Annotated in this window: 64 protein-coding genes (2 of these 64 running past the window's edge); 40 read left to right on the forward strand and 24 right to left on the reverse strand. The window is 70.0% G+C overall.

Annotated features, from left to right (window positions below; genetic code table 11):
- Window positions 1-56, forward strand: the 3' end of a protein-coding gene (locus ACFY1L_RS27185; RefSeq protein WP_388829527.1) for an ABC transporter ATP-binding protein. 661 nt of this gene lie to the left of the window's left edge; 56 of the gene's 717 nt are visible here — the last part of the coding sequence; the start codon falls outside the window, past its left edge; its stop codon occupies window positions 54-56.
- 28 nt (window positions 57-84) lie between these two features.
- Here the strand turns inward: ACFY1L_RS27185 and ACFY1L_RS27190 are convergent, their stop codons facing one another.
- Window positions 85-1065: an aldo/keto reductase gene (locus ACFY1L_RS27190; protein ID WP_388829530.1), complete on the reverse strand. Its 981-nt coding sequence runs from the start codon at window positions 1063-1065 to the stop codon at window positions 85-87.
- 45 nt (window positions 1066-1110) lie between these two features.
- Window positions 1111-1437 (reverse strand): nuclear transport factor 2 family protein, encoded by a 327-nt coding sequence (locus ACFY1L_RS27195; RefSeq protein WP_388829533.1) that lies wholly within the window; start codon window positions 1435-1437, stop codon window positions 1111-1113.
- 131 nt (window positions 1438-1568) lie between these two features.
- Between ACFY1L_RS27195 and ACFY1L_RS27200 the strand changes: the two genes are divergently transcribed.
- Both ACFY1L_RS27200 and ACFY1L_RS27205 read left to right on the forward strand, forming a co-directional pair.
- Complete coding sequence (locus ACFY1L_RS27200) at window positions 1569-2147, forward strand: DoxX family protein (RefSeq protein WP_388829536.1); 579 nt, start codon at window positions 1569-1571, stop codon at window positions 2145-2147.
- A gap of 75 nt (window positions 2148-2222) precedes the next feature.
- Window positions 2223-2588, forward strand: coding sequence for a MazG-like family protein (locus ACFY1L_RS27205; protein WP_388829539.1), 366 nt, complete (start codon window positions 2223-2225; stop codon window positions 2586-2588).
- On the opposite strand, the gene ACFY1L_RS27210 is transcribed toward ACFY1L_RS27205, so the two are convergent.
- Entirely contained in the window at window positions 2569-2970 is a 402-nt protein-coding gene (locus ACFY1L_RS27210) for a hypothetical protein (protein WP_388829542.1), read from the reverse strand. The genes ACFY1L_RS27205 and ACFY1L_RS27210 overlap by 20 nt on opposite strands.
- A gap of 45 nt (window positions 2971-3015) precedes the next feature.
- Between ACFY1L_RS27210 and ACFY1L_RS27215 the strand changes: the two genes are divergently transcribed.
- Window positions 3016-3624 carry a TetR/AcrR family transcriptional regulator gene (locus ACFY1L_RS27215; RefSeq protein WP_388829545.1) on the forward strand — a complete coding sequence of 203 codons (609 nt, stop codon included), beginning with the start codon at window positions 3016-3018 and terminating at the stop codon, window positions 3622-3624.
- Between the two features lie 4 nt (window positions 3625-3628).
- Here ACFY1L_RS27215 and ACFY1L_RS27220 read toward each other — a convergent pair whose 3' ends face one another.
- The 17 genes from ACFY1L_RS27220 to ACFY1L_RS27300 all read right to left on the reverse strand — a co-directional run bounded on the left by ACFY1L_RS27220 (window position 3629) and on the right by ACFY1L_RS27300 (window position 18046).
- A complete protein-coding gene (locus ACFY1L_RS27220; protein ID WP_388829548.1) occupies window positions 3629-4396 on the reverse strand; it encodes a LuxR C-terminal-related transcriptional regulator in 768 nt (255 codons plus the stop codon).
- 41 nt (window positions 4397-4437) lie between these two features.
- Window positions 4438-6168 (reverse strand): biotin carboxylase N-terminal domain-containing protein, encoded by a 1731-nt coding sequence (locus tag ACFY1L_RS27225; RefSeq protein WP_388829886.1) that lies wholly within the window; start codon window positions 6166-6168, stop codon window positions 4438-4440.
- A gap of 223 nt (window positions 6169-6391) precedes the next feature.
- Entirely contained in the window at window positions 6392-6610 is a 219-nt protein-coding gene (locus tag ACFY1L_RS27230; protein WP_388829551.1) for an acyl-CoA carboxylase subunit epsilon, read from the reverse strand.
- Entirely contained in the window at window positions 6610-8163 is a 1554-nt protein-coding gene (locus ACFY1L_RS27235; protein WP_388829554.1) for an acyl-CoA carboxylase subunit beta, read from the reverse strand. The genes ACFY1L_RS27230 and ACFY1L_RS27235 overlap by 1 nt, the downstream gene beginning before the upstream one ends.
- A gap of 14 nt (window positions 8164-8177) precedes the next feature.
- Complete coding sequence (gene fabD / locus ACFY1L_RS27240; protein WP_388829557.1) at window positions 8178-9149, reverse strand: ACP S-malonyltransferase; 972 nt, start codon at window positions 9147-9149, stop codon at window positions 8178-8180.
- Window positions 9150-9326: 177 nt separating this feature from the next.
- Complete coding sequence (locus ACFY1L_RS27245) at window positions 9327-10097, reverse strand: LuxR family transcriptional regulator (protein WP_388829560.1); 771 nt, start codon at window positions 10095-10097, stop codon at window positions 9327-9329.
- A 187-nt stretch (window positions 10098-10284) separates the two neighbouring features.
- The gene (locus tag ACFY1L_RS27250) at window positions 10285-10857 is read right to left on the reverse strand and encodes a 4'-phosphopantetheinyl transferase family protein (protein WP_388829563.1); all 573 of its coding nucleotides are present in this window, start codon (window positions 10855-10857) and stop codon (window positions 10285-10287) included.
- Window positions 10858-11584: 727 nt separating this feature from the next.
- Entirely contained in the window at window positions 11585-12025 is a 441-nt protein-coding gene (locus tag ACFY1L_RS27255; RefSeq protein ID WP_388829566.1) for a DUF3995 domain-containing protein, read from the reverse strand.
- Window positions 12022-12768 carry a 3-oxoacyl-[acyl-carrier-protein] reductase gene (fabG, locus tag ACFY1L_RS27260; protein WP_388829569.1) on the reverse strand — a complete coding sequence of 249 codons (747 nt, stop codon included), beginning with the start codon at window positions 12766-12768 and terminating at the stop codon, window positions 12022-12024. The genes ACFY1L_RS27255 and fabG overlap by 4 nt, the downstream gene beginning before the upstream one ends.
- A complete protein-coding gene (locus tag ACFY1L_RS27265; RefSeq protein WP_388829572.1) occupies window positions 12761-13288 on the reverse strand; it encodes a 3-hydroxyacyl-ACP dehydratase FabZ family protein in 528 nt (175 codons plus the stop codon). The genes fabG and ACFY1L_RS27265 overlap by 8 nt, the downstream gene beginning before the upstream one ends.
- Window positions 13285-13674 (reverse strand): 3-hydroxyacyl-ACP dehydratase FabZ family protein, encoded by a 390-nt coding sequence (locus tag ACFY1L_RS27270; protein WP_388829575.1) that lies wholly within the window; start codon window positions 13672-13674, stop codon window positions 13285-13287. Before ACFY1L_RS27270 ends, ACFY1L_RS27265 begins: the two co-directional genes overlap by 4 nt.
- Window positions 13675-13709: 35 nt before the next feature.
- Entirely contained in the window at window positions 13710-14666 is a 957-nt protein-coding gene (locus tag ACFY1L_RS27275) for a beta-ketoacyl synthase N-terminal-like domain-containing protein (protein WP_388829578.1), read from the reverse strand.
- Window positions 14663-15850, reverse strand: a complete 1188-nt coding sequence (locus tag ACFY1L_RS27280) for a beta-ketoacyl-[acyl-carrier-protein] synthase family protein (RefSeq protein ID WP_388829581.1) — start codon at window positions 15848-15850, stop codon at window positions 14663-14665. Before ACFY1L_RS27280 ends, ACFY1L_RS27275 begins: the two co-directional genes overlap by 4 nt.
- A 74-nt stretch (window positions 15851-15924) precedes the next feature.
- Window positions 15925-16305 carry a hypothetical protein gene (locus tag ACFY1L_RS27285; RefSeq protein WP_388829584.1) on the reverse strand — a complete coding sequence of 127 codons (381 nt, stop codon included), beginning with the start codon at window positions 16303-16305 and terminating at the stop codon, window positions 15925-15927.
- Window positions 16305-16709, reverse strand: coding sequence for a hypothetical protein (locus tag ACFY1L_RS27290; RefSeq protein ID WP_388829587.1), 405 nt, complete (start codon window positions 16707-16709; stop codon window positions 16305-16307). Before ACFY1L_RS27290 ends, ACFY1L_RS27285 begins: the two co-directional genes overlap by 1 nt.
- Window positions 16709-17044, reverse strand: a complete 336-nt coding sequence (locus tag ACFY1L_RS27295) for a DsrE family protein (protein WP_388829590.1) — start codon at window positions 17042-17044, stop codon at window positions 16709-16711. The genes ACFY1L_RS27290 and ACFY1L_RS27295 overlap by 1 nt, the downstream gene beginning before the upstream one ends.
- Window positions 17045-17050: 6 nt before the next feature.
- Window positions 17051-18046 carry a thioesterase family protein gene (locus tag ACFY1L_RS27300; protein ID WP_388829593.1) on the reverse strand — a complete coding sequence of 332 codons (996 nt, stop codon included), beginning with the start codon at window positions 18044-18046 and terminating at the stop codon, window positions 17051-17053.
- A 235-nt stretch (window positions 18047-18281) separates the two neighbouring features.
- On the opposite strand from ACFY1L_RS27300, the gene ACFY1L_RS27305 reads away from it, so the two are divergent.
- The 22 genes from ACFY1L_RS27305 to ACFY1L_RS27410 all read left to right on the forward strand — a co-directional run bounded on the left by ACFY1L_RS27305 (window position 18282) and on the right by ACFY1L_RS27410 (window position 38333).
- Window positions 18282-19436 carry a beta-ketoacyl-[acyl-carrier-protein] synthase family protein gene (locus tag ACFY1L_RS27305; RefSeq protein ID WP_388829596.1) on the forward strand — a complete coding sequence of 385 codons (1155 nt, stop codon included), beginning with the start codon at window positions 18282-18284 and terminating at the stop codon, window positions 19434-19436.
- The gene (locus ACFY1L_RS27310; RefSeq protein WP_388829599.1) at window positions 19433-20449 is read left to right on the forward strand and encodes a beta-ketoacyl synthase N-terminal-like domain-containing protein; all 1017 of its coding nucleotides are present in this window, start codon (window positions 19433-19435) and stop codon (window positions 20447-20449) included. The genes ACFY1L_RS27305 and ACFY1L_RS27310 overlap by 4 nt, the downstream gene beginning before the upstream one ends.
- 32 nt (window positions 20450-20481) lie before the next feature.
- Window positions 20482-22113, forward strand: a complete 1632-nt coding sequence (locus tag ACFY1L_RS27315) for an MFS transporter (RefSeq protein WP_388829602.1) — start codon at window positions 20482-20484, stop codon at window positions 22111-22113.
- A 5-nt stretch (window positions 22114-22118) separates the two neighbouring features.
- Window positions 22119-22589, forward strand: a complete 471-nt coding sequence (locus tag ACFY1L_RS27320) for a type II toxin-antitoxin system RatA family toxin (RefSeq protein WP_388829605.1) — start codon at window positions 22119-22121, stop codon at window positions 22587-22589.
- A complete protein-coding gene (locus ACFY1L_RS27325) occupies window positions 22586-23608 on the forward strand; it encodes an SDR family oxidoreductase (protein ID WP_388829608.1) in 1023 nt (340 codons plus the stop codon). Before ACFY1L_RS27320 ends, ACFY1L_RS27325 begins: the two co-directional genes overlap by 4 nt.
- A 35-nt stretch (window positions 23609-23643) precedes the next feature.
- Entirely contained in the window at window positions 23644-23892 is a 249-nt protein-coding gene (locus ACFY1L_RS27330) for an acyl carrier protein (protein ID WP_388829611.1), read from the forward strand.
- Window positions 23889-24788 carry a 3-hydroxyacyl-ACP dehydratase FabZ family protein gene (locus ACFY1L_RS27335; protein ID WP_388829614.1) on the forward strand — a complete coding sequence of 300 codons (900 nt, stop codon included), beginning with the start codon at window positions 23889-23891 and terminating at the stop codon, window positions 24786-24788. Before ACFY1L_RS27330 ends, ACFY1L_RS27335 begins: the two co-directional genes overlap by 4 nt.
- A 120-nt stretch (window positions 24789-24908) precedes the next feature.
- Entirely contained in the window at window positions 24909-25160 is a 252-nt protein-coding gene (locus ACFY1L_RS27340; protein ID WP_388829618.1) for an acyl carrier protein, read from the forward strand.
- Between the two features lie 59 nt (window positions 25161-25219).
- Window positions 25220-26521: a beta-ketoacyl-[acyl-carrier-protein] synthase family protein gene (locus ACFY1L_RS27345; protein WP_388829621.1), complete on the forward strand. Its 1302-nt coding sequence runs from the start codon at window positions 25220-25222 to the stop codon at window positions 26519-26521.
- Complete coding sequence (locus tag ACFY1L_RS27350) at window positions 26515-27663, forward strand: beta-ketoacyl-[acyl-carrier-protein] synthase family protein (RefSeq protein ID WP_388829624.1); 1149 nt, start codon at window positions 26515-26517, stop codon at window positions 27661-27663. The genes ACFY1L_RS27345 and ACFY1L_RS27350 overlap by 7 nt, the downstream gene beginning before the upstream one ends.
- Window positions 27660-28652 carry a beta-ketoacyl synthase N-terminal-like domain-containing protein gene (locus tag ACFY1L_RS27355; protein ID WP_388829627.1) on the forward strand — a complete coding sequence of 331 codons (993 nt, stop codon included), beginning with the start codon at window positions 27660-27662 and terminating at the stop codon, window positions 28650-28652. Before ACFY1L_RS27350 ends, ACFY1L_RS27355 begins: the two co-directional genes overlap by 4 nt.
- Entirely contained in the window at window positions 28652-29482 is an 831-nt protein-coding gene (locus ACFY1L_RS27360; RefSeq protein WP_388829630.1) for an alpha/beta fold hydrolase, read from the forward strand. Before ACFY1L_RS27355 ends, ACFY1L_RS27360 begins: the two co-directional genes overlap by 1 nt.
- Window positions 29483-29487: 5 nt before the next feature.
- Window positions 29488-30582, forward strand: coding sequence for a beta-ketoacyl synthase N-terminal-like domain-containing protein (locus ACFY1L_RS27365; RefSeq protein WP_388829633.1), 1095 nt, complete (start codon window positions 29488-29490; stop codon window positions 30580-30582).
- Between the two features lie 49 nt (window positions 30583-30631).
- Window positions 30632-31312, forward strand: a complete 681-nt coding sequence (locus ACFY1L_RS27370; RefSeq protein ID WP_388829636.1) for a 2-hydroxychromene-2-carboxylate isomerase — start codon at window positions 30632-30634, stop codon at window positions 31310-31312.
- Window positions 31309-32238, forward strand: coding sequence for an oxidoreductase (locus ACFY1L_RS27375; protein ID WP_388829639.1), 930 nt, complete (start codon window positions 31309-31311; stop codon window positions 32236-32238). The genes ACFY1L_RS27370 and ACFY1L_RS27375 overlap by 4 nt, the downstream gene beginning before the upstream one ends.
- 190 nt (window positions 32239-32428) lie before the next feature.
- Entirely contained in the window at window positions 32429-33373 is a 945-nt protein-coding gene (locus ACFY1L_RS27380) for an ABC transporter ATP-binding protein (RefSeq protein WP_388829642.1), read from the forward strand.
- Complete coding sequence (locus tag ACFY1L_RS27385; RefSeq protein ID WP_388829645.1) at window positions 33373-34206, forward strand: ABC transporter permease; 834 nt, start codon at window positions 33373-33375, stop codon at window positions 34204-34206. The genes ACFY1L_RS27380 and ACFY1L_RS27385 overlap by 1 nt, the downstream gene beginning before the upstream one ends.
- A 27-nt stretch (window positions 34207-34233) precedes the next feature.
- Window positions 34234-35589, forward strand: a complete 1356-nt coding sequence (locus tag ACFY1L_RS27390) for a histidine kinase (RefSeq protein ID WP_388829648.1) — start codon at window positions 34234-34236, stop codon at window positions 35587-35589.
- Window positions 35586-36251 carry a response regulator gene (locus ACFY1L_RS27395; RefSeq protein ID WP_388829651.1) on the forward strand — a complete coding sequence of 222 codons (666 nt, stop codon included), beginning with the start codon at window positions 35586-35588 and terminating at the stop codon, window positions 36249-36251. The genes ACFY1L_RS27390 and ACFY1L_RS27395 overlap by 4 nt, the downstream gene beginning before the upstream one ends.
- Before the next feature lie 331 nt (window positions 36252-36582).
- A complete protein-coding gene (locus tag ACFY1L_RS27400) occupies window positions 36583-37416 on the forward strand; it encodes a S1 RNA-binding domain-containing protein (RefSeq protein WP_388829654.1) in 834 nt (277 codons plus the stop codon).
- A gap of 204 nt (window positions 37417-37620) precedes the next feature.
- Window positions 37621-38112 (forward strand): DUF2975 domain-containing protein, encoded by a 492-nt coding sequence (locus ACFY1L_RS27405; protein ID WP_388829657.1) that lies wholly within the window; start codon window positions 37621-37623, stop codon window positions 38110-38112.
- Entirely contained in the window at window positions 38112-38333 is a 222-nt protein-coding gene (locus ACFY1L_RS27410) for a helix-turn-helix transcriptional regulator (RefSeq protein ID WP_069759895.1), read from the forward strand. Before ACFY1L_RS27405 ends, ACFY1L_RS27410 begins: the two co-directional genes overlap by 1 nt.
- Window positions 38334-38573: 240 nt before the next feature.
- Here the strand turns inward: ACFY1L_RS27410 and ACFY1L_RS27415 are convergent, their stop codons facing one another.
- Window positions 38574-39035: a DUF6193 family natural product biosynthesis protein gene (locus tag ACFY1L_RS27415; protein WP_388829661.1), complete on the reverse strand. Its 462-nt coding sequence runs from the start codon at window positions 39033-39035 to the stop codon at window positions 38574-38576.
- Between the two features lie 758 nt (window positions 39036-39793).
- Between ACFY1L_RS27415 and lat the strand changes: the two genes are divergently transcribed.
- The 4 genes from lat to ACFY1L_RS27435 all read left to right on the forward strand — a co-directional run bounded on the left by lat (window position 39794) and on the right by ACFY1L_RS27435 (window position 45133).
- Window positions 39794-41134, forward strand: a complete 1341-nt coding sequence (gene lat / locus ACFY1L_RS27420; RefSeq protein ID WP_388829664.1) for an L-lysine 6-transaminase — start codon at window positions 39794-39796, stop codon at window positions 41132-41134.
- A gap of 132 nt (window positions 41135-41266) precedes the next feature.
- Window positions 41267-42820 carry an aldehyde dehydrogenase family protein gene (locus ACFY1L_RS27425; protein ID WP_388829667.1) on the forward strand — a complete coding sequence of 518 codons (1554 nt, stop codon included), beginning with the start codon at window positions 41267-41269 and terminating at the stop codon, window positions 42818-42820.
- A complete protein-coding gene (locus tag ACFY1L_RS27430; RefSeq protein ID WP_388829670.1) occupies window positions 42817-44994 on the forward strand; it encodes a transketolase C-terminal domain-containing protein in 2178 nt (725 codons plus the stop codon). Before ACFY1L_RS27425 ends, ACFY1L_RS27430 begins: the two co-directional genes overlap by 4 nt.
- A gap of 16 nt (window positions 44995-45010) precedes the next feature.
- Window positions 45011-45133 carry a hypothetical protein gene (locus ACFY1L_RS27435; RefSeq protein WP_388829673.1) on the forward strand — a complete coding sequence of 41 codons (123 nt, stop codon included), beginning with the start codon at window positions 45011-45013 and terminating at the stop codon, window positions 45131-45133.
- Between the two features lie 497 nt (window positions 45134-45630).
- On the opposite strand, the gene ACFY1L_RS27440 is transcribed toward ACFY1L_RS27435, so the two are convergent.
- From ACFY1L_RS27440 to ACFY1L_RS27450, 3 genes are all read right to left on the reverse strand, one after another.
- The gene (locus tag ACFY1L_RS27440; RefSeq protein WP_388829676.1) at window positions 45631-46218 is read right to left on the reverse strand and encodes an immunity 21 family protein; all 588 of its coding nucleotides are present in this window, start codon (window positions 46216-46218) and stop codon (window positions 45631-45633) included.
- Window positions 46219-46492: 274 nt separating this feature from the next.
- Entirely contained in the window at window positions 46493-46732 is a 240-nt protein-coding gene (locus tag ACFY1L_RS27445) for a hypothetical protein (protein WP_388829679.1), read from the reverse strand.
- An 85-nt stretch (window positions 46733-46817) separates the two neighbouring features.
- Window positions 46818-46973, reverse strand: coding sequence for a hypothetical protein (locus ACFY1L_RS27450; protein WP_388829682.1), 156 nt, complete (start codon window positions 46971-46973; stop codon window positions 46818-46820).
- Window positions 46974-47103: 130 nt separating this feature from the next.
- Between ACFY1L_RS27450 and ACFY1L_RS27455 the strand changes: the two genes are divergently transcribed.
- The 10 genes from ACFY1L_RS27455 to ACFY1L_RS27500 form a co-directional block, all read left to right on the forward strand.
- A complete protein-coding gene (locus tag ACFY1L_RS27455) occupies window positions 47104-47724 on the forward strand; it encodes a hypothetical protein (protein WP_388829685.1) in 621 nt (206 codons plus the stop codon).
- 84 nt (window positions 47725-47808) lie between these two features.
- A complete protein-coding gene (locus ACFY1L_RS27460; protein ID WP_388829688.1) occupies window positions 47809-48225 on the forward strand; it encodes a hypothetical protein in 417 nt (138 codons plus the stop codon).
- Between the two features lie 228 nt (window positions 48226-48453).
- Window positions 48454-48786, forward strand: coding sequence for a hypothetical protein (locus ACFY1L_RS27465; protein ID WP_388829691.1), 333 nt, complete (start codon window positions 48454-48456; stop codon window positions 48784-48786).
- A 73-nt stretch (window positions 48787-48859) separates the two neighbouring features.
- Window positions 48860-49171 (forward strand): pore-forming ESAT-6 family protein, encoded by a 312-nt coding sequence (locus ACFY1L_RS27470; protein WP_361277403.1) that lies wholly within the window; start codon window positions 48860-48862, stop codon window positions 49169-49171.
- A gap of 56 nt (window positions 49172-49227) precedes the next feature.
- Window positions 49228-49626, forward strand: a complete 399-nt coding sequence (locus tag ACFY1L_RS27475) for a DUF6507 family protein (protein ID WP_388829693.1) — start codon at window positions 49228-49230, stop codon at window positions 49624-49626.
- The gene (locus tag ACFY1L_RS27480; RefSeq protein ID WP_388829696.1) at window positions 49623-52208 is read left to right on the forward strand and encodes a hypothetical protein; all 2586 of its coding nucleotides are present in this window, start codon (window positions 49623-49625) and stop codon (window positions 52206-52208) included. The genes ACFY1L_RS27475 and ACFY1L_RS27480 overlap by 4 nt, the downstream gene beginning before the upstream one ends.
- Window positions 52205-53065, forward strand: coding sequence for an immunity 49 family protein (locus ACFY1L_RS27485; RefSeq protein WP_388829699.1), 861 nt, complete (start codon window positions 52205-52207; stop codon window positions 53063-53065). The genes ACFY1L_RS27480 and ACFY1L_RS27485 overlap by 4 nt, the downstream gene beginning before the upstream one ends.
- A gap of 33 nt (window positions 53066-53098) precedes the next feature.
- Window positions 53099-53395, forward strand: coding sequence for a hypothetical protein (locus ACFY1L_RS27490; RefSeq protein WP_388829702.1), 297 nt, complete (start codon window positions 53099-53101; stop codon window positions 53393-53395).
- A gap of 31 nt (window positions 53396-53426) precedes the next feature.
- Window positions 53427-54791, forward strand: coding sequence for a type VII secretion integral membrane protein EccD (gene eccD / locus ACFY1L_RS27495; RefSeq protein WP_388829889.1), 1365 nt, complete (start codon window positions 53427-53429; stop codon window positions 54789-54791).
- Between the two features lie 33 nt (window positions 54792-54824).
- Window positions 54825-55184, forward strand: partial view of a hypothetical protein gene (locus ACFY1L_RS27500; RefSeq protein WP_388829705.1) — the 5' end (the start) only. Its footprint extends 753 nt past the window's final position; 360 of the gene's 1113 nt are visible here — the first part of the coding sequence; the start codon lies at window positions 54825-54827; its stop codon lies beyond the right edge, outside the window.

Consider the following 55184-nt stretch of genomic DNA (forward strand, 5'->3'; position numbering starts at 1 on the left):
TGACGGAGCAACAGCCTTCCGGCCTGCAGGCGTACGACAGCCAGGTCGCCTACTGACCGCGGTCCATGGGCCCGAGGGGGCCGTTCACCGCCCGAGCAGCCGGTCGATCTCGGCCATCTGCCCGGCGGTGAGCGGCCCCTTCGCGATCGCGCCGGCGTTCTGCTCGGCCTGCGCGACCGAACGGAAGCCGGGGATCGGGACGGTGCGCGCACTGCGCGCCCACAGCCAGGCCAGGGCGCCCTGGGCGAGCGTACGGCCGCCGCTGGTGAGGATCTCCCGGAGCGCGTCGATCCGGGCGACCCAGTCCGCGTCGGCCCCGGAGCCCTCGCTGAAGCCCTCCAGCCAGGCCGGCGGCCTGCTGCGGATGTCGCCCGCCTCCAGGGCCCCTTGCCGCTTGCCCGCCAGCAACCCCATGGCCAGCGGGCTGCGGTTGATGCTCGCGAGCCCCGACTCCTCGCACAGCACCAGCATGTCGGGCGCGTCACTGAGCACGTTGAGTGCGTGCTGTACGGCAGCGCAGTGCTCCCCTTCCGCGAACACGGCGGCGCGGGCCGGGTCGTCGGTGCTCCAGGCGTAGGCGCGGATGAGTCCCTCCCCCACGAACTCCTCGCACAGGTCCCGCAGTTGGGCTGCCCGCTCGGGCTCGGCGTCGGAGATGTGCAGCTGGTAGAGGTCGACGTAGTCGGTGTCCAGCCGCTTCAGCGACGCGGTCAGCGCGCGGCGGGCATGCTCCGGGGAGTCGTCGCGGCCGGTGAGGGTGCGGGTCTCCTCGTCGAAGACGTTGCCCCACTTGGTGGCTACGACGACGTCGGCGCGGCGCTTGCCCAGCGCCCGGCCGAGGATGCGCTCGCTGTGTCCGGTGCCGTAGGTGTCGGCGGTGTCGAAGAAGGTCACGCCGAGGTCGAGGGCGCGCCGGATCGCCCGTACGGACTCGTCGTCGTCGACCTTGCCCCAGCCCAGCGGCTGGCCTTCGGTGTTCTGCCACTCACCGCCGATGGCCCAGCAGCCGAAGCCGAGAGCGCTTACTCCGATGCCGCTGCGGCCCAGTGTCCTGTTCGTCTCCATACCGCTGGACACTAGGAGTTGGAGCGCACCCTAGGGCAAGGGGTTTCACGCCTGACCGGTCTCGAAGCGGGAGATCCTGCCGTCCTCGGTGACGTCGAAGCTCCACCGGGTGCGCATCTCGCCCCAGGTGTCGTTGCGGTAGTGGGCGAGGAGGGCGCGGCCGCCCTGGGACTCGTTGTCCACGTCCAGGTGGCCGTTGGAGGAGAAGATCTCCCGGTCGATCCAATCGGCGAGGTCACGGTCGGAGCCGTCGTCCGCCATGGTCGCGTCCTCCGTGAGGAGGGCCAGGAAGCCGTCGCGGTCGTGGGCGTTGACTGCGGTGACGAAGGCGCGAACGGCCGGGTCGCTGAGCTTGGCAGGCTGAATCGTCATGGCAGCCAGACTCACACCGCCCGCCGGGAGCCGCCACCCGAACGGCTGCGCGGATCGGTCCGCCGGGTGTGAGGGGTGGGACGGTGGAAACGCGGAGGGGGTCGTTCCTGCTTCCTGTTCAAGGAGTCACCGTGAGTTCTTACGACCGACGTGATCTGGGCCTGCTGCTGCTCCGGTTGGGTACCGGCGGTGTGCTGGCCGCGCACGGCGCGCAGAAGCTGCTCGGCTGGTTCGGCGGGCATGGCATCGAAGGGACCGGCCAGTTCATGGAGTCCGTCGGCTACTCGCCCGGCCGGGCGAGCGCCACCGCGGCGGGCCTCGCCGAGGCCGGCGGCGGCACCCTGCTGGCGCTGGGCCTGGCGACCCCGGCGGCGGGCGCTGCGGCGGCCGGCGCGATGGCGGGCGCCGCCGCGGTGCACGCCCCGAACGGCTTCTTCAACATGGAGGGCGGCTACGAGTACGCGGCGACCCTGGGCCTGGCCGCCACCGGCCTCGCGGTCGCGGGCCCCGGCCGGCTCTCCCTCGACCACGCCCTCGGCCATGTCTTCGACCGCGGCTGGATGGTCCCGGCGGCGCTGGGGGCGACGGCGGCGGTCACGGCGCTGGTCGTCGGGGCGCGGAACAAGAGGGTGCAGAAGCCGGAGAAGGACGAGGCGGCGGACGAGTTCAGCTCGCAGGAGGCGCTGTTCGGGGAGGGACCGGCGTCGTAGCAGCCGCGTTCGGGGACCGACCGGCGTCGTAGGAGCCGCTGTTCGATGGGCGACCGGTGTGGGCAGGCTGCGCCCATGACTGATCAGCCCACGCCTGCCCCAAGCGGCTCCCCCGAACTCTGGTCCTCCGTCGACGCCCTGTGGACCTGGCTGGACGGCAACCGTCCGCACGGCGGCCGCGAGGGTCTGCTGCTGCGCATGCTCAAGCTGTCGGAGGAGGTCGGCGAGGTCGCCGAGGCGGTGATCGGCGCGACCGGGCAGAACCCGCGCAAGGGCGTCACCCACACCTGGGAGGACGTCCAGGGCGAGCTCTGCGACGTCGTGATCACCGCGCTGGTGGCCCTGCGCACGCTGACGCCGGACACCCGCGAGGTGTTCGCACGGCATCTGGCGCGGGTGACGGAAAGGTCGCTGGGAACCGCTACACCGGGTTCCGTGTAGCCAGGGCGAGCCTGCGGTGGGTGCGGACCATCATTGCGCGGGCCATGAAGGGGTGCACCCTCTTCACCACGCCCCAATACAGCCTGGACTGCCAGGCGTTGGTCTTCACCGAGCTGCACAGGGTCACGTACTTGTCGTCGACGACGATCGAGGCCCAGGCGTCGAGACCGGCCGTGCTCACGTTCATCAGGGCCTCGCCGTCCTGCTTCGCGGCGATCGGGAAGGCGTCGCGCAGGATGCCCGTCCAGGCCGCCGGGTCGCGCGGCATGCCGGGCAGCAGCTCCATGGCGTACGCGTCCTGGTAGTCGGGCCGGTCCACGGCTGTCCTGATCAGTTGGGCGCCTTCGGGAAACCGCACCGCTACGGGCTTGTCCTTGAGCATCGCATGCCTCCATACGCTGGCGTATGGTCAACCATACGGTACCGTATGGTCATGGTGCAACGGCAGCAGACGGAGCAGGGGCGGCGGTCCGGGAAGGCCAGGCTCAGCGCCCGCGACTGGGCGGACGCCGCGCTCGCCGCCATCGGCGAGGGCGGCGGCCTCGCGGCGGTGGCGGTCGAGCCGCTCGCCGCCCGCCTCGGCGCGACGAAGGGCAGCTTCTACTGGCACTTCGGCAATCGCGAGGCGCTGATCGAGGCCGCCCTCGCCCGCTGGGTGGAGGCGAACACCGACGAGATCATCGCGGCGGTGGAGACCGAGCCGGACCCGGAGAAGCGCCTGCGCAGGCTGTTCACCGCGGTCACCAAGCCGGCCGCCACCGATCCGCTGGAGCTCTCGCTGCTCGCCAGCACCGACCACCCCCAGGTCGCCGCCGCGCTGCGGCAGGTCACCGAGCGCCGCATCGGCTACCTGGCCGGGCTCTTCGGCGAGCTCGGCTTCGCCGAGGCCGAGGCGCGACGGCGCGCGCTCATGGCGTACAGCTTCTATCTGGGGCACACCCAGCTCGGCCATGCCGCGCCGTCCGTGCTGCCCTCCCCCGAGGACTTCCCGGCGTATCTGGAGGCGACGATGGATGCGCTCCTGAGACCCGCCTAGCCGGTCATGCCGCCTTGGCCTCCGGTGTGAGCAGGCCGAGTTCGACGGCTTGGACGCCGGCCTGGAAGCGGGACACGGCTCCCAACTCCTGCATCAGCTCGGCGACATGACGGCGATACGTGCGCACGGACAGGCCGAGGCTCTGGGCCGCCGCCTCGTCGGTGCTCCCCGCGGTGAGGCAGCTCAGCACCTGGCGGGCGATCTCGGTACGGCCGCGCGCGCTCACCCTGCGGTAGCTCTGCGCGGGCGTCGCGGTCGACCAGGCGCCGGTGAACAGCGTGTCCAGCGCCCGCAGCACCATCGGCACGCGGATGGTCACCGCCTGCGAGCCCGCCCTGCCGAACTCGGCCCGCATCAACGCCATCCGCTCGTCCACGATCAGTACTTCCTGGTGCTGGTGCGCCGCGATCCTGACGTCGAACGCGGCCCTCGCCGGCAACGGCGTCAGATGGCGCCGCACATTGCGGTCGTCGAGAATCCCCGGTCCCCCGAGCACGCGGACCCCGACTCCGGCGGCGGAGATCTCGCGCAGCATGTCGAGCAGTCCGCTCAGCGCCTCCGACATGGTCACCCGGCACGGCAGCGCCAGCGACACGGAGCGGCGTGCGGTGGAGATCAGGCGCTCGGCGGTCCGCCTTATCCGTGCGTTGCTGGGATCGGACACCACGGTCAGAGCGCCCTGGCCGGCGCCCGCCCGGTGCCTGGTCTTGGACACCGCGTCCTCGACCAGCGCCCGCATCTGGAGCAACGTCTGCTCCAGTTCGTCCCCCATGTTCAGCCTTCCTGGTCAGTTCTGGTCAGTACGTGTGGTGGTCAGTTCTTGATTTCGCAGATCGTGGCGCCGGACGTGACAGCGGCGCCCGCCTCGGCGGAAAGCCCCTTGACGGTGCCGGACTTGTGGGCATTCAGGGGCTGTTCCATCTTCATTGCCTCGAGTACGACGACCAGGTCGCCCTCCTCGACCTCCTGGCCCTCCTCCACCGCGACCTTGACGATCGTTCCCTGCATCGGGGAAGCGAGGACGTCACCCGAGGCCGCCGGCCCGGACTTCCTCACCGCGCGACGCTTGGGGCTCAACGGCCCGGAACGGGACGCGGGGATCGACACCTCGAGCCGCTTGCCGCCGACCTCGACGACGACGGTCTCCCGGCCCGGCTCCTCCTGCTCGGTCTCGCTGGGGGCGGGAGCGGCGAAGGGCGGGATGTCATTGACGAACTCGGTCTCGATCCAGCGGGTGTGGACCGTGAACGGCTCGGCGGTGAAGGCGGGGTCGTCAACTGCTTTGCGATGGAAGGGGATTGCGGTGGCCATGCCCTCGACGGTGAATTCGCCGAGGGCCCTGGCGGCCCGCTCCAGAGCCTCCTCGCGGGTACGGCCCGTCACGATCAGCTTGGCGAGGAGGGAGTCCCAGGCCGGGCCGATCACGCTGCCGGACTCGACGCCGGCGTCCAGGCGGACGCCGGGGCCGGTGGGCGGGGCGAACTCGGTGACCGTGCCGGGCGCGGGCAGGAAGTTGCGGCCGGGGTCCTCGCCGTTGATGCGGAACTCGAAGGAGTGGCCGCGCAGTTCGGGGTCGCCGTAGCCGAGGGCTTCGCCGTCGGCGATGCGGAACATCTCGCGCACCAGGTCGATGCCGGCGACCTCCTCGGTGACCGGGTGCTCGACCTGGAGGCGGGTGTTGACCTCCAGGAAGGAGATCGTGCCGTCCGCGCCGACGAGGAACTCCACGGTGCCGGCACCGACGTAGCCGGCCTCCTTGAGGATCGCCTTCGAGGACGAGTACAGCTCGGCGACCTGCGCCTCGGACAGGAACGGCGCCGGGGCCTCCTCGACCAGCTTCTGGTGGCGGCGCTGCAGCGAGCAGTCACGGGTGGAGACGACGACCACGTTGCCGTGGGTGTCGGCCAGGCACTGGGTCTCCACGTGCCGGGGCTTGTCGAGGTAGCGCTCGACGAAGCACTCCCCGCGGCCGAAGGCGGCCACCGCCTCACGGACGGCCGACTCGTAGAGCTCGGGGACCTCTTCGAGGGTGCGGGCGACCTTCAGGCCGCGCCCGCCGCCGCCGAAGGCGGCCTTGATGGCGATCGGCAGGCCGTGTTCCTCGGCGAAGGCGACGACCTCCTCGGCGCCGCTGACCGGGTCGGGCGTGCCCGCGACGAGCGGGGCGCCGGCGCGCTGCGCGATGTGCCGGGCGGCGACCTTGTCGCCGAGGTCGCGGATGGCCTGCGGCGGCGGGCCGATCCAGATCAGGCCCGCGTCCAGGACCGCCTGCGCGAACTCGGCGTTCTCGGACAGGAAGCCGTAGCCCGGATGGATGGCGTCCGCCCCGGACTCCCGTGCCGCCCCCAACACCTTGTCCACGTCCAGATAACTGGTCGCCGGGGTGTCACCGCCCAGCGCGAACGCCTCGTCGGCGGCGCGGACATGGACGGCGTCCCGGTCCGGGTCCGCGTAGACGGCCACGCTCGCGATCCCCGCGTCCCGACAGGCCCGGGCCACGCGGACAGCGATTTCGCCACGGTTGGCGATGAGCACCTTGCGCATGACGTTCTTCGGGCCCTTCCTCTGCGTGCCCGCGGGAGCGGGATCAATCGATGCCTCGCTGGATATCCGGCTCATCGCCCCACTCCGTGCATGCCGTCCCTACTGACCCGCTTTTCTGCCGGGGGTCCGGGGGTTGTCCCCCGGAATGGTGCAGTGCCGCCCAGCGCGAACGCCTCGTCGGCGGCGATCTCGCCGCGGTTGGCGATGAGCATCTTGCGGATCATCAGTGCGCCCTCCAGGATCCCGCCGGAGGACAGGTCACTCGGTGCGCTCGGTCCCAACTCGCCCTCGCGGGGCCCGAGTCCAGCGCTTCCGGCGCAGTCGGGCGGCTGCCGATGAGCGCGCCGATCAGTGCGGCGAGATCCTCCGGGTCCGGATCTCCTCGTACGACAGTCAGGTGCACGGCAGGCACAACAGGTGCGGCAGATGTCGTCATGGCCATCACACCGGCGGGTTGCCGTGCTTGCGCGACGGCAGGTCGACGTGTTTGGTGCGGAGCATCTCCATGGAGCGGATCAGGATCGAGCGGGTCTCCGCCGGGTCGATCACGTCGTCCACGAGGCCGCGTTCGGCTGCGTAGTACGGGCCCATCAACTCGGTCCGGTACTCCTTGATCTTCTGTGCGCGCACCGCCTCGGTGTCGTCGGCGGCGGCGATCTCCCGGCGGAAGATGACGTTGGCGGCGCCCTCCGCGCCCATCACCGCGATCTCGTTCGACGGCCAGGCCAGGGACAGGTCGGCGCCGATGGAGCGCGAGTCCATGACGATGTACGCGCCGCCGTAGGCCTTGCGCAGCACCAGGGAGATACGCGGGACGGTGGCGTTGCAGTAGGCGTAGAGGAGTTTGGCGCCGCGGCGGATGATGCCGTCGTGCTCCTGGCCGACGCCCGGGAGGAAGCCGGGCACGTCGACGAGGGTGACGAGCGGGATGTTGAAGGCGTCGCAGAACTGGACGAAGCGTGCGGCCTTCTCGGAGGCCTCGATGTCGAGGACGCCGGCCATGCTGCCCGGCTGGTTGGCGACGATGCCGGTGACATGGCCGTCGAGGCGGGTCAGGGTGCACAGGACGTTGGCCGCCCAGCGTTCGCTGACCTCGAAGTGCTCGCCGTCGTCGACGATCTCCTCGATGACCTTGCGCATGTCGTAGGAGCGGCCGGGGTCGGCGGGCACCAGGTCGATGAGCGCCTCGGTGCTGCGGGTCGGCGAGTCCTGCACCGGTGCCCTGGGCGGCAGTTCGCGGTTGTTGGAGGGCAGCAGGGACAGCAGATAGCGGACCTCTTCGAGGCACTGCTCCTCGTCGTCGTAGGCGAAGGCCGCGACGCCCGAGGTGTCCGCGTGGACGTCGGCTCCGCCGAGTTCGTTCTGGCTGACGCGCTCTCCGGTGACCGCCTGGACGACGTCCGGGCCGGTGATGAACATCTGGGAGGTGCCGCGGACCATGAAGACGAAGTCGGTCAGGGCGGGACTGTAGGCGGCGCCGCCCGCGCAGGGGCCCAGCATCACGCTGATCTGCGGGATCACTCCGGAGCAGCGGGTGTTGCGGCGGAAGATGCCGCCGTAGCCGGCGAGTGCGGTGACGCCTTCCTGGATGCGGGCGCCGGCGCCGTCGTTGAGCGAGACCAGCGGGGCCCCCGCGGCCTCGGCGAGGTCCATCACCTTCTGGATCTTCTGGGCGTGCGCCTCGCCGAGTGCGCCGCCGAAGACCCGGAAGTCATGGGCGTAGAGGAAGACCGTGCGGCCGTGCACGGTGCCCCAGCCGGTGATCACGCCGTCCGAGTACGGCTTCTTCGTCTCCATGCCGAAGCCGGTGGCCCGGTGCCGGCGCAGTGCCTCGATCTCGGTGAACGAGCCCTTGTCGAGGAGGAGTTCGATCCTCTCGTGGGCGGTCAGCTTGCCCTTGGCGTGCTGGCGTTCGGTGGCCGCCGGGTCGGGACCCTGCCTGACCAGCGCCTTGAGTTCGGTGAGTGCCATCCTCGTGTTCACCCCCGTGTCCATCCCCCTGTCCCCCTTCATGCCGCGGCGCCGGGCCGGGCGGCCTCGCGGCCGGCCTGGGCGATGGTCCGGTCGAGCCTGCGTGCGTCGTTGGTCGTGTGGACCGGTACGTCGGGTTCGATGCGCCGGCACAGGCCGGAGAGGACGTTGCCCGGGCCCACTTCCACGAAGCGGTCGGCGCCGGCGACGGTCAGTGCGCGCACGGTGCCGGTCCAGCGGACCCGGCCGGCGAGCTGGCGGCGCAGTCGGTCGCGGATGCCCTGGGCGGAGTCGACCAGGTCCGCGGTGACCCCCGAGACCACCGGCACCCGCGGCGCGCGCAGTTCGACCTTGTCGAGTTCTGCGGCGAACTCCTCCTCGATGTCCGCCATCAGGCTGCAGTGGAAGGGTGCTCCCACGTCCAGCACGACGGCCCGGACTGCGCCCGCGTCCTGTGCGTCGCCGCACAGCCGCTGCACCGCGCTGTCCTGGCCGGAGACGACGACCTGTCCCGGCTCGTTGTCGTTGGCCACCTCGACGACCTGGCCGGTCGCGGTGGCGGCCTTGGTGCAGAGGTCCTCCACGGTGGCCAGGTCCAGGCCGATGACCGCCGCCATGCGGCCCGGGACCTGGGCGTTGACCGCGGCCATGAGCTCGCCCCGGCGGCGCACCAGGCGCAGTGCGTCCCGCCAGTCGAGTACGGCCGCGGCGACCAGGGCGGTGTACTCGCCGAGGCTGTGTCCGGCGACGAGTGCGGGCTCGATGCCCCGGCCGCGCAGGACGTCGAGAGTGGCGATGCCGGTCAGGAAGACGGCGGGCTGGGTGACGGCCGTGTCACGCAGCGCCTCCTGCGGTCCTTCCCAGCACAGGCGGGACAGCGGCAGGCCGAGGATCTCGTCCGCCGTGCGGTAGTACGTGTCGATCAGGTCCGGCCGCTGCTCCAGCAGATGGAGGCCCATGCCCACCCGCTGTGACCCCTGGCCGGGGAAGACGAATGCGGTCTTACCCATGACGGCGCACCCCCTTTCAAGGGATTTCGGTTCATGCGTCGGACGCTAGGCAGCCGCCCGGAGGCCGGGCGGCTGAATGGCCAGAAACTGACAGGAGGCAAGAATTCCGCCGTACGGTTCCCGACTTGAATGACATCTTCTTGCGTGACATCTTCTTGCGGTCGGGCCGGTGGAATGTCAGACGGCCTGCTGCTCCTGGCCGCGTTCCCCGCGCAGCAGTCCCGCTTCGGCGGCGAAGACACCCGCCTGGAAACGGGAGTTCGCGCCGAGGAGGCGCATGATCTCGGCGACGTGCCGACGGTAGGTGCGCACGGACATGGACAGCTCACGGGCCGCGACTTCGTCGATGTAGCCCTCGCAGAGGCAGATGAGCACTTCCTGGGGGAACTCGTGGCGAATTCGGTCCAGGGACAACGGAACCGCACGTTTCCACGCACCGGCGAACAGTGCGTTGAACGCCTGGACCACGGCCGGGGCCCGCACCCGCGCGGCGTGCGAGGAGCCCGACTTCACATGGCGGGTCAGGACGGTGCGTCCGTCGACGATGACGGCGCCGTGCAGCAGCGCGTCCGTGATGCGGATCTCCAGGTTGTGCCGCGGTCGCTTGAGGTCGAGCAGGCCGAACTGCTCGGCCGTGGACTGGGATCCGAGCATGCGGATGTGCACACCGGGCAGGCTTTTCGGCGCCCGGGCGAGCACGAAGGTCGGCAGTCCGGCCCCGGAACGGTCGGACGGGAGGACGACGTCCACGCGGCGCTCGGCCTGGCCGAGTTGGTCGGCGAGTGCCTGGAGGGCCGTATGGGCGTCTTCGGTTGTGGTGAGAAGAGAGTTGTTTTCTGCGGAGTCGCGTTCGTTCTTCGGGAAGACCGAATCGATGAGCGAGCGTATCTCCAGAAGCGTGGTTTCGGCTTCTCCGTTGGATTGTGGCGTGAATTCCGCACTAGACACTTTGCGCCCACCCCCGTGGCACGGAAAGCAATGATCACAACTGCAGTCGCCTCCAACAGTACAGTGGCGCAAACTTGACAGTCAACGCGCCTAGTTTTAGTGAGAGTTGAACAAGTCACACGACGGAAACCTGAGTCCTCCTCTTATTCACTGGAAAGGGCTTTCGGATGCCCGGATCGCCGGGGAACTAATGTGGCATTTCCCATATCCGGACCAGGCCTGCGCCGTGTTCCCTCGGTACGGCGACGGCACCCACGAGAGGTGCGGGAAGCGCAAGATCGCGTATCAGCCACGGGCGTTCACGGCCCGGCACTCCGGCCGTCACATGTGCGTGGCCCGGCTGTTCAGGACGGACGTCGAGTTCGTCGAGCGGGCCGACGATTCCCGTCCCGACGGCCTTGAGTACGGCTTCCTTGCGCGTCCAGCAGCGGAAGAAGAGCGCGCCGCGGTCGCCGGGACCGGCCGCCGTGAACACCGCGCGCTCGCGCGGAGTCAGCGCCTTGCCGCCGACGGTGTCCAGGTCGAGGGCCCGGCGCTCCTCCAGATCGACGCCCACGGGAAAGCCGGCCACGGCGAGAATGCCGTGCCCGGCGGTGTGGGACAGGCTGATCCGCGGCGGAGTGCCCGGGGTCAGCAGTGCGGGCGGGCCATGTTCCAGGTCGCCGCAGTCGGGGCACGGTGCTCGGCCGAGCGGCACCGACTGCGGCTCTGTGCCCAGGAGTTCGCCCAGAAGTACGCGCACAAGGGTGCGGCCGCGCACGAACGCGGCGGCTCGCTCGGGGTCCTTGATGCGGGCAGCTCGCTGCAGCTCGGCAGGGCTGAGGACGGTGGGGTTCCCTGCGGGGCCATTCCCTGCGGGGCCATTCCATGTCGGGCTCTCTCTTGCCGGGTTCCTCCACGCCGGGCCCTCCCTTGCCGGGTCCCTTACCGTCGGGCCGTACCGCGCCAGGCCCTCCCCTGCCGGGTCCCTTCCCGTCCGGCCGTACCCCGCGAGGTCCTCCCCTGCCAGGGCCCTCCCCGCCAGGCCCTCCCTCACCGGGTCCCATACCGTCGGGCCGTACCCCGCCAGGCTCTCCCCTGCCGGGTCCCTTCCCGTCCGGCCGTACCCCGCGAGGTCCTCCCCTGCCAGGGCCCTTCCCGCCGGGCTCTCCTTTGCAGGCTTCCTCCCCGTTGGGCCGTTCCACGTCGCGCTCTCCCCTGCCGGTTCCCTCCCCGTCAGGCCGTTCCACGTCGCACTCTCCCCCACCGGGTCCCTCCCCGTCAGGCCGTACCCCGCCAGGCCCTCCGTTGCTGGGTCCCTCCCCGCCGAGCCGTACCCCGCCAAGCCCTCCCTCGCCAAGCCATCCCTCGCCGAGCCCCTCCCCGTCAGCCCATCCCTCGCCGACCCCTCGCCCACCGGCCCCTCCCCGATCAGGCCCTCGCCCGCCGAGCCCGAGGGGGCCGTCCGCCACCACCACACCTGCACTCCCCCGTCGGCGACGTGGCGCTCAGCGCTTGCTCGCGGCAACCGCGACCACCCCGCCGAGCAGGCCGAGGGCGATGCACAGGGGCGAGTACAGCGCGGTGTTCCAGCGCTGGAACTCGTCCGTGGCGCCCGAGTTGAGCAGGAAGCCGCCCAGGCCCCGGCCGAGCAGGACCAGAGCCAGGGCGTAACTCCCGAGTGTGCGCAGCCAGTTGGGGCCGAGCTCCGGGATGGTCTCGTTGACCATCAGGGTGAGCACGGCGCCCGTGATCAGGGCGAGGCCGACGAGTGCGGACAGGGCCGGCGGGGGCATGGTGCCGCTGTCGCTGCCGAGGATCGTTTTGGTGAAGGTCACCTTGTCGGCCAGCGGCCAGGGCGAGAACGCCCAGACGAGGTGGAGGCCGCCGATCGCCACGAGCGCGACGGTCAGGGCCGCCGGGACCACTGTGCGGACCACCGTCGTCACAGCACGATCCCTCCGTCGATCTGAACGACGGAGCCGGTGATGTACGCGGCCCGGTCGGAGGCCAAGTACGAGACCAGGTCGGCGACTTCGTCCGCCGTACCCATGCGGCCGAGCGGCACTCCGGAGACCATCTGCTTGGAGTACTCCGGGTCCAGGCCCGCCACCATGTCGGTCTCGATGAATCCGGGTGCGACGGCGTTGACCCGGATTCCGTACCGTCCGACCTCCTTGGCCAGCGACTTGGTGAAGCCGATGATTCCGGCCTTGGTCGCGGCGTAGTTGGTTTGAGTGGCGATGCCGTAGACGCCCGCGACCGAGGAGAGCGTGACGATGGAGCCGGAGCGGCGCTTGAGCATGTCGAAGGCGACGGCGCGGCACACGTTGTAGGTGCCGGTGAGGTTGACGTCGACGACCTCGGTCCACTGCTCGTCGGTCATCAGCAGCAGCGGGTTGTCGCGGACGATGCCGGCCGAAGTGACCAGTACGTCAATGGGGTTGAGCTGCTCGCCCACCTGCTTGACGAGGTCGCGCACGGAGTCCGCGGAGGCCACGTCGCTCTGGACGGCGAGGATCCGGGTGCCGTGCCGGGAGGCCTCCTTGCGCACCTCGTCGGCGGCCGCCGACTGCGAGGTGTAGCAGAAGGCGACGTCGTAGCCGTCCTGGGCGAGGCGCAGCACACAGGCGCGGCCGATGCCCCGGGAGCCTCCGGTGACGAGGGCGACCTTGGAGGTCTGTTCAGGCATGGGAGAGCTCTCCTTCGGTGGTGTTCTCGCCGTCGGCGGACAGTTCGCCGCCGGGGCGCATGGTGATGACGATCGAGCCGACGGTCAGCAGGGGCGCCCCGTCCAGGAGGCTTTCGCCCTCGAAGATCAGCGTGGTGCCGACGCTGCGGACATGGCGCACCCGGTGCTCGACGAGGCTTCCGGGCAGGGCCCGGGCGTGGACCTGGATGCCGCTGATGGAGCCGAACAGCATGACCAGTTCGGCGACTTCCTCGGGCGTGAACCGCTCCCAGAGCGCGAGCACCCCGGCGGCCTGGCACCAGGACTCCACCAGCAGGGCGACCGGGTAGGCGTGGTCGGCCTCGGTGGCGCCGTCGGGGATCTCCGCGTACCAGGGTTCGTTGGCGGTGATCGCCTTGACGGCGGTGAGGCTCACGCCGGTCTCGACGGCGGTCACCCGGTCGACGAGCAGCATCGGGTAGCGGTGCGGCAGCGTCTGCTTGAGCCGGTCGATGCCGATGACGTACGGCTGGTCGGTCACGACGCCTCCCGCAGGTCGTAGCCGAGGCGGACCTGAGCGGTCTTGCCCCGGGCGGTGGACAGGGCGGCGTGCGCCTTCCAGGCACCGGACTTGAGCTTCCACTCCAGCTCTACGGTCACCTCGTCGTCGGGGAAGACGGGGCTGAGGAAGCGCACGGACTCCACGGCCGTCAGCTGCAACTGCCCTGATTCCTGGGGTGGGTTGGCGATGGCCGCGTGGTGGACGGTCTCGACCAGGCAGACCCCGGGGAAGATCGGGAAGTCGGGGTAGTGGCCGCGGAAGACCTGCTCGTCGGCGCCCACGGTCAGCCGGGTGGTGGCCCCGGCGGGTCGGCGCTCGAGGGTCTGGACGGTGCGGTTCAGGGGGGTGGCGAAGGCCACGGACATCCTGGGCTCAACTCCTTTCGGTTGCTGGACGGTTGTCATCGGGAGGCCGGCACCACGTGCGCGACCGAGACGTTGCCCTGGGCGGCGACCCCGATCACGAGCTGCTCGACGAAGGCCTCCCGCAGCAGCGCAGCGACCTGCACGGCCGGCCCCAGGCAGCCGGCGCCCGCCGTCGCCCGGATCACGCCTCCGCCGAGCGCGGCCTCGACCGTGCCGGTGACGGCGTCGTCCCCGCCGATGAGCCATACCTGGGGGCGCCTGCCGGTCAGGCCGAGGGCCGCCAGGGCGGTGGCGAGCAGCTGCTCGGCCTCCTTACGGCCCTGCGGTGAGTCGGCCAGCGGCGGTGGCAGCAGGAAGCTGCGCACCTGTACCCGGCCGTGGGTCCGGCCGCCGCGTGCCGCGACTGCCGCCGCCGGTTCGACGACCAGGGCCACGGCCCCGTCCTCGCTGCCGGTGGCGCCGGGTTCGGACCAGTCGAGCGGGGACTCGGCGGCGCCGGTCAGCAGCCATTGGGCGCGGCCGGCGCGCAGCGCCCGTACGCCGTGCTGCACTGCTTCGAGGCCGGCCACCCGGGGGCTGTGGACACCGAGGCTGAAGCCCTTGAGGGCGTGTTCCATGGCGACTCGGGAGCCGACCAGGTTCACCGAGAAGTACGGGACCGTGGCCGGGCTGAGCAGGGTCGAGTCGCCCTCGATCACCGTGCGGTCGAACTCGCCTTGCAGCTCGGACATCCCGTTGTTGGTGCCCACCGTGATCGCCCGGTGGTGCTCGGGCACGTCGGCGAGTTCGGCCCCCGTGTCGGCGAGCGCCCGCGCGGTGGCGGCCAGCAGATACTGGCTGGCCTTGGGCAAGTACTTGTAGCCGCGGCCGAGTTCGGCCCGGTGGTCGAACCAGCCCTTGGTGCGCTCCCCCTCGGGGTCCAGGGCGGTTTCGGTGACCACGCCGATGCCGGTCACCACCGGATCAGCGGTCATCAGGTCGGCAGCGGTCATCGCGGTTCACCCCGCAGCAGGAGGGACATGTTGTTGCCGCCGAAGGCATAGGAGTTGACCATCGCGGTTCGCCCGGACGGGGTGCGTTCGGCGACGGGCACGTGCACCGGGCAGTCCGGGTCGGGCGTGTCGACCGGCAGGTTCGGTGCGAGGTGGCCGTGGTGGAGGAAGAGCGCGGCGGCCACCGTGCCGAGGCCACCGGAGGCGCCGCCGGTGTGGCCGATTAGCGCCTTGAGGCTGTAGAGCGGCAGTTGGCGGGTGCGCTCGCCGAAGATCTCGTACATGGCCTGCGTCTCGACGAGGTCGTTCAGCTTGGTGCCCGTGGCGTGCGGGACGACGAAGTCGACGTCGTCGGCGGCGAGTTCCGCCTCGGCCAGCGCGTCCGCCATGGCCCGCACGATCTGGGTGCCGTCCGGGTCGAGACCGGTCGCGTGGTAGGCCTCGCAGCTCCAGCCGGTGCCGGTCAGCGTCGCGTACACCCGCGCACCGCGGGCCCGTGCGGTCTCGGCGCGTTCGAGTACAACGGCGCCCGCGCCCTCGCCGAGCACGGTGCCGCCGCGGGTCGCGTCGAAGGGCCGGCAGCTCGTCGGATCGAGCGCGCCGACCTGGTTGAAGGCGGCGTGTGCGACCCGGGAGTAGGTCTCGAAGCCGCCGACGACGACGGTGTCGGCCTCGTCGGCGCGGATCATGTCGGCGCCGATGGCCATCGAATAGCCGCTGCCGGAGCAGGCGTTGCTCACGGTGCTCGCGGCGCCGGTCGCGCCGAGCTGCCGGGCGACGACGGACGCGGTGGAGAACACCGGCGTCCAGGAGTCGTCCGCCGGGAAGCTCTTGTTGGCGCGCCACTGCTCGATGACGTAGGCGTCGGCGATGGAGGTCCCCATCACGACGGACGTACGGCCGTCGCCGAGCCCGTCGAGTCCCGCGTCGGCGACCGCCTCGCGGGCCACGCTCAGGGCCGCGCGGGTGGCGTCGCCGATGGCGAAGCCGTCGACGGTGGCCGGCTCGGGCGGCAGGGCGCCCTCGGGCAGGAAGTAGAAGTCCCGGATGGGGACATGGGCCAGCGGGTCGGGGGCCTGGGCCGCGACCGGCGCGGCGGGGTCGAGCAGCCCCTGCCAGAAGCTGTCCACCCCCGCGCCGAGGTGACACAGGGCGCCCAGGCCGGTGATGACGACTTCGGTCACCGTCTGTTCTCCCTCTCAATAAGGCTTTGTACGAGTCCACTTGGCACTGTGTGGTCGGTCGGTGAGGTGCGCGGCTACAGGAAGAAGATCCGGTCGTAGTCGGGCCAGCGGGCCGCGGACTCGCCCGCCGCCACGCACTCGACGCCGTCGATCAGCCGGTCCTCGGCCAGCCCCAGGGCGGCGAGGTCCTCGCGCTCCACCCGGATGCCGACGCCCAGGTCGCGCAGCCGCAGCAGATCGGCGCGGGGTGCGTCGAGGGTGTCGACCAGGCGCTTGCCGACCAGGAGCGGCTCGGGGGTCGCCGGGGCGTCGACCGCGTATGTGACGGCCTCGCCGCGCAGCAGTACGTCGAGGCCGAGCTGCCGGTGGATCTCGATGCCGAGGAACAGCGCGTCGAAGTAGGCGAGTTCGACCGCCCCGCGGTAGGCGCGTTCCACGATCGCCAGCGAGGCCATCAGGCCACCCCCATGAACAGCGTCTTGGTGGCGGCGTGGACATGGCCGCCGAAGGTGTGCGGCGCCCGCATGCGCACCTCGGGGATGTGCCCGGTGGCGCCCCGGTGCTCGCTGCAGGCCCGGCAGCCGAACCAGTGCAGCCGTCCGGGGAAGGCCTCCAGCAGCTCCCGGATCAGTACGACGGTGGTCGGGTACTCGGCGTAACGGTCCAGTAGATTGGCCGGCTTGGTGTCGCCGAGCGCCTCCTGGCTGAGCATGGTGCTGTAGCCGCAGGCCCACACCTGGACGCTCGCGCCGCGCTCCAGCAGCGCCTGGAGCAGCCGGAACACCGAGGTGGTGAGCTCTCCGGTGTGCGGTGGGCCCATCACGACGAGCAGGACGTCCGTCTGCGGGGTGCGCGCCATCAGTGCCACACCACCTTGGTGCCGGGGGCGAGCAGTTCGCCCGCCACCTCGTCCATGCCGACCAGTCGTGCCCGCGCGGGCAGTTGGTCCGCGTCCAGCCCGCGCTGGGTCAGCGCATAGCGGTCGACCCACAACTCGGCGCCGTACGAGAGGAGTTCGGCCAGTTGGGGCTGGGCCGCGGGTAGTGCGGCGGTGACGCCCTCCTGGACGAGGACCAGGCGGACCGGGTGGCCGGAGCGCGCCAGTGTGGTCGCGTCGCCGAGGAAGCGGGGGACGGCCGGGCCGGAGGCAGGTCCGGACGACTCGATCAGTACGAAGCCGGGCTCGTCGGGCACGGTCGGTCACTCGCCGCGCAGGGCGGTCAGGACGTGCTCGTCGAAGGGGACGAGGGACCAGTCCCTGCGGTTGGCGAAGACCGCGTAGCCGTGGACGATCGTACCGGTGGCGGTGGGGACGAGCTTGCCGTCGCGGACGACGTAGCAGTCCATCCGCGAGGTGTAGGTGAGGTCCTTGAAGACGTCCTCGACGGTGAAGACGATGTGCAGCTCCTCCTCCATCAGCGCCTCGTCCAGGAAGCGGATCTTGGAGTGCGGGACCACGGGGATCCACTTGCGCTCGTCGAGAAGGGTCTTGATGGAGATGCCGCGGTGCGCGACGAAGCGGTCCTTGGCCTCCTCCATCAGCCGCAGGTAACCGGACATCTGCAGGCGCTCGTTGTTGTGGCAGTACGGGTAGGAGATCCGCCAGCGCCAGGCGATCGCGTTGGAGCCCTCGACGAGCTCCTTCAGCAGCGGGTCGGTGGCGTGCGTGGCGGTCAGGCCCAGGTCGGCGCTCGGCACGAGCTCGGCGTCCCGCACCGGCTCGGCGGTCGCGATCCGCTCCACGGCGTACGGGGCGAGCTCGGCCGGGACCGCGTTGGCGGGGTCGACATAGCGCTCACGGCGCAGGGCGACGCGCACCTTGGACGTGACGTCCTTGTTCTTGCCGTCCTTGGAGAGGGTGACCGCGAAGGTGAGCGCGGTGCCCTCGCCGGTGGGGCGGACCGTGGCGGTGGCCGTCTCGTCCAGGTGGAAGGCGTTGAGGATGCGGGTGTCCAGCTCGGTCAGCTCGAGACCGAGGCCGTACTCCTCGAACAGCAGGCGCGAGGGCAGATCCGCGGCGCGGAAGTGGGCGAGGACGGCCTCCTCGACCAGGTAGTTGACGTGCTTGAACCCGATCCAGGTGTTGATGTTGTTGCCCTCGTAACGCGGGCGCACCTCGGTCTGGGTGGTGCCGGTGGTGAGGGCCGCCAGCTTTTCCGTAAGTGACGCAAGTGACGTACGTGAAGTGAAAGACATCGGAATTCCCCGTTCCTTTTCCAAGGCTCGTGATTCGAGGCTCGTGCCGCTCGGACGGAAGGAAACGTAGGGGCAACTCCGAGTTGTGCCGGGGGTCTTGACAGCTTCCTGCAGGGGCCGTCCGGGGTTCCGCACCTGCGCGTTTCAGGTTCCTGCCGGTTCTGAGTTCCGGCGCAATTCCCGGCCTAATGTCGCCCCGGAAACACGGGGTTTGCGCTTACGGGGAGTTGTTCAGGTGACTGAGATCGCCATTACCGGCCTGGGTGTGGTCTGCCGGCTCGGCCGGGGCGTCACGACGTTCTGGGCGGGGGTACGGGCCGGCGCCACCGCCGTCGCCGACCAGGTGCCGGACCCGGATCTGAAGGTTGAGCTGCCGCTGTACTACCTGGTGCCCGGCGGCAACTCGGATGAGGCACCCGCGACCCGCTACACCCTGGACGCCGGCCTGGAGGCACACGCCGACGCCGGGCTCGACGGCGTGCCCGGCGCCCGGATCGCCGTGGTGATGGGGTCGAGCGTCGGCGACGCCCGGCAGGTGGAGCTGGCCCGGGCGGGGCAGGTGCCCCCGGTGGCGGACGCCTCGCCGCCGTTCACGCTGGCCTCCGAGCTCGCCGCCCGGATCGGCGCCGGAGCCGGGGCGGTCAACCTCAGCAACGCCTGCGCGGGCAGCGGCTACGCCATCGCGATGGGCGCGGAGATGATCCGCACCGGCGAGGCGGACGTGGTGGTCGCGGGCGGGGCCGAGGCCTACTCGCGGGTGACCGTGGCCGCCTTCAACCAGATGGGCGCCCTCGCCCCCGACCGGCCCCGCCCGTTCGCCGAGGACCGCGCCGGGGTCGTGCTCGGCGAGGGCGCGGGCGCCGTCGTACTCGAATCGGTCGAGCATGCGAAGGCGCGCGGCGCGCAGGTGTACGCGCGGCTCGCCGGCACCGGCTGGAGCTGCGACGCCGCCCACCCGACCGCGCCCGACCCGACCGGCGCCCAGGCGGGACGTGCGATGCGGGCGGCGCTGGCGGAGGCGGGCGCCGGACCGGACGACGTCACGCTGATCGTGCCGCACGCGACCGGAACCAAGCTGAACGACAGCACCGAGGCGGCGGCGATGGGCGCGGTCTTCGGCACCCGTCTCGCCGCGATCCCGCTGCACAACCTCAAGGCGGTCGTCGGCCATCTGGCGGGCGGCGCGGGGGTGTTGGGTGCGGTGCTGGCAGCCCTCTGCTTCCACCACGGCACGGTCCCCGGCAATCCGCCGACGACCGCGTCCGACCCCGAGTGCCCGGTCCACCTGCCCTCCGAGGCCACGGAACTGCGCGACGGGATCGCGCTGGTGAACGCCTACGCCTTCGGCGGCAACAACATCTCCCTGGCCCTGACCGGAGCGTCCTCATGACCCAGGACTTCGTCGTGTCGGCCATCGACGCCGTCACCCCTCCGCACCCCGATGCGACCGACTGGTTCGACCAGCGGGCCGAACTCGGCCGTGGCTACCGGCACTTGCCGCCGTCCGCCCAGTATCTGCTGGCCGCGGTCAAGCGGGTGCTGGCCCGGCAGGGTGTCGGCGAGGCGCTGCTGGCGGTGCCCGAGGAGCGGCGTGCGGTTGCCGTCGGCACCAACCATGCCGTGGCCGGAGTGCACGCGGAGATCGACCGGGCGACCATCGCCGGCGAGGCCCGGTTGCTCTCGCCGACCGCGGTGCCGTACTTCTCGCCGAACCTCATCGCCAGCCGGGTCGCGATGGAGCACGCGCTCAAGGGCTTCAGCCTGGCCGTGCACACCCCGCGGACGGCCGCCCTGGAGGCGCTGCAGGCGGGGCTGCGCGCGATCAGGTCGGGTCGGGCGGACTGGCTGCTCGCCGGGGCCACCGAGGTCGTAGCGCCGGAGTCGGACAAGGCCGCGGTGAGCGTGCGCGGTGCGGCCGAGGACGGTGCGCTGGCCCTGGTCGTCGAGTCCGCTCAGGCGGTAACGGCCAGTGGGCGCCGGGCACTTGGGCGCATCGCGGTGCGCTCGGTCTTCGTACCGCCGCGGCGGGCCGGGGAGCCGGAGGAGGTGCGAGCGGCCATCGGCGTGCTCCTCGACGGGCTCTCCTACGACACCGGGGCCGACGTCCGCCTGACCGGTGACGGTTCCGTGGTCGCCCTGGCCGTCGCAGCCGCGCTCGGCGTCGAGCCGGAACCCGCCGGTGCCGGATCACTCGGCCCCCTCCAGGCGGTCGCCGCGGCGCTCACAACCCGGCAGCGCCCTGAAGGGACGCGAGGCCCTAACCGAAATGCGGCTACCGCCGCGTGGGCGCGCCCGGCCACGACGGCGCCGCAGACGACCGACGCCGCACCGCAACTCGTCGTGGCCGCAACCGCCGCAGGAAACGTCTCCGCAGCCTTCGTCACCCCCACACCACCCCAATGACGGCTCAACACCCCAATGAAGGAGACCAGTTGATGGCAACGCAAGCAGAAGTCCCCGAATCCGGCGTCGAGCCCCCCGTCTCGGGCCGCGGCTGGACCCTGGCCGTGGTCTGCATCGCCACGTTCATGCTCATGCTCGACCTGACCGTCGTGAACGTGGCCCTGCCCGACATGCGGGTCTCGCTGGACGCCGACTTCAGCGAGCTGCAGTGGGTCCTCGACTCCTACGCGCTGACGCTCGCCGCGTTCCTGCTCACCGGCGGTTCGCTCGCCGACCGGTTGGGCCGCAAGCGGGTGTTCAACACCGGGTTCGTGGTGTTCACGCTGGCCTCGCTCGGCTGCGGTGTCTCGCAGAGCATCCTGCAGCTCAACCTCGCCCGCGGGCTCCAGGGTGTGGGCGCCGCCGTGCTGTTCGCGGTCGGCCCCGCGCTGATCGGCCACGAGTACCGCGGCAAGGACCGCGGCCAGGCCTTCGGGATCTTCGGCGGTGTCGTCGGTCTGGCGATCGCCTTCGGTCCGCTGATCGGCGGCGGTCTCACCGACGCGCTGAACTGGCGCTGGATCTTCCTGGTGAACGTGCCGATCGGCGTCCTCGCCCTGGCCATCGGCCAGCTGCGCATCCGCGAGTCCCGCAACCCGGCCGGCCATCGCGTCGACTGGGCGGGCCTGGTGGTCTTCTCCAGCGCTCTCGGCCTGCTGGTGACCGGCTTCCTGCGCGGACACGCGGAGGGCTGGGACAGCACGCCGATCGTCTCGATGTTCACCGGCTCCGGCGTCCTGCTCGTGCTGTTCGTCCTCATCGAGCGGCGTCGCGGTGAGGCGGCCATGCTCGACCTGTCGCTGTTCCGCATCCCCTCGTTCATCGGCATGTCGGCGGCGACGCTGCTGTGGAACTCCACCGTGCTGAGCGCGATCTTTCTGCAGATCTCCTATCTGCAGAACGTGCTGGGCTTCAGCGCGTGGGAGACCGGTGTGCGTTTCCTGCCGATGACCCTGACGCTGTTCGTCGTCGCGGGTGTCACCGGTCTGCTGACCGCGAAGGCGTCGCCGAGGCTGCTCGCGGTGCTCGCGGGGGCGCTGATGGCGACCGGCCTGGGCCTGGTCACGTTGGTGCGGCACGACAGTGAGTGGACCGTGCTGCTGCCCAGCATGATCGTGGCCGGTGTCGGCATGGGCATCTACCAGCCGCTGCGGGCCGCGCTCTCGGTCGGCATGGTGGAGCCCGAGAAGGCCGGCATGTCCTCCGGGATCGCCGAGACCTTCCAGCAGGTCGGCGTGGCCCTGGGTATCGCGGTGTTCGGCGCGGTCTTCCAGAGCCGAGTCGCCGACGCGTTTGTCGCCTCCTCGGCGGCGGACCAACTCGGCCCGAAGGCGGACCAGTTCGGCGATGCGGTGTCCACGGGTGCCGTCGGCGAGATGGCCAAGGCGCTGCCGCCGGAGATCGCCGGGAAGGTCGTCCAGGCGGCGCAGTCCGCCTTCGTCGACGGCCTGCACGACGTACTGATCGCCTCCTCGACCGTGACCGCCGTCGGCGCCGTCATCGCGCTGCTGCTGATCCGCGCCAAGGACCTGCACGAGAGCGCGCGCGGCGACCATCTGCCCGACCTCGACGCCGAGTTCCTCGGTCTGCCGGAACTGAACCTGCCCCAGAACGCAAAGGACTGACCGACGTGCCCACCATCACCACCCGCCAGACGACCGGGGAACCCCCCGGCCGCATCTGGGACGCCCTGCTCGACACCGCGTCCATCCCGTCCTACGTCCCCGAGGTCGCCGAGGCCGAGACCCTCAGCGTCGACGACGATCGGCGCACCACCCGCTGGGCCGTCTTGCTCGACGGGCCGCGCCTGGAATGGGTGCAGGAGGACGTGCTCGACCACGAGCGGCGCCGCATCGACTTCCGGCACACCTGGGGGCCGCTGTCGCGCTGCACGGGTCACTGGCAGATCGGCACCGACGGCCCGCACACCACCGTGGAACTGCACCTCGACTTCGAGATCGGCATCCCGCTGATGGACGCCATGCTCGGCCCGATCGCCGAGCGGAAGCTGCGCCGCTTCACCGAGTCCGTGCTGGCGCGGATCGGCGAGCGCACCTCGCCGGGTGCGGTCGGCGGCATCGCACCGAGGAGCGCCGGATGAAGATCCTGCTGACCGGGTCCGGCGGCGTGGTGGGCAGTGAAGTCCTCGCCCAGCTGGCCGAGTTCGGGGACCGCGCCGAGGTGACGGCCGTGACCCGGCGCCCGACCCGCCCGACGGAGACCGGCTGGGTGCTGGGCGCCGAGCCCGCCCCCGAGGAGCTGCGCCGGCGGCACTGGGACGTGATCGTCCACAGCGCCGCCTCCACCCGGTGGACGATGACCAAGGAAGAGGCGATCACCGCCAACGTCCGCACCACCGAGGCCGTCCTCGAACTCGCCGACGCCGACACCCACTTCGTGCACATCTCGACGGCGTACGTCGACGGACAGGAGGGGGCCGCCCGGGACCCCGAGTACGGCCTGTACCGCAACGGCTACGAGTGGTCCAAGGCCGAGTCCGAGGACGTCGTGCGCACCCGGCATCCGGGACCGCTGACCATCGTGCGGCCCCCGCTGGTCTTCGGCCGCAGCACCGACGGCGCGATCGCCCGCCTGTCGGGCCCGTACGCGATGGTGCAGTCCCTGATCTCGGGCCTGGCGCCCGCGCTGGTCGGCGACCCGGACGGCTTCATCGAGATCTCGCCGGTGGACCAGGTCGCCCAGGTCATCGTGGCCGCCGCGCTCGGGACGCCGCCGGCCGTGCAGGTGGTGGAGACGATCGCCGGGGGCGAGAACTGTCTGCGGGTCTCGGACATGGTCGCGGTCATCACCCGGACCATCAACGAGTGGCGGGCCGAGCGGGACATCGCGCCGATCCCGCTCGCGCCCGTCATCCCCACCGCCCACTGGCACGGCTTCTACCTGCCGCTGTCCACCCCGCACCTCTCCGACGTGCAGCAGCGCGCGGTCGACCTGCTCAGCATGTTCGAGAGCTACACCAGCATCCCGGCCCCCTTCACCCCGACCAGGCAGGTCCGCGACCCCGCCGACCTGCTGGCCCGCTCGGTCCGCTGGTGGGCCGACGCCAAGCCCCGGCACGCCAAGCGGCTGCCGGAGCCGTGGCAGCTCGTCGCGGCCTGAACCCACCTTTCCCACTCACCTTTAAGGAATCAGCAATGACCACCGCCACGCTCGAAAAGGAATCCCTGCGCGAACTCGTCGCCGACGCCCTCGACGTCGAGATCGAGGACGTCACCGACGACGCCCTCTATGTCGAGGACCTCGGCGTCGACTCCCTCATGGGCCTGGAAATCCTGGTCCAGCTGGAGAAGAAGTTCGGCGTCAAGATCTCCGAGAAGGAATTCGGCGAGATCACCAACTTCGGCCAGACCTACAGCCTGCTCAGCTCGAAAATCACGGGATGAGCGGGCACGAACGCTGCCGGTCGGTCCGTACCCCCTTCACGGAGGTCCGGGCCGACGGCGTCTCGCTGCGACTCGACCCCGCGGAGCCGGTGTTCAACGGCCACTACCGCGGTTTCCCGATCTTCGCCGGGGTCTTCCTCGTCGAGACGGCCCACCAGGCCGCGCTCGACCGCCCGCCGGCCGGAGCGCCCGGGCTGCGCCTGGCGCGCCTGGAGTCGGCCCGCTTCCTGCACCCCGCCTACCCGGGCGACACGCTGACCTTTGCGCTGCGCTGGACGCAGGACGGGGCGGACTGGGTGTGCCGGGCGACGGCCGCCACCGAGCGCGCCCCGGTGGCACGCATCCGTCTGCGGTACGAGGAGGCCGGCGCCGCCTCGCCCCTCGTACCGCCCGAGTTCCCGCCCCGACCGGCCACCGGCCTGGGCCCGTTGAACCTGCCCGAGCTGATGGCCCGTATCCCGCACCGCGACGACATGCTGCTGATCGACCGGGTGCGGTCGTTCACCCCCGGCGGGCAGGTCACCGCCGAGAAGGCGATCACGTACGGCGAGCCCTGGTACCGGCACCTCGACTCCGAGGTGAAGGACCCGGCCGCGTACGCCTATCCCATCGGCCCGTTGATGGAGTCCTTCAACCAGGCCGCGGCGGTTCTCGCCACGGCCGACAAGGCCAACACGGATGTGCTGGCCGAAGAGGTCCTGATGCTCGGCAGTTACACCCAAGTGGCCTTCGGCGCCCCGGTGTTCCCGGGCGACACCCTCGAGCACTCCGTCCGGCTGGCCCGCACGGTCGACGGCATCCAGATCTTCGAGGGCAGCACGCGCGTTGCCGGCCAGGTGGTCCTGACCGTGGAGCAGGCCGTGCTGGCCCGCCGACCCGCCGACCGCATTCGCTGACAACTTCCTGCCGCGGCCGGACCGATCGCCTTTGTGGCGGTCAAGAATGAACTCACGGAAATCAATTCCCTCTCGGGCAGTTCCCGAGAAGTTCCCGCGCAATTCTCAAGGAGATCACGCATGTCCACCGAGCTCGCCGAGCGCACCGAGACCATCAAGGAAATCGTCTGCGACATCCTCGAGATCGAGGAGGACGAGGTCACCCAGACGAGCCTTTTCAAGGAGGACCACAACGCCGACTCGCTGCGCGCGATCGAGATTCTCGCCGCGCTGGAAAAGGAGTTCAGCGTCGTCATCAACCAGAGCGAACTGCCCCGCATGGTGAACATCGAGGGCGTCTACGCGGTCGTGGCCGAGGCCGCCGGCTGGTAGGGCCAAGTCCGCGCCCGGATCCGGGTGAGGGAGCGACGACTGTGGATCGGAAGGGTGGCATGTCAGCACAGCACGGCGCACCGAGCGCCATCGGGCCGGCCGGGGAAGGGGCACGCCACCGGGTCGTCCTCACCGGGTTCGGCGTGGTCTCCAGCATCGGCCTCGGCGTCGCCGAGTTCCTGCGGGGCCTCAAGGAGGGCCGCAGCGGGGCCAAGCCCATCTCCGTGTTCGCCACGGAGGGGTACTCGCACTCGACGGGATGCGAGGTCACCGGGTTCGACCCCGCGCAGTGGATCTCCGAGCTCGACCTGGACCAGCTGGGGCGGGCCACGCAGTTCTCGGTGGCCGCCGCCCGCATGGCCCTGCAGGACTCGGGCCTGGACCTGGGCCGGCTGCGTGAGCAGCGCGGCCTGATCTCGATCGGCACCACCGACGGCGAGTCCTACGACCTCGACCACCTCGTCGAGGCCGAACTCGCCGACGGCGCCGAGAAGTTGGACCCGGTGGCCGTGCGCCGGGTCCCCGCGGGGCGGCTGTCGGTGGCCGTCGCGCAGGAGCTGGGCCTCAGCGACGTGGAGGCGGTGACGGTGCCCACCGCCTGCGCGGCCGGCAACTACGCCATCGGCTACGGCTTCGACGCCGTGGCCTCCGGCGAGGCCGAGTTCGCGTTCTGCGGCGGCGCGGACGCGATGTGCCGCAAGACGTTCACCGGCTTCTACCGGCTGGGCACCATCGCCCCGGACCGCTGCCAGCCCTTCGACGCCGACCGCAAGGGCATCCTGACGGGCGAGGGCGCCGGCGTCCTCGTACTGGAACGCCTGGACTCCGCCCTGGCCCGCGGCGCGCACATCTACGCCGAGGTGCTGGGCTACGGCCTCAACTGCGACGCCTACCACCAGGTGGCGCCCAACCGGGACAGCGTCGCCCGGGTGATGCAGCTCGCCCTGGAGAACTCCGGCGTCAAGCCGGAACAGGTCGACCTGATCTCCGCGCACGGCACCGGCACCAAGGCCAACGACGTCACCGAAGTCGGCGCGATCCGGCAGGTGTTCGGGGACACCCCGCCGCGCACGGTGTCGGTCAAGTCGATGCTCGGGCACAGCATGGGCGCCGCCAGCGCGCTCGGCGCGATCGGCTGCGCGCTCGCCATCGACAACCGCTTCGTGCCGCCCACCATCAACCACGTCACCACCGACCCGGAGTGCACCGTCGACTGCGTGCCGAACCGGGCGGTCGAGGCCGACCTGCGGGTCGTGCAGAACAACGGGCTGGCCTTCGGCGGCAACAACGCGGTGGTGCTGCTGGGCCGTTACGACGCCCCGGCCGACCCCATACACGAGAAGGAGGACGCGCTGTGCTGAGCCAGGCCATCACCGGCATCGGCGCCATCGCCAGCACGGGCAGGGGAATCGACGACCTCTTCGAGAACCTGTGCGCCGGCGTCACCGGCCACGCCCCGCTGCGCGGCTTCGACAGGGCCAACTTCCGTGCCCAGTACGCCTACGAGGTCGACGACCGGCCCGCCGAGGGCAGCGACGTCCCGGCCCGCGCCACCGCCCTGCTGCTGGATGCGGTCGGCCAGGCGGCCAAGGACGCCGGGCTCGGCGACGACCTCGCCGGCATCCCCGTGCTCGTCGGCACGGGACTGCGCGAGCTGCGCTCCCTTGAGCTGTGGTGGCGCGGGGACGCCGAACTCACCGAGCACGGACTGCACTTCGGGCCCGCCCTGAAGGAGCGCTTCGGCGCCGAGCAGACGTACACCTTCTCCAACGCCTGCTCCGCCTCGCTGTACGCACTGGCCCTCGGCTCGGACCTGCTGGCCCGGCCGGACGGCCCGGACACGGTGATCGTGGCCGGTGTCGACGTGCTGACCGAGAGCATGTACGGCCTGCTGGAGCGGGTCCACCCGGAGGCGCCCGAGCGGGTCAGGCCGTTCGACCGCAACCGCACCGGTGTGCTCATGGGCGACGGCGCGGCAGCCGTCGTCCTGCAGAAGGAGGCGACCGGGGACGAGGGTCAGCAGGTGCACGGGCGGCTGCGCGGGGTGGCGGTCAACTGCGACGCCTACCACGCCACCGCGCCCTCGCCCGAGGGCATCGCGCAGGCGATGCGGCAGGCGTACGCCGTCGCCGCGGTCGAGCCGAAGGACGTCGACCTGGTGATGCTGCACGGCACCGGCACCCTCCTCAACGACGAGGCGGAGGCCGTCGCGCTCGCCGAGGTGCTCGGTTCGGACGCGGACAAGCCGCTGATGACCGCCGTCAAGTCGATGACCGGGCACACCTCGGGCGGCTCCGGCCTGCTCAACCTGGTGGTCGGGCTGCGGGCCATGGACCAGGGGCGGATCCCGCCCACGGTGGGCCTGGACGACCCGGTGGACGAGGCGGCCGGCTTCCGCTTCGTGACCGGCGCCGAGCGTCAAGCACACCTGGAAACCATGCAGTTGAACGCCTTCGGCTTCGGCGGCATCAACGCGGTGGCGATCGTGGAGGCGGCTCGATGAGCGGTTCAGTGGTCATTACGGGCGTCAGTGTCCTGGTCCCGGGGGCGGACACCCCGGCGGCGCTCGCGGCCGGTCCCGAGGCGGGCGGGCGCCCCGTGGCGCCGGAGGTGCTGGTCGGCAAGAAGGGCCTGCGCTACAAGGACCGGGCGACGCAGCTGGCGTACTGCCTGGCCTCCGGCGCGCTGATGGACACCGGCCTGCTCGACGAGGACGGGCTGACCGTCCCGGGCACGAGCATCGGTGTCGTCGCCAGCTCCAACTTCGGCAACCTGGACACCGTCGTGCGCGCCCTGGACACCATCCGGGCGCAGACGGTCACGGCCACCTCGCCGATGGACCTGCCGAACGCCTCCAGCAATGTGGTCGCCTCCTCGGTGGCGATCCGCTTCGGCCTGCGCGGCCCCAACCTGATGGTCTGCAACGGCGCGACCTCGGGCCTGGACGCCGTGCACTGGGCCGCCACCATGATCGACTCGGGCCGGGTCGACCGGGTGCTGGTGATCGGCGTGGAGCCGGACAACGACGCGGTACGGCGTCTGCTGGGCGAGGGCCGCACGGGCCTGGACGGCGGTGCCGCCCTGGTGGTCGAGCGCGCCGAGGCCGCCCGCCACCGCTCGGCCACGGTCCGCGCGGTCTACGGCGGCTACGCGATGAGTGACGGCATCCGCTCCTGCGTGGAGGACCTCGCCGGCCCGGACCGTACGGCGCCGGCCCGCTGGCAGATCCCGCAGGACGCCGCCTCCACCCTGCCCGACGATCTGCTCCCGGGCGTGCCGCGGGTCGGCCTCGGCGCCGGGCTCGGCCAGGCGTCCGGCGCGCTGGGCGTGCTGCAGTGCGCGGCGGCGACGGACTGGTTCGACGAGGGCGGTACGGGCCCGGTGTACGCGGTGTCCGGCGCGGGCCTGAGCGGTGCCACGGCCGGCGTCTCCCTGCTGTCCCCGACCCAGCTCGTCTCGACCCCACTCCCCCTTGCGGGGAGTCGACGGTGATGCGTCCCCCCGCGCCGTCGGCTCCCGTCGTGCTGCGGCGGCACCCGGGTGCCGCCGCAGCAGGCGCCCCCAGAATCCTGTTCCTGCACGGCCTCGCGGGCAGCGACACCGTGTGGGAGGAGACCGTGCGGCAGCTGGGTGCCGCGCACGAGGTCTGGTCGGCCCAACTCCCCTGGCGGGGACAGGGGGTGGAGGGCTGGGGCCGGACCGCCAACCTCACCCCCTGGGTCGAGGAGGCGCTGGCTTCCGTGCCCGGCCCGGTGGACGTCGTCGTGGCGCACTCGATGTCGTCCAACGTGCTGCTCGAACTGCTCGACCGCACCGATGCGTTCGACCGTTTCGGTATCCGCGCCCTGGTCCTCGTCTCGCCCTTCTACCGGGGCACGGCGGAGGAGTTCGACTGGGCGACCATCACCCACTACCTCAACGACTTCCACCTGATCCTGCAGGAGGGCATCCGCGCCCACTCCGGCGGCCGGGTGTCGGCGGAGACCGAGATCCTCATGGCGCAGCGGGTGCGGGAGTGGATCGGCCCGTACGGCTGGATCCGCTTCTTCGACCTGTTCCTGCGCACGCCCGAGCTGCGCACGGCCCGAATCACCGTGCCCTGTCTGGTGGTTGGCGGCGCGCACGACATCGCCACCCCGTCCCAGCACGCCATCGCGCTGGCCGGCGCGCTGCCCGACGCCCGCCTGCGCGTCCTCGGCGGCAGCGGCCACTTCCCGATGGTGGACGAGCCGGCCGACTTCAACGCCGAGCTGCGCGAGTTCCTGGATTCGGTCCTGACGCCCCCGCCCGTCCTGCAAACAACCCTCACCACAGAAACGTGACGATCATGAGTGCTACGGCAACGGCGGTCCGCCGCCCGGTCATCACCGCCTGGTCCGCCGTCTCGCCCTTCGGCGTCGGCAGGGCCGCGTTCACCGAGGGCGTCCGACAGCGCCGCGACACCAGGGCGGCGCTGGCGCCTTCGTACGAGAAGACCCCGGAGCCGACGGCCTGCCTGGTACCGGGCTTCGACGTCCGCTCGGCGCTGGGCCGCAAGGGCACCCGTTCCATGGACCGGGTCACCGGTCTGACGGTCACCGCGGTCGGCGCGCTGCTGGACGAGAGCGAGCGCAACCGGCGGGTGGGCACCGGGGAGGGCGCGGCCTTCGCGCTGGGCACCACCACCGGCAGCGCGCAGAGCATGATGGACTTCACCCGCGACTCGCTCACCGGCGAGCAGCCGTTCTTCGTCGACCCTGCGCAGTTTCCCAACACGGTGATGAACTGCGCGAGCGGCCAGAGCGCGATCTGGTACCAGCTCAAGGGCCCCAACACGACGATCGCGGGCGGCCGGGCGGCGGGCCTGCACGCCCTCAACTACGCGCGCAGGCTGCTGGCTTCGGGCCATGCGGAGAGTGTGCTGTGCGGTACGGCGGAGGAGTTCTCGCCGGCCCGCGCGTGGCTGGAGCACCACACGGACGCGTCCGGCTCGCTGCCGCTGGGTGAGGGCAGCTCCATGCTGCTGGTCGAACCGGCCGCAGCGGGCGACCAGCCGGTGCTCGCCGAGATCCTCGCCGTCGAACTGGGCGTCGTGCTGGGCGAGGACGTGCGCGCCGCCCTCGCGTCCTGTCTGCGCCGCGCCCTGGCCCAGGCGGCTGTGACGTCTGAGCAGATCGTGGGGATCGCCCGCTCCTGCAGCACGGGCCGCGCGGGTGCCGACGAGGTGCTGGCCGTCGCGGACGTCCTCGGCGAGACCGCGGCCGTCGACCTCGCCCCGCACGAGCTGATCGGCGACACGGGAGCGGCGGCCGCCGGCTTCCAGACGGCATCCCTGCTGGCGTACGCCGAGACGCATCCGTCCGAGGCGTCCGGCCGGGTCGGCCTGATCACGTCCGTGGACCGCACGGGCTCGGTCGGCTGCGCGCTGCTTCTCCTGCACTGATGGCACTGACCGCTCTGAACCACCCGACGCACCAAGGAGCTTGACCACCATGTCCCGACGCCGCGCACCACGCTGGTACTTCTCCTTCCGCAGCCCGTACTCCTGGATGGCCTACCGCGATCTGACGGACCGCTATCCGGACGTCGCCGACGCCATCGACTGGCTCCCCTTCTGGGAACCCGACGAGCCCACCAACCAGGACCTCACCGAGCGGGGCATCCGCCTCCCGTACGTGCCGATGTCGCGCGAGAAGCACCTCTACATCCTCCAGGACGTGCGCAGGCTGGCCCGCGAGCGCGACCTCGACATGGTGTGGCCGCAGGACCCCGACCCGCATTGGGAGGTCTCGCACCTGGCCTACCTGGTCGCGAACCGCCTCGGTCACGGCCGCCGCTTCATCGACGCGGTGTACCGGGCGCGCTGGGAGCAGGGCCGGGACATCTCCGATACGGCGGTGATGGCCGCCGTGGCGTCCGAACTCGGCCTGGATCCCGAGCCGTTCGAGAAGGCGTCCACCGATCCGGCCGTACGGGATGAAGGCCTCGCCTCCATCGAACTCCTGCACCGTGACGGGGTGTTCGGGGTGCCGTACTTCATCGACGGCTTCGACAAGTACTGGGGCGTCGACCGCCTCCCCGCCTTCGTCTCCCGCATCCGCGCCCAGCACCTGCCGCCCGAGCTGCTGGCGGCCGCGGGGGTCGACCAGGGGCATGCGGGGGGTTGCGGTTGACCGGCACACGCTGGACGGCGGCCGACGTGCCCGACCAGCATGGCCGTACGGCCGTGATCACGGGCGCCAACAGCGGCCTGGGCTTCGAGACGGCGCGGGTGCTGGCCGGTCGCGGGGCGACGGTGGTGTTGGCGTGCCGGAACCTGGAGCGGGCGGCGGAGGCGGAGGCCCGCATCAGGGCGGGGGTGCGTGGCGCGAAGGTGGCGGTGCAGGAGCTGGACCTGGCGTCTCTCGCCTCGGTCCACCGGGCGGCGGACGAGCTGCGCGCCTCCCACCCCCGCATCGACCTGCTGATCAACAACGCGGGAGGCCTACGACTGCGCCACACCGTCACCGAGGACGGCTTCGAACTGACGCTGGCGACCAACCACTTGGGCCCGTTCGCACTGACGGGCCTGCTCCTGGACCGCCTGCTGGCGACCCCTGGCTCGCGCATCGTGACGGTGAGCAGCATCGGCCACCGCCACGGCAGGATCAACTTCGCGGATCTGCACGGCCGACGCCGGTACCTCGCCCCGGCGGCCTACTTCCAGGCGAAGCTCGCGAACCTGATGTTCACGTACGAACTGCAACGCCGCCTGGGGACGACCGGAGCGGACACCATCGCACTGGCCGCCCACCCGGGCAACGCCAGCACCGAGTTCGGCCGCGACCTCCCCTCCCCCGCCCGCCTCCTCATGAGCCAACGCCTGAGCCCACTCAACTCCTGGCTGGTCCAGCCCCCGGAGATGGGCGCCCTCGGCACCCTGCGCGCAGCCACCGACCCGAAGGCGGAGGGCGGCGCCTATTACGGCCCTCCGGGCCTGACCCAGTTCACCGGTCACCCGGAGCGCGTCGAGTCCACCGCCCGCTCCCACGACAGCGAGGTCCAGCGGCGGCTGTGGGAGGAGTCGGAGCGGCTTACGGGGGTCGTGTACCCGGGGTGATCTGTTCGTGCCGGGGTCACCTCAGGGGATGAGGCCCCGGTGGTACCGCGGTACCACCGGGCCGCCGAAGACTCCCCCGCGGTCCCAGAGACCCGGCCCGCCCCGCCCATAGCTTCGAACTCAGAAACACAGACACCGCGGCGCATCCAGGCATCCGCGGCCGAGTTCGAGGCAGGGAAGGCCCACGCCGATGATCGAAGCGAGTGAGCTGACGAAGCGCTACGGGGACAAGACGGTCGTAGACCACCTGAGCTTCACCGTGAAGCCGGGCGAGGTGACCGGCTTCCTGGGCCCCAACGGCGCCGGCAAGTCCACGACCATGCGCATGATCGTCGGCCTGGACTCCCCCACCGCAGGCAAGGTCACCGTCAACGGGCGCTCGTACGCGAGGCACGCCGCTCCGTTGCAGGAGATCGGCACCCTGCTGGAGGCCAAGTCCGTCCACCCCGGGCGCAGCGCGTTCAACCACCTGATGGCGCTCGCGCACACCCATGGCATTCCGCGCGGCCGGGTCGACGAGGTCATCGAGCTGGCCGGCCTGACCAGCGTGGCCGGCAAGCGCGTCGGCGCCTTCTCCCTGGGCATGGGCCAGCGCCTCGGCATCGCCTCGGCCCTGCTCGGCGACCCGGCGATCGTCATGCTCGACGAACCGGTCAACGGCCTTGATCCGGAAGGCGTGTTGTGGGTACGCAACCTGCTGCGCGGCCTGGCCGACGAGGGCCGCGCGGTGATGCTCTCCTCGCACCTGATGAGCGAGACCGCCCTGATCGCCGACCACCTGGTGATCATCGGCCGCGGCCGGCTCCTCGCGGACACCACGGTCGACGACTTCACCAGGGAGGCAGGCGGCGGAGGCGTGAAGGTCGCCACGACGGAGCCGGCGAGGCTGCGGTCACTCCTGGCCGCCCCCGACGTCACGATCACCTCCTCCTCCGCCGAGGAACTCCTGGTGGCCGGACGCGACGCCCGCGAGATCGGGGCGATCGCCGCCCAGCACGGGGTGCCGCTGTACGAACTCACCCCGCAGGCGGTGTCGTTGGAGGCGGCGTTCATGGAACTGACTAGGGACGTCGTGGAGTACCAGAGCGGCCCGGTCGATGCCGCACAAGCCATTGCTGAACGAAAGGCCGCCTGATGACCGTCACCGACCTCGCCCCCGTCCCTGCCCCTACGACGACCTACAAGGTGACCGGTCCCCGGGTGCTGCGTTCGGAGTGGGCCAAGTTCTGGTCGCTGCGCTCGAGTTGGATCACCCTGGCGGTCGCCGTGGTGTTGCTGATCGCGTTCGGTGCGATCGCCGCCGCCACCTACAGCCCCGACGCCACCGCGACGGGCGGCCCGCCCGGCCCGGGCTCCGGCGACAGCGATGCGGTCAGCCTGGCCCTGACGGGCGTGACCTTCGCGTCGCTGGCGGTGGGCGTGCTGGGGGTGCTGCTGTCGGCGGGCGAGTACACCACGGGCATGATCCGCTCCACGCTGGCGGCGGTGCCGCGCCGGCTGCCGGTGCTGTGGTCGAAGGCGGCGGTGATCGGCCCCATCGTCCTGGCCCTGTCGACGATCGCCGCGCTGGCGGCATTCCAGCTGGGCAAGCTGGGCCTGGACGGCGAGAAGATCGCGCTGTCTCTTGGTGACGACGGGGTACTGCGCAGCCTGGCGGGCGCCGGGGTCTACCTCGGCCTGGTGGCGGTGTTCGGCGTGGCCCTGGGCGTACTGCTGCGCTCCTCGGCCGGGGCCATCGCGGTCCTGGTCGGCGTGCTCCTCATCCTCCCGGGCCTGGCCTCGCTGCTGCCGGACTCCTGGTACGACACGATGAACCCGTACTTCCCGAGCAACGCGGGCTCGGCGGTGTACGCCCTGCACCAGTCGTCGGACGCGCTGTCGGCGGGGGCGGGGCTGGCGGTGTTCGGGGGCTGGGTGGCTCTGGCGCTGGTCGGGGCGGCGGTGCGACTGGTCCGCTCGGACGCGTGACCTGCTAGGACGGGGACAATGGGGCCCATGAGTCCGGAACGCGCGGCGGCCGCCGCGGACGCGTCCCGGGGGACGGCGCAAGTGCCGTCCCCCGGGCTCGACGCTGCCTGGGCGTCGCACCCGGTCCTGGACAGCATGCTGCGCGGCCAGAACCACCGCCGGCAGCTGGACCGTAGACATCCGTGGCTCTTCGACACGGCGGTGGTGCTGATCGTCGCCCTGATCAGCCTCCCGGACCTGCTCACCCGCAGGACCCACGGCCCCTTCGGGGAGGCGAGCACCCGCGCCGACTACCCGACGGCCGCCCTGATCGCCTTCGCCGTAGCACTCATCGTGCCGCTGTGGTGGCGCCGCAGGGCCCCGGCGGTCACGTTCTTCGTGATCCTCTCCGTGTCGCTCATCCAGTGGTCGCTGGGCGTGTGGCAGCAGGCCGGCATCGCGGCACTGGTCGCCCTGTACACCCTGGCTTCACGGGGTTCGCTACGACTGCTGGGCTGGGCGGCGGCGCTGACATTCGCCGGCCTGACCCTGGCCACCTGCTTCCTGGTGCCCGTGGAAAATCCGCTCCTCGGCCTCTTCTTCCTCCTGGGCACGACGACGGCGGCCATGGCCACAGGCCTGACGCTCCGCATCCGCCGGATGTACCTGGCCGCGCTCGAGGACCGCGCCGCCCGCCTGGAGATCGAACGCGACCAGCGCGTGCAGCTCACCGCCGCCGCCGAACGGGCCCGGGTGGCCCGCGAGATGCACGACATCGTCGGCCACAACCTCTCGGTCATGGTCAGCGTCGCCGACGGCGCAGCAACCCTGGCCACCAACCGAGGCGAACAGTCCGCCGATGCCCTGCGCATCCTCGCCGACACAGGCCGCCAGGCGATGAGCGAGCTACGCCGGGTCCTGGGCGTCCTACGCGAGAACCATCCCCCCGAACGCCCCCTGAACCCCCAACCGGGCATCCCCGACCTGGACCAGCTGCTGACAAGGGTCCGCGCGGCGGGCCTACCGGTGACGTACCGCACGGTGGGCAACCTGGACACCCTGAGCAGCGGCGTCCAGCTCACGATCTACCGCATCGTCCAGGAGTCGCTGACGAACACCCTCAAGCACGGGGGCCCAGGCTCCGCAGCCGAAGTCTCGGTGACGTCCGAGACCGGCAGGGTCCACATCCGCATCGCAGACACGGGAACACCACCAACGGCACGTACGACGACGGAGCCACAGACCGCCACCCCCGGGCACGGCTTGGTGGGCATCCGCCAACGGGCGGCGATGTACGGCGGAGAAGTCACGATCGGCCCACGCGACACGGGAAACGGCTGGCTGGTGGACGTATCCCTGGACGCCTCGACGGACCCCCCGCCCTCAGGAGACCCCAAGCGATGACCACCGTGCTGATCGCCGACGACCAGCCCCTGCAACGCATGGGCTTCCGCATGCTGCTGGAGGGCACCCCCGGCCTGACCCCGGTCGGCGAGGCGGCACATGGAGCCGAAGCGGTCCGCCTGGCCGCCGAACTCCGCCCCGACGTGGTCCTGATGGACATCCGCATGCCCGGCATGGACGGCCTGGAGGCCACCCGCCGCATCACCGCGACGGGCGGCCGCACGAGAGTCCTGATCGTGACGACGTTCGACCTCGACGAGTACGCGTACGAGGGCCTACGGGCCGGAGCGAGCGGCTTCCTCCTGAAGGACGCCCGCCCGGAAGAACTGGTAGCAGGCATCCACGCGGTAGCGACGGGCGACGCGGTAGTGGCCCCCAGCCTGACCCGCCGCCTCCTGGACGCCTACGCCCACCAGGTCCTGGCCCCGTCCGACACCCCCGCGGCCGAGGACCCTCGACTGCAGGCACTCAGCGACCGCGAACGGGAGGTTCTGATCGCGATCGGCCAGGGCTGGACGAACACGGAGATCGCGGAGCGGCTGGTGCTGACCGAGTCGACGGTGAAGAAGCACGTGGGCCGGGTCCTGGCGAAGATCGGGGCGCGGGACCGCATCCAGGCGGTGATCATGGCGTACGACGCCGGGCTGGTGAGGGCCAAGTAGAGGCGGGTCATGCGCCGCTCGTCGCTGTTGCGCTGCTGCGCTCTGGCAGGTCCCGTAGTCGGGCACGTGTGAGGCTCCCCGAGAGGATCCGGATGGCCGAGGCCGCCGGAAGGGACGTGCGACGGCCGATGAGGTTCTCCGTGATCGGCAGTCAGAGGTCACGGTAGGTGCGCTGCAGCCGCGAGTGTGGGCGAATCGTGCACCGACTGAACCTGCTGAGAACCGGACACGAGACACCGAGGAGCACCCGCTGGAGGCGGACGTCCCCTTAAATCGGCAGCCTGACCACGCTCCGGGCCTTGCGCACGGCTCCCATGAGAGGCTGGACGGCATGGGGGCAGCGCCGGACGATCAGACTTCCCAGGAGTTCTTGGCAGGGATCCATGTTGGCGACCTCTGCAGCGGGACGGTCGCAGAGGTCACGCGGTCTCACGGGGTGACGGTGACCCTGGACGGATTCTCCGCACGCCCGCTGGGGACCGTCTGGCCGGCGGATGTCTCCTGGCGCTGGAATACGGCTGTGGCCGTGGAGGTCGGCCAGCGGATCACCGCTGAGGTGATGGCCGTTGACCTGGACGAGGGCAGGGTCCGGCTGGCGATGACCGCCACCGAGAATCCGGAACTTTGGGCGTTCCTGAAATCACGTCACCGCGGAGAGATCCTTTCCGGGACAGTCGCGGCGATCGAGCGCTTTGGCGTGTTCGTGTCGCTGGATGACGGCCCTGACCACCCGGTCTTCCCTGGCGTTGGGTTCATCACGATCCCCGAACTGTCGTGGCGCCACATCGACGCAGTTTCGGACGTCGTTCGGGTCGGACAGCGCGTCTCATGTGAGTTTCTTCAGTTCGACGACTGGAACGGCGAGGCAAGGCTGTCCTTGAAGGCAATGCAGCCGGACCCTTTCGCGGCGTTCGTCGAAGGGACTGCGGTGGGCCAGACGCTGCACGGACAGGTCACCAGGGTGGTCCCGTTCGGCGTCTTCGTTCAGGTCGCCGCCGGTATTGAGGGACTGGTCCATCTACAAGAGCTCACCAGGATGCCTGTGGCGACTTCGGAGGACGTCCTTCAGGTCGGCGACGAGATCACGGTCGTCGTCACAGAAATCGACCGACAACGACGCAGGCTGGCACTCTCCCGACGTGAGGTCTTACCCGACCTCCGGTGACACCTGCGTGTCGCTGTCTCCCCTGCGCGAGTGCTCCAGTCCCTCAGCCTGTTTGGTGAAGGCGAGGCCCCGCCCCCAACCCGGCCGTGGGAGGTGGCGACGTCCCGCCGCGGTGCGAAACCGCCGCCCACCCTCCGTCCCACCCCTTGCGCCATCTATCGAATTTCGATAGATTCCCATCGCAACTCGATGGAAGGATGGGCCGTGGGAAAGCTGGCAGTGCGTGCGCTACGCGCCGTGCTCGTGGTGGTGCTCGCCGGCACCGTGTTCGTACAGGCATTGATGCTGTGGGCGCTGATCAGCGGGAACGACCCGGAGGACGGGTCGCTCCCCCTGACCCCGCTGCGCGTGATCACGATCCTGGGCATGTTGTCGGCCCAGTTCGCCCTGGTCTGCGTATGGCGGCTGGTGACGATGGTGCGACGCGGAACCGTGTTCTCCCACGCCGCCTTCCGCTACGTGGACGGCGTGATCGGCGCGATCGTGGCGGCTGCCCTCGTGTGGTTCACCGTCACGGCCATCAACGCACCGGGCCAGCGGGACGACCCGGGCGTCACCGTCATCATGGCCGGGGTCGGCGTGGCCATCCTGGGGGTCGCACTCATCGTGCTCGTGCTGCGCATGCTGCTCGCCCAGGCCGTGGCGCGCGACGTCGAAGCGGCGCAGATGAAGGCCGAGTTGGACGAGGTGATCTGATGCCGATCGCCGTCGACATCGACGTGATGCTGGCCCGGCGGAAGATGTCCGTGGGTGAGCTCGCGGACCGCGTAGGGATCACGCCCGCCAACCTGGCGGTACTCAAGAACGGCCGCGCCAAGGCGGTCCGCTTCGCGACGCTCGCCGCACTCTGCGAGGTGCTCAAGTGCCAGCCGGGCGACCTGCTGCGCTGGGAGGCCGATGACGCCGCGGGCGGATGACGCGCCCCAGGGCGGGCGTGAAAACGCCGGCCAACGACGAACCCCGTCCTTCCGGCGCGGAAGGGCGGGGTTCGTCGTTGGGCGGGCAGCCAGGGCTTCGGGGGTGCAGCACATTCACAGCCAGCCGGACGCGCACTCCGCCAGGCGTTCGTGGCTTCGGCGATGCCGCCTCTGTGCCTTGTCGGCGCCTCCTCCGCGCACGCCATGGACGCTGGCTCGGTGCGGCGGACATTCGAATTCTCAGCCGATCTGGTCCGATGGGTAAGAACGCCCCTCATCGTCTCCAGGGATCTGGTCCGGCGGAACCGTGTCGAGCCGAGCGAGGTCCTCCCGGCCCCCGACGACCGCTGGGCCGCAGCCTGGCGGCAGACCACCGACGACCAGAGCAACGGCTTCCTCGGCGGTGTCCGCCTCCCCCACGATCTGGGAACGGGACGGCCCAGCGACGAGGTAACGCCCGCCAGGAAGGTGCATGATGAACGGAACATCCCAGGACCAGGCACCTGTACACCTGCTGAAATGAAGGTCCTGGTGACTGCTTGAGGGATGGAGCTGCCGGAGAAGCGGCTCAGCATACGCGGCTCCCACCAGTCTGATGTCCATGTCCTTCCTATGGAGCAGTCGTTGCCACGCAGCCTCCACGAGATCATCCCGACCCGGCTCGGCGCCATCGGAAGCACTCGGCGCATCTATCCATCCCATGGGCCCATTCTGCTGTCCCGTTCACCTGAGACAGGGACCAGATCGACCGAGGCGGGACGCCTCCCCGGCCGCCAGCACGTGCCGAGAACAGACCTGTCTCAGACAGAGTTGCAGGACACACAGGAAGCCCCTTTAGCCCTTCCGACCTGCACCAAAGGCGCACGGAGGGGCTACCTCTCTAGCAGGGGGAGGTATTGGAAGCCCAGTTGGAAAGGGCAGAGGTGCCCCCCAAATAACAGCCGTGCAGATCACTTGCCCCAGGCGAAGCGCGCCTGGTCGTCCGGGGTGAGGAGGCCATTGGCGCCTCAAAGCGGCAGCCAACCTGCTGGAGCCAGTACGCACGGATCTCATCCAGCACGTTCCGCAGGCGCTGGTCCTGACTCAACCTCGCAGCCCACGCGGTCGCGGCACTGGATGCGGATGAGAATTTGTCGTAGGGAATGCCCGAGCGCATTCGTGACGGAGGCCAGTTCTGCATCGGTCAGCCATGCTGGCCCTCGCCGTCGGCGAAACCTCTAGTGCAGGTGGACCCGCCCGAGCAGGCCCCTCTCCGTCGGAACCAAGCGAGTCGCGTTTTCTTGCTCGCCGGCGTCGTCGCTGTTGGCAGTGTCTCCGCGGCCGGATCAGCTCCTCGTCCGGAGGATCTATCAGCGAACGAAACCTTGCGGCTCACTCCGCGCGATACCTAAGATATTTTCGCTGATCCTCACGCTCAACGAAGTTTCTTCGGTAAACGGCTCTCGAGGGTAGGTGTCTCCATGACGGTTGCCGCTACGTCGACGGTCCATCCCGACGAGGTACACGAGAGACTCGGTCGGCACGTGCTGATCGACGGTTTCAAGCTTGTGCTCGACCCGCTCGCCAGTCAGGGCTCGTGGATCGTCGACGCACGCAGCGGTGAGAAGTTCCTCGACCTCTACTCGTTCTTCGCGTCCGCTCCGCTGGGGCTCAACGCACCGGGCATCGTGAACGACCCGGACTTCATGGCCCTGCTCGCACAGGTCGCCGCGAACAAGCCCGCCAACCCCGACATCTACACCACGCACTACGCCGAGTTCGTCGAGACGTTCGTGCGGGTACTGGGCGATCCGGACCTGCCGAGGCTCTTCTTCGTCGAGGGCGGAGCACTCGCCGTAGAAAACGCGCTCAAGACGGCGTTCGACTGGAAGAGCCGCCGCAACGAGGCCGCAGGCCGCTCACCCGAGCTCGGCACCAAGGTGCTCCACCTTCGGAAGGCGTTCCACGGCCGCAGCGGCTACACCCTCTCGCTGACCAACACCGAGCCCAACAAGACGGCCCGTTTCCCGAAGTTCGACTGGCCGCGCATCGACGTACCCGCGGTGCGATTCCCCCTCGAGCGCCACCTCGCCGAGGTCGAGGAGGCCGAGCGAGGGGCCCTCGAGCAGGCGCGGCGAGCGTTCGAGGACAACCCGCACGACATCGCCTGCTTCCTCGCCGAGCCGATCCAGGGCGAGGGCGGCGACAACCACATGCGCCCCGAGTTCCTGCAGGCGATGCAGGCGCTCTGTCACGAGTACGACGCGTTGTTCGTGCTCGACGAGGTGCAGACCGGGGTGGGGATCACCGGCACCACCTGGGCCTACCAGCAACTCGGCCTCGAGCCCGATATCGTCGCCTTCGCCAAGAAGGTCCAGCTCGGCGGCATCATGGCCGGCCGCCGTGTCGACCAGGTGGCCGACAACGTCCTGCGGGTCTCCGGGCGGATCAACTCCACCTGGGGCGGCGGACTGGTCGACATGGTCCGGGCCCGCCGCATCCTGGAGATCATCGAAAAGGACGACCTGGTGGCCAATGCCGCCGCCGTGGGCGCGTGGTTCCTGGCCGAGCTTCGTAATCTGGAGGTCCGACACGCACCGGTGGCGTCGAACTCGCGGGGGCGCGGATTGATGTGCGCCATCGACATGCCCGACAGCGCCGTTCGCGACGAGGTGGTGCGCCGGCTGCGAACCGAGGAACAGGTGATCGCCTTGCCGTGCGGCGAGCGTGCGGTGCGCTTCCGCCCTGCCCTGTCCATCACCCGGGACGAGCTCGGGGTCGCCCTGCGGGCCCTCGACCGGGTCCTCGCCGGTCTGCACTGACCGGTACCAGCGACGCCGTACCAGGCGACGCCGTACCAACCGCCCCCGTACGAACCGACTCCCTGCAAACGAACCCCGTACCAGCCACCCCCTCCCAGCCGCCCCGTCCCACCCGAAAGGTAGGGCAAAGACATGGCCCGTTCCGTCGCCTCGATCGTTGCCGGCCATCCGGTCGCCGGCGCTCCCGGCGGGACTCTTCAGCGCCCCAATCCCGGCCGTACCGCCGAGCTGGTCACCGAGGTCTCGCTCGGGAACGCCTCGACCTTCGTCGAGGCCGCCAAGGCCGCGAAGGCGGCTCAGCGGTCCTGGGCGGACGTCCCGGCGCCGGTGCGCGGGTCCGCGATCGGAAAGATCGGCCGGCTCGTCGAAGCGAACAAGGACCGCCTCGCCCGCATCGTCACCGAAGAGATCGGCAAGCCGCTCGCCGAGGCGCTCGGTGAAGTCCAGGAGATCATCGACACCTGCGACTTCTTCCTGGGCGAGGGGCGCAGGCTGTACGGGCAGACAGTGCCCTCGGAGATGCCGGACAAGCAGCTGTTCACCTTCCGCAACCCGATGGGCGCGGTCGCGGTGATCACCGCCGGCAACTTCCCGGTGGCCGTACCGGCCTGGTACCTCGTGCCGGCGCTCGTGACCGGCAACACCGTGGTGTGGAAGCCCGCCGAGTACGCCGCCGCGAGCGCCAAGGCTCTCTACGAGCTGTTCGTGCACGGAGGCGGCCTGCCCGACGGCGTACTCAACCTCGTACTCGCCGACGGAGAGCAGACGTACGCCGGCCTGGAGACCTCCCTCGACGCCGGCCTGATCGACAAGGTCGGCTTCACGGGCTCCACGACCGTCGGCCAGAAGATCGGCGCCCTGTGCGGAAGCCACCTCCAGACCCCCTGCCTGGAGCTGGGCGGCAAGAACCCCCAGGTGGTCACTCCGAGCGCACACCTCGACCTGGCGGTCGAGGGGGCGTTGTTCTCCGGATTCGGCACCGCGGGGCAGCGCTGCACCTCCCTCGGGACGTTGATCGTGCACGAGTCGGTGCACGAGGACTTCCTCGCCCGCTTCGACGCCGCGAGCCGCGCGGCCCGGATCGGCGACGCGTTCGAGGACGTCCTGTACGGCCCGATGCTCGATGAGCGGTTCGCGCGGCGCTACGAGACCTTCCTCGGGTGGATCAAGGACCACCACCGCACGTACGGCTCCGACGGCACGGGGCGGATCACGGCCGCCAACCCGCGCAAGGGCTTCGTAGGCGACCCTGAGGCGGGCATGTTCTACCACCCGGTGATCGTCGACGGAGTGCGCCGCGACGACGACCTGTTCCTCAACGAGACCTTCGGTCCGATCGTCGGAGTGACGACTTACCGGACCTTCGACGAGGCCGTGGAACTGGCCAACGCCCATGGTTACGGGCTATCGGCCGCGATTTATACCAGCGATCCGCACGAGGTGTGGACGTACCGGCGCGGCATCTCCGCGGGCATGGTCAGCGTCAACAACACCACCTCCGGAGCCGAGGCGCACCTGCCGTTCGGCGGCAACGGCAAGTCGGGCAACGGCAGTCGACAGTCGGGGCAGTGGGTGCTCGACCAGTTCACCCGCTGGCAGTCGATGAACTGGGACCACTCCGGCCGTCTGCAGAAAGCGCAGATGGACGTGGCCACGCTCGAGCCCGACCTCTCCTTCCGCCTGTGAGCGTCGTCGAGGACCTGGACCGGCACTTCCGCGAGGCGGTGACCGGTCTACGGTCTGCTGCCCACGCTGTCGGCCGACTGGACACCCGTACCGCACTGGACCTGTTCGACGCCCAACTGGAGAGCAGACACACCGACTTCGCTGCGCGCTGGATGCAGCAGCAGGGCCGCGGCTACTACACCATCGGATCGAGCGGACACGAAGGCAACGCCGCGCTCGCCCTCGCGTTGCGCCCCACCGACCCGGCGTTGCTGCACTACCGCTCCGGCGCCTTCTACTGCGCCCGCGCCCGGCAGGCCGGCGGCGTCGATGCGGTCAGGGACATGCTGCTGGGGGTGGCCGCCGGGGCCGACGAACCGATCGCCGGTGGACGGCACAAGGTGTACGGGCGCCACGAACTGGCCGTCATCCCGCAGACGTCGACCATCGCCTCCCACCTGCCGCGGGCGGTCGGGGTGGCGTGGAGCATCGCCCGCGCCAAGCGGCTCGGCACCGAGTGCGCCTGGCCCGCCGATGCCGTCGTCTGCTGTTCCTTCGGCGACGCCTCGGTCAACCACTCCACAGCGGCAGGAGCCATCAACAGCGCCTGTAACGCGGCCTACCAGGGCCTCCCGATGCCGATTCTGTTCGTCTGCGAGGACAACGGCCTGGGCATCAGCGTGCCGACACCGCAGGACTGGGTACGGCAGGCCTACGGCAACCGGCCTTCTCTCACCTACTTCGCCGCGGACGGCTGCGATCCGCAGGCCGCCTTCGACACCGCGTACGAGGCAGTGACCCACGTACGCAAGAACCGTCAACCCGCCTTCCTGCACCTGTCGATGGTGCGCTTCCTGGGCCATGCGGGCTCGGACGCAGAAGCCGCCTACCGAATGCCGTCCGAAATCGCCGCGGATCTGGACCGCGACCCGCTGCTGGCCACCGCCCGGCTGCTCACCGCGACCGGCGCCCTCACCCCGCAGCAGGTTCTCGACCGGTACGACGAGGTGGGCGGCCAGGTGCTCGCCGTAGCCAAGGAGGCTTTGGAGAGCGAGCCACTGACCACCGCCACCCAGATCGCCGCCCCCATCGCACCCCGCCGCCCGGAGCTGGTGGCGGCCGAGGCACGCCGTACGAGCGAACCACCCACAGCCCCCGTGGGCGAGCCAGTCACCGTCGCCCAGGCCATCACCCACACACTCGCCGACCTGCTCGGCAGCCACCCGGAAATGGTCGTCTTCGGCGAGGACGTCGGCCGCAAGGGCGGCGTCTACGGACTGACCCGGGGCCTCCAGCGTCGCTTCGGTACCGCTCGGGTCTTCGACACCCTCCTCGACGAACAAGCCATCCTCGGCCTCGCGTTGGGGGCGGGCCTGTCCGGGCTGCTCCCCGTGCCGGAGATCCAATACCTCGCGTACCTGCACAACGCCGAGGACCAACTGCGCGGCGAGGCCGCCACGTTGCAGTTCTTCTCGCAGGGCCAGTACCGCAATCCCGTTGTGGTCCGCATCGCCGGCTACGGCTACCAGCGCGGTTTCGGCGGCCACTTCCACAACGACAACGCGGTGGGCGCCCTGCGCGACATTCCCGGTCTGGTCATCGCCTCCCCGTCCCGCCCCGACGACGCCGCCGCGATGCTGCGCACCTGTGTGGCGGCCGCGAAGGTGGACGGAACGGTCAGCGCCTTTCTCGAACCGATCGCGCTATACCACACGCGTGATCTCCATACGGAGGACGACAACGGCTGGCTCGCGGCGTATCCGCCACCGGCACAGCACGTCCCGATCGGCCGGGCACGCACGTACGGCACCGGTGCGGACCTGACCTTGGTCACCTTCGGCAACGGCCTGCCCATCTCCCTTCGAGCCGCACGCCGGCTGGAGCAACAGGGCATCGCCTGCCGGATCGTCGACCTGCGCTGGCTGGCGCCGCTGCCGGTCGAGGACCTGCTGCGGGAAGCCCGCGCGACGGGACGCGTCCTCGTGGTGGACGAGACCCGCCGTACGGGCGGCGTGTCGGAGGGAGTCGTCACGGCTCTGGTCGATGCCGGGTTCAGCGGGGCGGTACGACGGGTTGCGAGCGCGGACAGCTTTGTTCCGCTGGGGAAGGCGGCGGAGTTGGTACTCGTGTCGGAGGCGGACGTGGAGCGCGCCGCCGGGGAGCTGCTCTCAGGGGGCCCGGAGGCTCACGAGTGACGCTGGGCAGGCCCCAGTGGGCGCCGTTGATCTCGAGGCGCTGGCGGATGAGGTGTGCGGGCGCCTGATCGACGCGACCCGTGTGCCGGTGTTCTTCCTCGACCTGCACCAGGTCGTGCGCCCCGGTGTATTGGCTTGAAGCGGGACCGTCCAGGGCTGGGGCCGTTGATCTACCCGGTTGCGTCGGCAGGCTGGCCCTGCGCCGGTTTGGGGCGATGTCCTGGAGGAAGCGTGACGAGCAGTGCGGGGAAGGCAGAGCTGAGCGTAAGGTCCAGGCAGCTCGCGTAGCGGATCGAGTTCGCCGAGAACGATGCGCTACTCGGTGAGAACGGACCCAAGTTCCAGGCATAGGCATTTCTCAAGGCCAGGTGATCATGGCCTAACTTGCTGTGCCGTTCTGCTTAGCCGGTCCACGATCGCCGCGCAAAGCCGCGGATCCTGCTCGGCGTTCTCAGTGCCCTCGATCCGAGTGAAGAGAAGCAGACGACGGTCGTCCTCGGCGACCTTGCCGCGGTCGAGGCTGCGGCCGGTCGGCTGGACGAGGCGTGCGCGTACGCGCTGCGGGCGCTCGACCATCTGGAGCGGACCTGGTACGCGATGGGCATGGACCGGGTACGCATCGAGGCAGCTGCCCGTTCAAGACTCGGTGGGCAGGAGCTGGACCAGGCCGACCCAGTTTTCCTCATCTGCCTTGGTGCGGCTGGCTCGAACCCTCCAGCGGCCGGCGGGCAGCGGGACCGGTGCCTGGTCGGGCATCCCGCCGCCGGGATACTCGATGCCCAGTGCGGAGCCTGCTTCGGCGGAGTCCATGAGCACGGCCGGACCGTCCGATACCCATGTGCCGGACTCTTCCCACTCGGTGGCGGGGTCCGCGAGGACAGCCTCTGCTGCGGCCTTCAGCCCCGCCTCGGAGTCGGCGGCAAGCCACCGCAGGAAGGCGCGGTGCTCGGGCAGATAGCAGCTGGTGGCTGGCTCGTCCGCAAGCACTAGTGCCTGCGCACCGCCTTCCCCCACCGCGATCACACCGGCCAGATCATCCACCGCACAGGCCCGGTCGTAGTCGTCCGGAGCGGTGGCGTCCCCCGCCATGACCCCGGTCTCCGTGCACCCGCGCCACGCAGCCAGCGCGGAGACGGGGATAACGGTCAAAGGCCCGCCCATCGACTCCACCCAGACAGGAAAGGTGTGGGACGCACCGACTGCGGTGGACGAAGAGGCACTCATTCGGTCAGTGTGCCCTCCCCCACTGACAACGCCCACGGCGCTCACTGGCGCCCAGCGCAGGGAACCGCTCAGCGCCTGCGGCAACCAGCAGTTACGGGACAGCCTTCAAAGGCTGTCCCGCAAGGCCGGGCTCGTGCCCAGTTGCCTGTTGTTCTGCCGACTTGCGTCTCTTCGCGCTGAGGCCTACAGGAAGGTACGTCGCCGACGGTGTGGGAAGCACTCAGTCCAGCGCAGCGATCACTGCCTCAGACACCATCACTCCTGCCTCCTGGATTCACTGACGCATGTTCCCTTCGTACAGCCAAGCGCAAGCCTCGATCGCTGGGTGGAGTTCGGCGAGGATCAACGCCGCTCGCTTCGGTACGTGGGTTTCTTCCCTCCACGCCGTCCCGCAGCGATCGATCTCCTCCTGTAGCTGAAGGAGCGCCTGCTCATCGAACCCCTCGTTCATGCGCAGGGGGATCACGAAACGATCCGCCGTCTCTTCCAGACGACTCACCAAGTCCGTCTCCATATGCGCCTCCGTATTGGGCAGTTCGCAACGCGGTGGGGCGATCTTCTCGTGGCAGATGTGATCACGGCGCTTGGCCGGAACCTACTCAACGGTGCTCGGCAGTGGCCACCATGCCGTTGATCGCTTCGTGCCGGACGGGCATGGTGCTGGCGTTCACCGGACTGCGCGATTTGTACTTCGTCGCCAGCTGAACGATCTCACCCTCGCCCGCGAAGGCCTCGGTGTCGCGGGCGCCGCACACCTCCCGCGCAGCCGCCCAATGAGCTGTCCGAGAACGAACTATGTCCAATTCCAGCCGTCTTGCGTTCACTTTTGTACGACTCTCACACTCCTAACCAGCGGGGCGGCTCATGGACCGTGAGGGGGACCGCATGGGGGAAGACAGCGACGGCTTACTACACCTGCTGAACGACCGACTGCTGATCATGGCCAACGACAAGAAGGCGATCGATCTACTGCCGTATGTCGACAAGCGGACCGGCGGCCTGGTCCTCACCGGAGCGGATGCCCCGACCCGATGCAGGCACCTGCGCAACAGGTATCCGGACATCGTCGTGGCAGTCGACCTGGCCGGACACGAGCACGCCGTCGCCACCGCGACCCGACCCTTCGGCTATCACGCAAAGGACGGCTGGCGCACCCTGGACCTCGCAGGACTGGAGGAGATCCTCAACGGCCAGCTCGCCAACAAGGCCGCGTTCGCGGTGACGCCGACAGCCTTCATACCGCACGACGCCACGGGGGACGCGCGCGTTCTCCAGGCGGTCATCAGCCAGGCGAACCAACTCCGGCGAACGGACACGGTGGTACTGCTGCCATGCAGCTGGCGGTGGCTGACAGGCGACTCCTTGCAGCAGCTGATCCGGCAGGTACGAGCCAGTCGGCATCCCGTTGCGTTGATCATGCAGCACGGGAGCGACCCTCTGAAAGCGAGAGGGGTGATCGAGGGGCTGCGGCAGCTGTGCCGGTCCTGCCCGCAGCTGTTGCTGTAGCGCACCGACCTCGCGGCGTTCGACGCGATGGCGCACGGCGCGATCGGTGCTGCGGTGGGAGTCACGGCTGCACTCCGGCACGGCATGGTTCCACGGGCCGACAGCGGGGGCGGCGGGGGTTCGCCGTACCCGGTCGTGCTCGTCCGCGGTCTCCTGGAGTACCGCCGCGTGACGACGCTCCAGCACTGGGAGGCACTGATCGGCCCCTGGCCGTGCGAGTGCCGGGTGTGTGAGGGCCGTCCCCTCACGCGCTTCGAGAACAGTCCCGCCGCCGTACCGGAGACGCAGTGCCACACCGCCTGCGAACTGTACGTGCTGCACGCCGAGTTGGCGTTGAGTCATACCGGCTGGGAGCGGCTGCTGTGGTGGCGGCAGATGGTGGCCGACGCGATCGAGCGCCACCACCAGTTGTGCACTCGGCTGGGCGAAGAGATCCCGTCTCATCCTCAGGTCCTCCACGACTGGCAACAGCCAAGCCCTCCGCCCCTTTCACCAGACTGAACTGTCGGGTCCACGCGTGTGCAGGTCTGGCGGCCGCAGCTCAACTGCTGGTAGCAATCCTTCACGGCCCCTCATGATCTAGATCACGCCACTTCGCCCCATTCCCCGTTGCGTCTGCAACGCGTGACACGAGAGAATGTTCGACGAGTTGTGAGGCCGACGTGGCGCACGATGCCGCAGCGGTGATCGAGCAACCACAGCACACAACACACTTACGGGGGTGGGTGGATGAAGTTCGACATGGGTTCGACGACCCTGTCCGAGCTCGGCAAGAACACGGTCGGCTCCAGCGATGACCTGGGCACGCTGATCAAGTGGCTGATCCAGGCGGCGGAGCCGCTGGAGGGCAAGTTCAACGGGGCGGGCAAGGCCGCGTTCGACCGGTTCAAAGTCCACGCCGACGAGATCACAAACGATCTGAACGGCTCGCTCGGCGCGATCCTGGGCGGCCAGTCCGGCATGGACACCGCGTTCGGTTCCGGTGATGTGGAGTTGGGGGACAACGCCCACCAGAACATGGGCGCCGCCAACTTCGACGCCGCCCGCTTCGGCGCGCGCTGACGGCTTTCGTCGTCCAAATCGTCTTCGCCGTCAGCGAGTTCGAGCTTTCGAGTATGCAAGGGGGAACCTGACCATGGGTCAGAACCAAGACCGCCGTTCGTACGACACCGGTGCCTCCAGCGAGGTGCAGATCAGCCTGGCCGGCGTGATCGGCCAGCTGGAGCGCGTGCTGACCGACCGGGACCGCGCCGTGAAGGCCGCGATGGCCGACTTCACCGCCGACGGCGTCGCCGACGAGTACCACGGCAAGGAGGTCCGCTGGCACCGCGCCGCAAGCGAGGTCCGCGAGATCATCCGGCTGGTGCGCACGACGCTGGAGCAGAACGACGGGACCGCGCAGTCGACGCTGGCCAAAGCGCGGGCGGCCGTGGACAACATCGGCTGACCGGCGCCGTAGCTGCAACTGCCGGGCAAGTACACGGGTGTAAACGGGGGTTTGACGTGACGCGGTGGGACATCTCGCCGTCCGGCGTCGAGTTCGTGACCTCGCTGGTCGAGGACGCGATGGACGACTTGGCCAAGGACGTCAAGGCATACGGCAAGAACATCGAGAGCGCGGCCGGCTCGGCCGGCACCATCAGCGGGCCGTACTGCGGGATGCCCCCGACCGGTCCGGTCGGAGCGGCGGTGTCGCTGTTCGTGGAGAAGACGCTGGGCGACGTGCTGTTGCTCAGCGCGCGGGCGGCGAAGTCCGTCAACGGCGCGCGGGAGGCCACCGCGTACTACGTCGTCGGGGATCTGGAGATGGCCACGAAGACACAGCACAAGGCCCTCGCCGCGCCGAAGGTCGAGTTGCCGGGCCAGGGCGGCGGCAAGGGCCAGGGGGACTCGAAGAAGTGATCAACCCGTCCGGCATACCGCAGTTCACGGGCGACTTCGACCAGTTGGACAAGGACGTCTCCGGGCTGCGCAGCGACGCCATCGGGATCCGCAACGGCGGTATGGACGTCCACTCCCGCTTCCAGATGCTGGGGGCCTACTACACGGCACCCGAGGCCGACGACCTGTTCGCCACCACACAGCCGGTGATGGACAACGCCGACACGTTCGCCACCAAACTCGAGACGGTGGCCGACGCTCTGGACACCTTCTCCATCGAGGCGCGCCCGCTGGCCAAGCGGCTGGAGCAGCTCAAGACGGATGCGCTCGCGTTCGTCGGGAGCGTCGACGGTGACGACGACTGGACCGAGGACGAGGACAAGGTCCACCGGAACAAGGAACTCGTCGACGACGTCACGGCCACGCAACTCGCTTTCCAGGACGCGGAGCGCAGGGCGGCCAGCAAGATCTCGACGATCGTGGGCGGGCCGACGTTCGTGGCCGACCACGGCAGCGGGTTCTACGACCGCAACACGGTGAGGTACGGCTACGACCGCGATCTGCTCGAAGGCGCCAAGGAGTTGCCCTGGGGCAGCGTGGACGAGCAGAGCTACGAGGCGTGGAGCCTGGGCTGGTTCGGGCACGGCGCCAAGAGCTTTGTCTGGGACGGGATTTACCACGACGGCATCGAAGCCGGTGTCAGCGGACTGTGGACGTTGGTCGGCGGGAACGGCGGGGATGCGGCGGGTGACGCCTGGGGTGGGCTGAAGGACGTCGTCACCGGCATCGGCCTGTACACCGCCACCCCGTACGACGCAGCCATGGACTGGGCCTTCGGCCCGGACAAGGAGAGCGCCGACGAGATCAGGGCGAAGAAGGCGGCGAAGGAGTTCGGCAAATCCCTTGTCGCCTGGGACCAGTGGCAGGAGAACCCGACCCGCGCAGCCGGGACGACCGCCTTCAACTTCCTCACCCTGGGCGCCGGCCCGCTGGCAGTCGTGTCCAAGACGAGCGAGGTCGGCGCGGTCGCCAAGGGGGCAAGCGTCGCCGCGAAGGTCGGCGAATTCATGGACCCGCTCTCGGTGGGCCTCAAGGCGACCGGCAAGACCGTGAGCGCGCTGCCGAAGCTCTCCGACCTCACCTCCCGCCTTCTGCCCGCGACGAAAGCGGGGGTGGCGGACGCGCATGGCGTGCACAGCGTGATCGAACTTGAGGACGGCTCCAGAGTCCTCATCAAGGACGGCGAGTTCATCGCCTACGACAGACACGGCGACGTCATCTCCGACACTCCGAAGCAGGAACGGGGCGTCCCGCAGGAAGTTGCGTCCGAGGCGGCTCCAACGCGGGAGCCGGCCATGGCCGACGCGGCGTCGCACACCCCCCTCGCTACAGCCCGCGCTGGAGACAACCTGTCGCCACACGCGGCTCCTCCAGGACACAGCAGCGGGGACAGAATTCGCAATACAAACGAAGCGTCCACCGGGCCTGGGGCCTCACACACATCAGGTCCCAGCACTCTCAGAACGGGCGCCGAACCGGGCGGCAACGGCCACGTCCGTCCCGGCTCGGGTGACCACGGTGGCATCGGCCCGGACGATGTCGGACGGTCTAGCGACGATGCGCTCGGGGAGGGAACTACCGAGGGCTCACGGCCGGACGGTAACGCCAATGACCCTCATACGGAGGGCCGGCGCCCCAGTTTCATGCATGAGGGACCGAATCCCTACGGACCCCGAGGGTCGCTCACACGGGAGCAGATTCAGGAGATCCAAGTCTACCGCGCTAATCACGAGCCCGGTTATCTGGAGCGGTATTACAGGAAGAACGGAACACGCCTGCGCCTGAAGCTCCACGACGAGAGCGGATTCACACCTCCTCACCTCACTCGCCCGTCGCATGACGCACCCTGGATTCGCGCCAAGGACGCTCCTGAGCCACCCGAGCCGCATTTCCTGGACGCTGATTACATCCGCGTGGGAGAGGACACCGTCACAAGCCCGGCGAGACGGCAGATCCTGAATGAGGCTGCGCAGAATCGCCACTTCGCCGTCCAGTGGGACCACATAGCCGAGAAGTGGAAGGAGGAGGCCGGCACCGCACACCACGTCCATGAAACGGCTGACTCGGCTGCTCAGTGGGGAGAGGCCAAGGGGACGTACAAGGAGTCCCACACCGCCATGGGGGACGCAACAGAGGAGTTCGGTGAGAAGGCGGCCGAGTACCACTACGTCGCCGAGAACTACCCGGATTTCAAGAAACAGACACTCCTCGGCCCGGAAAACGGAAATGACCAGTTCGATCAGGTATGGAAACACAAGGACGGTCGAATAGTCGTCGTCGAAGCCAAGAGCAGTCCTGGTACGAGGCTCGGCAAGCGTACCCTTCCGAACGGCCGACAAGTGTCCCAGGGAAGCAGGGAGTACTTCCACGACATCATCCAGCTCATGACCGACCGTGGCGAGTTCGGTCTGGTGAGGGACATCCAGAAGGCGCTTGCGCGGGGCAAGCTGGAGTATGTCGTCGTCAAGGGCGAGAAGAATGTCGGGACGTACACTGGCTATAGATATCGGCGGTTCGACATCAGCAGGGGGACGCTTCCTTGACCGTGACCATTGCCCGACACGATGTACCGAGGCCCGACGCCGAGGGCTACGCGGAGCAGCTCGGTGAGCATCTGGCTGAGGAGATCGCCGGTCTCGAAGAGTCTTCAGACATGATCGACTTCGCGTTCGGCACCTCTCTCATGAACCTGCGCTCTCGCTGCCTCATCGACCCGGAGGCGGGGGCGATCGAGACGTGGGAGGCCGCAGTCAACGCGATGCAGCTGGGCTCTGCTCTTTTCGCCGTGACCGGGGCAGGCGAGGGAACCGTTGAGTGTCGTATTGACGGGAAAGTGCGGGCTCTTCCGGCCGTTGGTCCCATGTCGACTGCCGACGCGGGGACTTGGCTGAATGCCTTCTGGCTGGCGGTCATCTGCCGGGAGCAGCAACGAATGACCCAACTCTGTGAGATCCCACTGGAGCGGCTGCGGTCGCCGGAGGGCCAGTACGACGAGTACATCTACCACTGGGTAGACACGCTGCAGACCTACTGGCTGCGTCGCCCGGGCCTCGTGGAGAAGCTCACCGCAACGTTCCAGGCGTCGGATCCAGCTGTGGCGCGGATCGCGCCGCGCGACCTGTTGGACGGCCAGCTCTACCCGCCGATCAACCTCTTCTATCACTTCGTCCGCAAGGACGAGGAAGGCTTCAGCCCGGCCTTGGTGGAGGCCCTTAAGCTGCACAAGATGTATTGGACCTTGAACGAGGACCGGCGGGCCAAACTCGACGGCACCATCGCCCTTGGCCCCCTCGCCATCGCCTGTCTGGCCTACGACGGTCGAATCCCGATCGAGGTCGAGTCCGACTACCTCCCCAAGCACCTCCTCCAGCACGACTGGCTCGGCGAGTTCCCCACCTGACGAACGTTCCGTAGAGATAGGCGACCGAAGACCGTGACAGCCCAGGACTACGACAACCAGCTCCTCGAGTCGGTGTCCGTCCGCCGCCGTCGCCTTCGCGACGCCCTGCTGTTCGGCGCACAGCGGCAGCGGCGGTCGCTGGACGAGCGGGTCGGGAAGGTGTTCGCCGGTCTCGTCATCGCGGCCGTGTTGTGCGCCGGTTGTGTGGGGTGGTCGTTCGTGTCGCATCGGGTGATCGGGAAGAGTCCGTACGCGACGCCCGTACAGCCCTCGCCGCAGCCCTCCCGGCAGCCGTCCTCCTCGCCCTCAACTGCCCCTTCTACCCGGTGATAGGTTCGAACGCGTGATAGCCACGGGGTCCCTGAGTCGTTCCGCGACGAGCAGTCGTACAGCGCTCAGCCGTATCACTCTGGTCGGTGAACGGCGTCGGGTCGACCTCGTGCTCCCTTCCCGGGAGCCGGTCGGGCTGCTGTTGCCGGAGATCATGCGGTTGCTCGACGATCGCGTGGGGCCACGTCCGGAGTTGCGGCACTTGGTGACGGCGGACGGGTCGGCACTGGCCCACGACGGCACGCTGGAGTCGGCCGGTGTGCCCGACGGAGCGGTGCTGCGGCTGGTGCGGATCGAGGATGCCCCCTCCGCTCCCGTCGTGCACGACGTCACGGACGAGGTCGCCGACGATCTCGGTCTGCGGGCCTGGCGGTGGCGGCCCGCGATGCGGCGCAAGGTCGCCGGGATCGCCACCGTGTTGTGGGCGGCGGCCGCTGGTGTGTTCGCGCGCGGGCACTTCTCTCCCACTGCGGTCGGCGGGGGTCTTCTTGTCGCGGCCGGCGCGTGTGCGCTCGCCGGCGTGCTCACCGGCCGGGCCCGCAGACAAGGGCCGACCGCCACGCTCGTCGTCACCGCGGGCGCACTTGGCGTACTCGGCACCTGGACGGCGGCCGACGCTCATGGCTGGTCCGGCGGGGCGCGGCTGGCGGGTGTTGCGGTGGTCGGCGCGGTCGCGCTGTTGCTCGCCGGCTGGCTCACGCCCTTGGGACGCGGTGCTCTGATCGGCGCCGGTACCGTCGGCGGCACGCTCGTGCTGTGGGAGGCGGCTGTCGCCTCGCAGGGCGGGGCGGCAAGTGCTGCCGGGCAGGCCCGGGCGGGTGCGCTGCTCGCCGTCATCTCCCTCGTCACGCTGGGACTGTTGCCTCGGCTGGCGTTGATGGCCTCGGGTCTGAACGGACTGGACGACCAGCGGACGGGCGGGGTGTCGGTGAGCCGCTACGAGGTGGCGACCGCGCTGGCGGCCACGCACCGCGGGCTGGCCATGGCGACCGTCGTCCTCGCCGCTTCCGCCACGGCGGCCGGGGTGCTGTTGCTGCATGCAGTGTCGGTGTGGACGGTGCTGTCGGGCATCGCCGTCGCGCTGGTGCTGGCGCTGCGGGCGCGGGCCTTTCCGCTGACCCTCGAGGTCGTCGTGTTGCTGGCCGCCGCGGCCGTCGTCGCCGTACGGCTCGTCACGGTGTGGCTCGCTCATGCCGCCGCGGCCGGGCCCGTTGCCGTACTCGCGCTGTTCGCGCTCATTGCTCTCGCGGCGCTGACCGTCGAGCCCGCCGAGCACGTGCGCGTGCGGCTGCGTCGTCTGGGCGACGTCCTGGAGTCGACGGCCGTGATCGCCCTGCTGCCGCTGGTCATCGGCGTGTTCGGCGTGTACGGGCGGCTGCTCGGCACCTTCGCCTGACGAGCGTGCGGATCTGAGGGGCTGAGGATCGACATGACGCAGGGAGGGGACTGGCAGCGCGACGTGCTACGGGAACTGGCCGACAGCCCCCACGACACCCCCTCGACGCCCCCGGACACCCCCGTGCCGACGCCGCCTCAGACGCCCTCGCCCGCGCCGGCGGACGTGCCGGCACCGACTGCTCCGCCTGTCCCCCGCCAGACCCACGATCCTCGCCGCCCGGCCCCGACCCCGGAGTCCGTGCCGACCGTCGACCCGCGGCTGGCCATCGCGCTGGGCCGGCCGCAGCATGGCGACTCGGTGGTGCGCCGCACCGGTCGCTCCCTGCGCCAACTCACCGCGTCCGCCGGGCAGGACGTCGCCGAACAGACCCGCCTCGCGCAGGAGGTGCAG

The organism is Streptomyces sp. NPDC001663 (assembly GCF_042893105.1).
Taxonomy (GTDB): Bacteria; Actinomycetota; Actinomycetes; order Streptomycetales; family Streptomycetaceae; genus Streptomyces.

Coding starts and splice junctions, on each gene's coding strand:
- ACFY1L_RS27270 (WP_388829575.1), bottom strand. CDS start 13,674: ATGTCCGTGGCCTTCGCCACCCCCCTGAACCGCACCGTCCAGACCCTC.
- ACFY1L_RS27210 (WP_388829542.1), bottom strand. CDS start 2,970: ATGCTCAAGGACAAGCCCGTAGCGGTGCGGTTTCCCGAAGGCGCCCAA.
- ACFY1L_RS27195 (WP_388829533.1), bottom strand. CDS start 1,437: ATGACGATTCAGCCTGCCAAGCTCAGCGACCCGGCCGTTCGCGCCTTC.
- ACFY1L_RS27345 (WP_388829621.1), top strand. CDS start 25,220: ATGTCAGCACAGCACGGCGCACCGAGCGCCATCGGGCCGGCCGGGGAA.
- ACFY1L_RS27225 (WP_388829886.1), bottom strand. CDS start 6,168: ATGCGCAAGGTGCTCATCGCCAACCGTGGCGAAATCGCTGTCCGCGTG.
- ACFY1L_RS27300 (WP_388829593.1), bottom strand. CDS start 18,046: ATGTCTTTCACTTCACGTACGTCACTTGCGTCACTTACGGAAAAGCTG.
- ACFY1L_RS27460 (WP_388829688.1), top strand. CDS start 47,809: ATGGTTCCACGGGCCGACAGCGGGGGCGGCGGGGGTTCGCCGTACCCG.
- ACFY1L_RS27410 (WP_069759895.1), top strand. CDS start 38,112: ATGCCGATCGCCGTCGACATCGACGTGATGCTGGCCCGGCGGAAGATG.
- ACFY1L_RS27365 (WP_388829633.1), top strand. CDS start 29,488: ATGAGTGCTACGGCAACGGCGGTCCGCCGCCCGGTCATCACCGCCTGG.
- ACFY1L_RS27190 (WP_388829530.1), bottom strand. CDS start 1,065: ATGGAGACGAACAGGACACTGGGCCGCAGCGGCATCGGAGTAAGCGCT.
- ACFY1L_RS27335 (WP_388829614.1), top strand. CDS start 23,889: ATGAGCGGGCACGAACGCTGCCGGTCGGTCCGTACCCCCTTCACGGAG.
- ACFY1L_RS27355 (WP_388829627.1), top strand. CDS start 27,660: ATGAGCGGTTCAGTGGTCATTACGGGCGTCAGTGTCCTGGTCCCGGGG.
- ACFY1L_RS27325 (WP_388829608.1), top strand. CDS start 22,586: ATGAAGATCCTGCTGACCGGGTCCGGCGGCGTGGTGGGCAGTGAAGTC.
- ACFY1L_RS27330 (WP_388829611.1), top strand. CDS start 23,644: ATGACCACCGCCACGCTCGAAAAGGAATCCCTGCGCGAACTCGTCGCC.
- ACFY1L_RS27230 (WP_388829551.1), bottom strand. CDS start 6,610: ATGGCCATGACGACATCTGCCGCACCTGTTGTGCCTGCCGTGCACCTG.
- ACFY1L_RS27215 (WP_388829545.1), top strand. CDS start 3,016: ATGGTCATGGTGCAACGGCAGCAGACGGAGCAGGGGCGGCGGTCCGGG.
- ACFY1L_RS27235 (WP_388829554.1), bottom strand. CDS start 8,163: ATGGACACGGGGGTGAACACGAGGATGGCACTCACCGAACTCAAGGCG.
- ACFY1L_RS27380 (WP_388829642.1), top strand. CDS start 32,429: ATGATCGAAGCGAGTGAGCTGACGAAGCGCTACGGGGACAAGACGGTC.
- ACFY1L_RS27415 (WP_388829661.1), bottom strand. CDS start 39,035: ATGGGATGGATAGATGCGCCGAGTGCTTCCGATGGCGCCGAGCCGGGT.
- ACFY1L_RS27440 (WP_388829676.1), bottom strand. CDS start 46,218: ATGAGTGCCTCTTCGTCCACCGCAGTCGGTGCGTCCCACACCTTTCCT.
- ACFY1L_RS27470 (WP_361277403.1), top strand. CDS start 48,860: ATGGGTCAGAACCAAGACCGCCGTTCGTACGACACCGGTGCCTCCAGC.
- fabG (WP_388829569.1), bottom strand. CDS start 12,768: ATGCCTGAACAGACCTCCAAGGTCGCCCTCGTCACCGGAGGCTCCCGG.
- fabD (WP_388829557.1), bottom strand. CDS start 9,149: ATGGGTAAGACCGCATTCGTCTTCCCCGGCCAGGGGTCACAGCGGGTG.
- ACFY1L_RS27285 (WP_388829584.1), bottom strand. CDS start 16,305: ATGGCCTCGCTGGCGATCGTGGAACGCGCCTACCGCGGGGCGGTCGAA.
- ACFY1L_RS27445 (WP_388829679.1), bottom strand. CDS start 46,732: ATGGAGACGGACTTGGTGAGTCGTCTGGAAGAGACGGCGGATCGTTTC.
- ACFY1L_RS27220 (WP_388829548.1), bottom strand. CDS start 4,396: ATGGGGGACGAACTGGAGCAGACGTTGCTCCAGATGCGGGCGCTGGTC.
- ACFY1L_RS27370 (WP_388829636.1), top strand. CDS start 30,632: ATGTCCCGACGCCGCGCACCACGCTGGTACTTCTCCTTCCGCAGCCCG.
- ACFY1L_RS27205 (WP_388829539.1), top strand. CDS start 2,223: ATGACTGATCAGCCCACGCCTGCCCCAAGCGGCTCCCCCGAACTCTGG.
- ACFY1L_RS27395 (WP_388829651.1), top strand. CDS start 35,586: ATGACCACCGTGCTGATCGCCGACGACCAGCCCCTGCAACGCATGGGC.
- ACFY1L_RS27465 (WP_388829691.1), top strand. CDS start 48,454: ATGAAGTTCGACATGGGTTCGACGACCCTGTCCGAGCTCGGCAAGAAC.
- ACFY1L_RS27290 (WP_388829587.1), bottom strand. CDS start 16,709: ATGGCGCGCACCCCGCAGACGGACGTCCTGCTCGTCGTGATGGGCCCA.
- ACFY1L_RS27385 (WP_388829645.1), top strand. CDS start 33,373: ATGACCGTCACCGACCTCGCCCCCGTCCCTGCCCCTACGACGACCTAC.
- ACFY1L_RS27400 (WP_388829654.1), top strand. CDS start 36,583: ATGGGGGCAGCGCCGGACGATCAGACTTCCCAGGAGTTCTTGGCAGGG.
- ACFY1L_RS27340 (WP_388829618.1), top strand. CDS start 24,909: ATGTCCACCGAGCTCGCCGAGCGCACCGAGACCATCAAGGAAATCGTC.
- lat (WP_388829664.1), top strand. CDS start 39,794: ATGACGGTTGCCGCTACGTCGACGGTCCATCCCGACGAGGTACACGAG.
- ACFY1L_RS27275 (WP_388829578.1), bottom strand. CDS start 14,666: ATGACCGCTGCCGACCTGATGACCGCTGATCCGGTGGTGACCGGCATC.
- ACFY1L_RS27360 (WP_388829630.1), top strand. CDS start 28,652: ATGCGTCCCCCCGCGCCGTCGGCTCCCGTCGTGCTGCGGCGGCACCCG.
- ACFY1L_RS27425 (WP_388829667.1), top strand. CDS start 41,267: ATGGCCCGTTCCGTCGCCTCGATCGTTGCCGGCCATCCGGTCGCCGGC.
- ACFY1L_RS27315 (WP_388829602.1), top strand. CDS start 20,482: ATGGCAACGCAAGCAGAAGTCCCCGAATCCGGCGTCGAGCCCCCCGTC.
- ACFY1L_RS27455 (WP_388829685.1), top strand. CDS start 47,104: ATGGGGGAAGACAGCGACGGCTTACTACACCTGCTGAACGACCGACTG.
- ACFY1L_RS27310 (WP_388829599.1), top strand. CDS start 19,433: ATGACCCAGGACTTCGTCGTGTCGGCCATCGACGCCGTCACCCCTCCG.
- ACFY1L_RS27390 (WP_388829648.1), top strand. CDS start 34,234: ATGAGTCCGGAACGCGCGGCGGCCGCCGCGGACGCGTCCCGGGGGACG.